The organism is Gloeocapsopsis sp. IPPAS B-1203, assembly GCF_002749975.1.
Lineage (GTDB): Bacteria > Cyanobacteriota > Cyanobacteriia > Cyanobacteriales > Chroococcidiopsidaceae > Gloeocapsopsis.
Map to the genome: position 1 here is coordinate 1 of NZ_PEIG01000017.1, position 57,671 is coordinate 57,671.

Sequence of the window (57,671 nt, forward strand, 5' to 3'; positions counted from 1 at the left end):
CCCTCACCCCTAGTTACTATTACCGTTACCCATAAATCCTAGTGTGAGACTGTCATGAGCTAGGAAGTGAGCTAAGTGATATGCTCTTTCTTCCGTCTCTAGGAGAATTTTTTCGTAAAGGTAACGCGTAGCGCGATCGCCTAGACTTTCAGCTTGGGCTGCTTGGCGGCGAATTAAACCGATAAGCGCCTGTTCTGCAGCTAAGTCATGTTCTACCATTTGACGACAGGAAAACACGCCATCGGGTTCTTGTTCAAAGCAGCATAGTTCAGCCAACTTACTAAATGTTGCAGCGGGGACACCGCCAATTCCATCAAGACGTTCGCCGACATCATGGACGTGTTCTTGGACTTCGTCGTAGCTTTCGTTGAAGAATTGATGCAGTTGATAAAACTCTGCGCCTTCGACGACAAAGTGATGCTTTTGATATTGGATATACAAAGCCTGGAAGCTAGCTAAGGCAGCGTTTAAGCCCTCGCAAATTGGCTCTGTTACTGAGCGATCTAGCAGGACGGGGTTGTCGTAAACCTGCCCAAAATTACGTAATACGGTTTGAGCTTCAGCCATAGTTCTCCTCTCTTTTTGAGCATTGTATTGCAAGAATCAGTCTGCTCAACGTAGCGTCCAGTACCATTCTAGTTCGCTATAACGGCTGCGATCATTGCGATCGCTTTACTTTAGCGTTTACAAAGGCTTCATATACCACCTGATTTGCTTTTTTTTTGCAAAAGTTTTGAGAATTATTCGCAGTTAATGTATTCTAGATTTAAAGTTAAATTTTCCTGCGTTTTAAACATCAGGAAATTTGCTGCAATCGGGTGGGTTCACTTAACGGAGCTTTATGGAGGAAGTCGTCTTGGGGTCGGGGACTAGTCTGAATGTTGGCGAGATAGTGGAGGTGCACTGTACATATAAATGGCAAATTTACCAACGACTACAAGAGCTGGCAATTCCTTGTTGGTGTGCCACTAATCAGCCATTACGAGTTCATATTGTTGATGTCAACAGTGCCATTCAACTTTGGAGTGTATCAAGACAATTCAAAATGTCTCGTCATGATTTAATTTGCTGGCTAGAGTACTGCTGGGAACAAAACTTTTAAGACAAATTAAATACAAGGTACATAGATATGGGCAAGTCTAAAAGTAAAAGAGTATCAGAATTTACCTTAGAAGGAAGATTTTTGAATTTTGTTTTAGAGGATGGCTACAAGCTTAAATATTTGCGTGTAGCGAGTGCCGAAGGTGAATACTGGATTAAACCCTGCAAAGAACTACGTCAGCAAGAGTTGCAATTAATACCAGGTGATTGGGTACAAGTGCTAGGTGAGCGCAAGCTTGACTTGAAGACTGGAAAACTAAAACTCAAAGCTGAACAAGTGACGCGCACAACGCCTCAAGCGCCAGAAAACGCAGTTTCTCCAAAAGTTGCACCAAGTAAAAAGAAAACAAGTATTCTGGTTTGTCAAAAGTCTAGCTGTATGAAACGGGGCGGTACAGCGGTTTGTCAAGCATTGCAGGCGACATTGAGCGATCGCGGTTTAGAAGATGAAGTCGCCATCAAAGGTACAGGTTGCCTGAAACAGTGTAAAGCTGGTCCCAACATTGTGATGCCTGATAAGACTCGTTATAGCCGTATTCAAGCAGCAGAAATTCCCGAGGTCATAGATCGCCACTTTACAACTTCCTGTGAAAATGCCTCAAAAGCAGAACTAGCACCAGTTTCACTAAATTCGACAGAGCAACTAGTATCTACTAATTGAGAAAATATGACAAGTAGTTGAGAACAGTCTAATTCACATTAATTTTCAAGTTTAATTTCAAAATTTGAGAGCGCAAAAACGCTTTTGACTTTGTGTAGGTGACGCGATCGCTCGTCATCTGTGATATTGTAGTGCGCTATATCAGGCTTATTGCTCGATTGGCATATTAGGAAGACGGCTCCATTCGTTCCACGAACCATCATAATTTCGGACGTGAGGATAGCCGAGTAAGTATTTCAGAACAAACCAGGTATACGCAGAGCGTCCACCAATAGCACAATAAGGAAACACTTCTTTGTCAGGGGTAATACCGTGACTAGTGTAAAGTGCGCGTAACTCTTGCGCTGATTTAAAAGTTCCATCTTCATTGAGAGTGAGGGTATGCTCAAGGTGTACAGCACCTGGAATATGACCGCCGCGTTCTGAACCTGCTGGCGGCTGCATCATAAAGATTTCACCACGGTATTCTTGAGAGGTACGGACATCGAGCAATACGCAATCTGTCCGGTTTAGCGCTGCTTGAACTTCTAGTTGTAAAACTCGCAAATTCTCATCAAGAGGTTTTACATAGTACTGAGTAGGCGCGACATTTAGTGAATCAGATGCCAATGGACACCCTTGCGCCACCCATTTTTGATAGCCACCATTAAGAACATATACGCGATCGTGTCCAAATAGTTTTAAAAGCCAAAAGATCCAAGCACCCGTGCCAGGATAACCACCATAGGCAATTACAGTTGTGTCATGAGAGATTCCTGATCGCCCGAGTAGTTTTTCCATAGCGGTTGGATCTAGATTTATGCGCAGGTTGGGTAGTAACAAATCTGTAAAAATATTCCAGAAAACTGCACCAGGAATGCGAGCATTTTTGTATGGTTCTGGACTCATATCAACTTCAACTACACGCACAGTCGGATCGTTGAGATGATTCATCAGCCACTGCGTATCAACTAACACTTCAGGGTGAGCGTATTGGAACATTGTTTTTCTCCTAGCGATCGCGCTTAGCTAAGATTAAAAGAGGTCAAGTAGCTTCGCCTAGTCCTCGATCGAGTACTCTTTTTGTTACTGCTAGCATGACAAGTTCCTTGCAGGCTCTATTTACAGCAATCCAGCAAGCCAAGGATGAACAAGATCTGCGATCGCAAGTCGTGCCAAAAATTGGTGAATATTTTGCAGCCAAGCGACGGGGAATCTTTTTTTTCGATCAACTTCCTTTAGCTGATCGCAATCTTCAGAAGACGTTACAAGTCGGACTATCGACCAAACATAATCCAGTTGTGCGTTATTTAGTCGAGCGCCATGCTCCTGTGCATGAAGCATTAGTCGTATCGCCTAAAGTTTGGACAATGATTTGTCCCCGCCTGGATCATTGGCACGTCATGGTAGGACCAATCGTAAGTGATGGTCAATTAATAGGTGTAGTAGGCTGCACTCGCGAACAGTCAATGTTTGCTTTTGATACACAAAATCTTGCTGATTTGAGTGCAATTTGTTTGCACTTGTCTGTTTGGGCGGCAACAGTGCGATTGCGAAGTGTTTCTGTAGAAGTACAACAGCATGACCAAAGCGATCGCTTAACGCCGCGTGAATGGCAAATTGCCGAATTGGTTGCTTTAGGGCGAACCAACGCAGAAATTGGAAAGGAGCTTTGGATTACTGAGAATTCGGTCAAGCAAGCGTTGAAGCGCATATTTCGTAAGCTTGAGGTTTCGTCGCGCGTGCAGATGGTTGCACTGCTTTTTGCCACAAAACCATGACGTGTTAGGGGTAGAACTACCTCAATACTTATCTAACAGTGAAACTTACTGGCAGTAGATAACACCAAACCAAAACCAAAGATTTTTGTCCATCTGTTGAATTGGGAAATCTTTTCTCGCTCAACTTTCTTTGGCTGATTGCAATCATCAAGAAATACTGCAAGTTCAGTCTATCTATTAGAGCAGAGACGCTACTTGAGACCTACGATTCAGGGTTAAAAGGTAATTAAAAGCGTGCGGAAGTTTCCGAGCCATGGCGATCGCACTTATTACAATAGTTTAAGAGTGTCCCCTAAAACAAAGTCATACCGACTATGATTAAACCTATAGCTATATAGTTTAAATCGTTTCTGCGGTAGCTCTAATTTGCAACCGTAGATGAGCGTTTTTCAATGACAGGAGACAATATGAGCAGCGAGAGCGGATGCCCATTTACGGGTGCAGGTCAGAAACGTACAGCTCGTCATAAGCCGTCGAACCAAGATTGGTGGCCGAACTATCTGAATCTGGGCATCCTCCACCAGCACTCACCCCAGTCCAATCCCATGGGTGAGGCGTTCAACTACGCTGAGGAGTTTAAGAGTCTCGACCTAGCTGCCGTGAGGGCAGATATCTTTGAGCTGATGACCACCTCGCAAGATTGGTGGCCAGCTGACTACGGGCACTATGGACCGCTCTTCATTCGCATGGCGTGGCACAGCGCAGGCACGTACCGCATCGGCGATGGTCGCGGCGGCGCAGGTTCGGGTAGCCAGCGGTTTGAGCCGCTCAACAGTTGGCCCGACAATGCCAACCTTGACAAGGCACGCATGTTGCTTTGGCCGATTAAGCGGAAATACGGCAACAAAATCTCGTGGGCTGACCTAATGATCTTTGCTGGCAACTGCGCCCTGGAGTCAATGGGCTTCAAGACGATCGGCTTTGCGGGTGGGCGAGAGGATATCTGGGAGCCAGAGCAAGACATTTACTGGGGATCTGAGAAAGCTTGGCTCGGCAGAGAGCGTTACGACGACGACCAGGTACTCCTCAATCCCCTCGCCGCTGTGCAGATGGGTCTAATCTACGTGAACCCAGAAGGTCCAAACGGTGAGCCTGATCCGGTCGGCGAAGGGCGCGACATTCGCGAAACCTTCGCTCGGATGGCGATGAATGATGAGGAAACGGTCGCGCTCACTGCGGGTGGGCATACTTTTGGCAAATGTCATGGTGCAGGCGAAGCGTCGCACGTCGGTGCTGACCCTGGGGGTGCCACCATTGTGGATCAGGGACTCGGCTGGAAGAATACCTTCAATACGGGGGTCGGCGTCGATGCAATTACCAGCGGCATCGAAGGTGCATGGACTCCCACGCCGACACAGTGGGACAACAGCTATCTCGAAACCTTATTCAAATATGACTGGGAGTTGACGAAGAGTCCGGCTGGCGCGTGGCAGTGGAAGCCCCAGGGCGATGCTGGCGCGGATACGGTGCCCGACGCACACGATCCGTCAAAACGGCACGCCCCGATGATGACCACGGCGGACATGGCGATGCGAATGGACTCCATCTACGAGCCAATCGCACGGCGTTACCGCGACAATCCAGATGAGTTCGCAGAGAAGTTCGCGAAGGCATGGTTCAAGCTGACCCACCGCGACATGGGACCGCGATCGCGCTATCTCGGTTCAGAAGTCCCAGCAGAAGAATTCTTGTGGCAAGACCCCATCCCTGAAGTTACCCATGAGTTGATCGATGAGCAGGACATCGCCGCGCTCAAAGAGAAGATTCTGGCTTCGGGACTATCGGTTTCCCAACTCGTTTCAACGGCTTGGGCGTCGGCATCGACGTTTCGGGGATCTGACAAGCGTGGTGGAGCCAATGGAGGACGGATTCGGCTTGCGCCTCAGAAAGATTGGGAAGTCAACCAGCCAACCCAACTGGCAACAGTGCTGCAAACCCTGGAGGGAATCCAACAGGAGTTCAACAACTCGCACTCTGGCGGCAAACAGGTTTCGATCGCTGACTTAATCGTACTGGGCGGCTGTGCAGGAGTCGAACAAGCGGCGAAGAATGCGGGGCATGAAGTTAAAGTTCCTTTCAAGCCAGGACGAGCGGATGCTTTGCAAGAGAAAACCGATGTCGAGTCCTTTGCCGTGCTTGAACCAACTGCGGACGGGTTCCGCAACTACTCCAGTGGCAAACACAGCGAGTCGCTGGAGGAACTGCTGGTCGATCGAGCACAATTGCTGACTCTATCTGCCCCTGAGATGACGGTACTTGTAGGCGGCTTGCGCGTCCTGGGTGCGAATGGCGGTTCTAAACACGGTGTTTTCACTGATCGCCCAGAAACACTGACAAATGATTTCTTCGTGAACCTGCTTGACCTGGGCACGACGTGGAAAGCGACTTCTGAGGATGAATACGAGTTCGAGGGGAGCAGTCGCAAAACCGGCGAACTCAAGTGGACAGCGACCCGTGTTGACCTCATCTTCGGCTCCAACTCGCAGCTCCGCGCCCTCGCGGAAGTTTACGGAACTGTGGACTCGCAGCAGAAGTTTATGCGTGACTTTGTGGCAGCGTGGGACAAGGTGATGAACCTCGATCGCTTCGATCTCGCCTAGTCTCAGCACAAAGGTCTTCAAGGGTTTCTCCGCGTAACTTCTACCGAGGCGACGCAAATAATCTGGCAAGATCCTGAACGCGGATAGAAGAAGCTAGACACACATGGGGCGGCGTTTCGACTTGTCTTGAAACGCCGCCTTAGCTTTAAACCTTTGCTTATCGACCAACAACAATTATCCAAATCATTGCGGTTAAGGCGATCGCTCCTAGATGTTGCGGTAAAAGTAGACGTAACGGTTGACGAGTAATTTTGTGTGTCAACACTATTGTTAGCAATACAGAAAAAACTAACGTGACTCCTTGTAAAAATGCAGTGACAGCAGGATGCGCGACGATAATTGGCATTCCTTGACCGCTATAGCCAAAAGTTGCTAATGTTACGGGAACAATCTTGCCAGCCTCTCCCAGGCCTAAACTTAGGTAGTGTGCCAGATTTCCACCTAACACAAGAGGTAAATAACCATAAGCTATCTCTATAAAAGGTTTGGGCTTAGGAACAAAATGAGATTTGCTTTGTTTAATAAACTTGCTGAACAAATACAATAGCTGCATCAAACCGTATACCAATAGTGCAGCGATCGCTGGAATCAATAGGGCGACCAACGATACTCCTAAATGTGGCAAGAACTGCGTTAAATCTAAATGCCATCCTAAAGTTGCTTGCAACTCTGGTAAGTGATGCAAAAATACTCCACCAAAAAGCAAAAACAACAACGCTACTTCATAAGAACGGGGTACATGTGTTGTCCATAATTCAATTCCAGGGGGACGCAAGTTAACTTCAACTGAACGGTGCGGACAAGCTTTCAAACACGTCATGCACAAAACACAATCGCGGTTATCTTCCAGTTGTGCGGGGTGCGAGTACAAAGGACACCCATTTGTTTCCATTCCTTCGCCTTTTTGCGGACCACCTTTGTAACACTGATAGGTGGTACATTCTGCCGAACAAGTTCCTTGTTGCGCCCGCAATTCGATCATTGATAATTTGGCAAATAACCCATTCATTCCCCCAATGGGACAAAGGTAACGACACCAAAATCGGCGCTCAAAAATTGCTGAGAAAATCATTGCCCCAGCAGTAATTAACAATAGCAAGCAACTAGAAAGATAAGCAGTATCTTCTAAATTCCAAAGTTCTTCCCACAAGAAAATTAGAGTAAATAGCCCAAATAAAAACCACCCACCCCATTTTTCGGCTTGATGACGCGGCCAAGGCTTTAATCGTCGTGGAAATAGCCAAAGAGAGAGCTTTTGCGTGACTTCCCCATATATCATGAAGGGACAAAAGGCACACCAAATTCGTCCGAGGAACGGAAAACCAAGTAATATTAAAGGCCACCACCATGCCCAAAACATATTTAAGGCAAAGTTCTCACTGCGATGTTGCGGACCAACGAAGAGGATAATGACAACGACAGCAAAAAACCATAAAGTAAAGCCATAATTGATCCGGTCTGGATACCAAGGACTGCGCAGAAAGCGCCGCAATCCAGAATACATATTTAGTAGATTGACACGGAATTGTTTTTTCTTCGTTTGGGCTGACCAGAAAATTTCTTCGGTAAGTTCCGATCCTCCTGCTGATTGAATAATTGCTCTTTCTACTAAGCTTTGCAGTTCTTGCAGATTACCAGGGAAATCATAAGATTGTAAGCGGCGTAGCGCTTCTGATGTAATTCTTGGTTTAGGGATGCCTTGACTGCGGCTGTAGAGACTAATGTAATACTCAGCTTGAGCTTTAATATCAGTTTTACGTACTCGTAGCGGGGGAACTTTGATAACTTGACCAGCGCAACGCTCGATTGCAGACTGAGTTTTTTCGGAAATCATCAAAATTCGAGCCTGAGAAATCCGAGATGCTGGAGTAGGTTCTCCAGAACGGCTGACTGGGGTATATGTACCTGTTTTAAGTAACTGTACTAACGAAGGAACTAACTCTGCTGGTAAATCTTGAATATTGTTCAGAACAAGCGTACCATCTCCTAACCATTCGAGTAATCCGACTTTACCGCTTGCACGACCAAATAAATCTGCACCACTCGATTGGAGAATACTACAGTTTAGTTTAATAATTGGTTGTTTGCGCTGTGGAGAACCAAAGTGAATCAAAGCCGCAATATTGTCTTTCTCCAATCCTGGTTCGCCAAAGATTAACACTGAGTTGCGCTCCATGCTAGCTTCGCGAATTGCCGCACGCAAACGCACTGCATAACGACTTGTTCCGACAATCCCGCGTTGAGCTTTAGTCACTAAATAGGGACGTAGGGCTTGAGAACGTTCTTGTTCGTAAGAGAGTGCTGAGGTGAGTTGTGCAACTTCTTGGACAAGTTGACGCGAGAATACCTGGGTAACTTCTGGATGTTGCGCCACAATTTGTTTAAACTGCGCCGCTGGAATAACCCAAAAGTGACTTTCGGTTATTGTTTTGATTGTACGTTGTGCAGGTTGATCTAATAAGAGTTCCTGGAGGTGAACGACAGTTCCAGGCAGAAAGCTACATGCTGCTGCTAAACTACTTTGATTGGTGCGATAGCCTTCTAGCTTGCCTTGTTTAAGAATATAAAGTGCTTCTGGAGGCGTGTCTTCTGTGACGAGAGGATGGTTTTCTGGTAGAGTTGCTTCTTCAAGAACTTGCGCGATCGCTTCTAATACTTCAATAGAAAGAATTCCTAAAGCCGTTCGTTCTTGTAGCCATATCACGGTGTCTGGAGATGTCATTGGCGATTCTCCGATAATGCGGCTGATTCATGTATTATGAACTAAACACGAGCGATCGCACTGTCAAACATTGCATTATATAAATACAACAACCTCAAATTGTTCCTAAAAACTCCTCCCTATCTCTTTTCTTTGCGTTCTCTGTGACTACCCTGCGGGAAGGCTACGCCAATGGGGTTCGTTTAAAAAAGCTGACAACTCAAACTAGAATCGTTACATCCATGACCACAACAGATCTACCAAATCTTTGGGTTCCTTTAGCACTCCTAAGTTTAATCATCGGTGCTGCGATCTTCTTTAGCCGAGTTAAGTAAAATACAGAACCACCACAGCCATAGCCTCAAGATAGCTGTGGTAGTCAAAAATTACGATCGCACCTTAGCTGCAACCTCAGCCACGCGACGACCCAATACTTTTGAGATTTCCAAGTCTTCTGATTTAGGTTGCAACTCACCCTTTCCACCTGCTATTGTTGTAGCCCCGTAAGGAGTACCACCACGCGCTTCTGTGTGAATCATACCTGGTGTAGAGTAAGGCACACCTACAATCAACATACCTAAGTGTAACAGTGGAACCATCATTGTTAGTAGCGTTGTTTCTTGTCCGCCGTGAGTCGAAGCCGTGGAAGTAAAAACGCCTGCTGGTTTACCTTCCATTTCACCATTGAGCCACAGCTGTGTAGTTGAATCTATCAACTGCTTCATCTGCGCACACATATTACCGTAACGCGTTGGAGAACCGAAAATTACAGCGTCAGCCTCGCGCAAATCATCAACTGTGCAAACGGGTATATTTTTTTGCTGTTCGCGGACTTGGCTAGCAAACTCATTTTGATCGATAATTTTGTCAACTTCTGGAAACTCTTGCACGCGCCGTAACATGACTTCGGCTTGCGAAATTGTAGCACCTTCTGCTACAGCTTTTGCCATTTGTAAGGTGTGACCGTACATTGAGTAATAAACAACTAAAATTTTCATTTTTACCTCTTAAATTCTGCGAACGCCTGGTGACTAAAGTCACGGCTTTACAAACCAAGTCCACCTTCGTGGACTAACGTAACAACAAGGGTGATAAAACCTATGAAGATAGCTTTTGTTTGTGTAGCTGCGGTTTCTACCGAATCAGCTGATGCAGGATTCTTGATTAGGCTAAATCAAATAGCAAAATTTCTGCACCGCTGTCTGTGCTGATTTTGAGTAACTCAGCTTCATTGACAGCAACACCATCACCTGCTTGCAAGGCGTGACCATTAAGATTAACTGCACCTCTTGCTACTTGTAACCAACCGTAACGATTGGGTTGCAACTGATAAGACAAGCGATCGCCTGCTTTTAATACTGAACTATACAAATCGACGTCTTGGTGAATCTTGACTGCACCATCACGCCCATCACTCGATGCAATTAGTCGCAGTTGCGATTGTCTTTCGGCTAGAGGAAACATCCGCTGTTCGTAACTCGGTTCTAATCCTTGCTGATTCGGTAAGATCCATATTTGCAGCAGATGAACTGAATCAGTTTCTGAAGGGTTAAATTCACTATGAACAATCCCCGTCCCTGCACTCATCCGCTGAACTTCGCCTGGTGTAATGATTGCACCGTTTCCTAAGCTATCTTTGTGTTCAAGTGCGCCTTCGAGGACATAGGTGATAATTTCCATATCACGATGACCGTGTGCGCCAAAACCTCTCCCTGGATGAACCCGGTCTTCATTAATGACACGCAAAGCCCGAAACCCCATATGTTCTGGATCGTAGTAATTCGCAAAGGAAAATGTGTGATAGCTATCTAGCCAACCATGATTTGCATGACCGCGATCGCTTCCTGGACGTAGGGTAATCATCACTTCCTCCTTAGTTTTAAATTGAATAGTTTAACGTTGAACTAATTGGATAAAAAATAGTGCCAATATTTATTCTTTTTTACCTAATCGCCGACACAAGCGACCAAGTTCTTCCTGTTCAGGCATACTTAATGTTGCCATTTCAGCAACTACCGCTGCTACATGAGTAGGAAAGATGCGGCTAATTAACTGTTTTCCAGCTTCTGTTAAGTTGACTCTAATACAACGGCGATCGTCCGGTTCTCGTTCACGTTTAACTAGCGATCGCTTCTCCAAATTATCAATGACCAAAGTGATATTACCACCACTTTTGAGGAGTTTTGCGGCTAGGTCGCGTTGATACATCGAACCTAGGTGATACAGTGCCTCAAGTACACCAAATTGTGTAATTGTCAAGTTAGTTTCATCTAAATGGCGATGAATACGCGATGACACTGAGTCTGCTGCACGTATTAACTTAATATACGCGTCTAATGCTCTTACTTCTTCTTTTGTACCATGATATCGCGTTCCCATTTATTGTTTGATGTTTATTTATTTAATATTAAAATATCATATTTGCTCTTTGGTTGTCAAGCTTGGCGAATGAATTCGCTACTACACAAACTAAGTCCACCTTCGTGGACTCTACTGCTAAAAGACTACTAGCTTGGCGAATGAATTCGCTGCTACACAAACTAAGCACCTGCGTGGACTCATTGCTAAAGGCTAATTGTCTTGACTACTAGCACGTTGTAGAAGTTCTTCTGCACTTTTTTGCCACTGTAAATTACCTTGAGATGCATACAAGGTTTTAGCAGATTCCAACACTGTTTGTGCGCTTTGATATTGCCCTAGATGCATATAGACTAGCCCAGCAGCGTAGTAGGCATTAGCATAGTTTCTATTTGCTAAGGCAGATTGGCGGAAAGCTTCTAGCGCGGATTGTAAAATGCCTTGCCTAAATAGAATCGCACCTAGATTGTAATAAGCTTCAGCGTAGTTTGGTTTAGTTTTGATTGCTTCACGAAAAGCTGTGGCTGCTTGTTCAACTTGATTTTGTTGAAGATAAACAACACCTAAGTGATAAGTAATTTCTGGTAGATTTGGGCTGTATTTTAGTGCTGTATTATATGCGGCGATCGCTCCTTCCCAATCTTGCATTTGCTCTTTGACTAAGCCAAGATTGTAGTGCGCTAGTCCTAAATTTGGTTCAAGTTCTATTGCGTTTTGTAAAAAGTCTTGTGCTTGTTGGGGGTTATTTCCTTCTAGTAGGACTGCTCCCAAGTTAGCATAAGCTAAAGCAAACTTTGGATCGGCTTGAATTGCACGATAGAATGCTTCTGCAGCAGGTTGGAGTTGTTCAGTTTCCCGCAAAGCAAGTCCTAGGTTGTAGTGCGCTGGTGCTAATTTAGGGTCGAGTTTAGCTGCTGTTTCAAACGCAGCGATCGCATCTTTAAGTTGATTTTTTTGTACTAATTGTAGCCCTTGATTAACCCAATCAGCAGCCGTTTGAGGCTTTGTCTGTGCTAGGTAAGGTAGAGTTAAACCCGCTTGAGTACCAGAAGTTATTGTTAGTACGGGTATTAAGAATACGACTAAATATTTTAAAAGTAGTTCGCTCAATCTTAATTCTGACATTCCTTTATAAAAGTTTAAGGTCTTGCATAAAAATTTGTTTTGCTTAATTAATATTCAACTAAATCTTACAAGAGACTACGATTTTTGTTGCTCTGATTAAAGATAGGTAATAGTGAGATTAAATAACAGATAATTTCCTACAGCATCATTATCGCTTCTCAAATTAAAAAGATGCAGCGCTTTCATGAGCAAAGTAGCTCAGGAGGATTTTATGAACGAAAAAGGAAACATGGGCTTGCACAATGTCGCCATTGTCGGCCCATATTTAAGTGGCAAAACAACGTTACTAGAAAGTTTACTTTTCGTCACTGGAGCAATTTCTCGTAAAGGTAGTACTCGCGACGGCAATACGGTAGGAGATAGTTCAACTGAAGCTCGCGATCGCCACATGAGTGTAGAAGTGAATGCTGCCAGTACAGAGTATAACGGAGTACGCTTTAATTTTATTGACTGTCCTGGCTCAATAGAATTTGCTCAAGAAACTTACAATGCTCTGATGGGTGTCGATGCGGCGATTGTTGTTTGCGAACCAACGAATGATAATTCAAACGAATCAAAGCAACGCCTCCTTACACTCGCACCAATATTTAAATTTTTAGACGACTGGGAAATTCCTCACCTAGTCTTCGTCAATAAAATGGACAAAGGCAACAGCAACTTTATGGAAATGTTGCACGCCTTAAAATCAATTTCTAGCCGACCGATTGTTCCACACCAATGTCCAATTACGCAAGGCGAACAAGTTACAGGATTTATTGACTTAGTGAGCGAGCAAGCTTACCAATATCACTCAGGAGCAGCTTGCGATCCAATTCCGTTTCCTGAAGCATTTAAAGAACAGGAACAAGCAGCACGTGCCCAAATGTTGGAAGAACTCGCCAACTTTGACGATCACTTGTTAGAAGAACTGCTAGAAGAGATTAACCCGCCGCAAGAAGAAATAGTGCAAGATATGCGGCTTGAACTAGGAGCAGATTTAGTTGTTCCGGTATTTTTTGGTGTTGCTGAACAAGATTCTGGCGTGCGATCGCTCCTCAAAGCACTTCTACGAGAAGCACCAACACCAGAGACAACCGCAGAACATCGCGGCGTTGTTTTACACAGCGAAGCACCACTAGCACAGGTTCTTAAAACTTACTACACTCCTCAAGGTGGCAAACTTTCTTTAGTCAGAGTTTGGCAAGGCAAGTTAACCGACGGTATCGTCCTCAATGGAGTGCGTGCTGGTGGTATTTATCGCTTGATGGGACAACAAACGACCTCACTCACCGAAGCGCAAGCTGGCGATATTGTGGCACTCTCGCGCCTAGAAGGAATTAGTACAGGAGATACGCTGTCATCAAATAGCGAACTAGCATCAGAATTGCCTAAAGCTGAACATTTAGATCCAGTATATGCTTTAGCAATTACTCCTGAAAAACGCAATGACGAGGTAAAACTAAGTGGAGCACTCAGTAAACTTTTAGAAGAAGATCCTGCACTTTATTGGGAACAGCACGGTGACACGCACGAAGTGATTTTATGGGGTCAAGGGGAAATTCACTTGCAAGTTGCGTTAGATCGCTTGCGGCGCAAATACAATTTGCCCATGACAACGCATTTGCCACAAGTACCTTATAAAGAAACTATTCGTAAACCAATTTCTTCGGTACATGGGCGTTATAAACATCAAAGTGGCGGTCACGGACAGTTTGGTGATGTGTATTTAGAAATTAAACCATTACCACGGGGTGAAGGCTTTGATTTCAAGGAAACTATTGTTGGTGGAGTCGTACCAAAGCAGTATATTCCAGGTGTGGAAACAGGGGTGCGCGAGTATCTTGCGCATGGACCTTTAGGCTTTCCGATTGTGGATGTTGCTGTTACACTCACAAATGGTTCTTACCATAGTGTAGATAGTTCCGAACAAGCATTTAAGCAAGCTGCACGGATTGCCATGCAAACAGGAATACCGCAAGGCGAACCTACGCTACTCGAACCAATTGTCTCTATTGAAGTGACGACGCCAAATGAATTTACCTCTAAGGTGCTACAACTTCTCAGCGGACGTCGAGGACAGATTTTAGGTTACGAAGGTAGAAGCGATTGGCAAGGCTGGGACAACGTAACTGCTTACTTACCACAAGCTGAGATGCACAGCTTTATCATCGAGTTGCGATCGCTTACTTTAGGTGTTGGTTCGTTCCATTGGCAATATCACCATCTTCAGGAAGTTCCCGAAAAGCTAGCTGAAAGAGTTTGTTCGACGACTAACGGTAACGGCAATAATCATCGTTGAAGAAGAGTTCAGAGGTCAGGGATCGGAGGTCAGGGTTTTTTAAATGAAAGATTTCTAAGCTTGGAACCTCTTTCCAAGCTTTCTATAACCCTTAGTTTTATCTTTTCGTTATGGCAATGGTTAATATAATTAAGGCACTCAAGATGCTCAGAACCATTGCCCTAACAAACTTTTAACCCTAACCTCTGTCTGACCTCCGACCTCCAATCCCTAATCCCCATCCTAAGTATGAGTAACCATCCACAAGCTTGGTATATTATTAAACGTCCGACAGGTCACTGCGAAGTTGTACCAAGCGATCGCACTGATGACAAACTACATGTATCAGCTAAAGACCGTTGGGGACCTTTTTCTTCTCAAGAGGAAGCTTTCGCACGACGGATAGGTTTAATTCGTGCGGGTAAGTGCCAACCTATGTAAACAAAATAGATTGTTAAGCCTACTGCGGCGTAACGACTGCTCGATTACCGCGTTGTGCAGCAATTTCTTTTTGTAACACGTTTAAAGCTGTAGAGAATTGAGGATCGGCGGACGTGCCAATTTTCTCTCGATCTTGAACTAGCGATTCTTTTTGTTGGTCGGTGAGTTCGACTACCACATCAGGATTAATACCCGCTTTATTGATATCGCGACCGTTAGGGGTAAAGTACTTAGCAATTGTCACTGCTAAACCCGATCCATCTCCTAATCCCCGTACCGATTGCACTAAGCCTTTACCAAATGTTCTTGTCCCTACTACCACAGCACGGTTATTGTCCTGCAAAGCACCAGCTAGTATTTCGCTTGCACTTGCTGAACCACCATCAACTAGAACTACAACAGGTTTATCAGTCAGGGCGCGGTGGCTAGATTTTTCAATGTCTCTTTTTCCTTGGCGATCAACTGTAGAGACAATCGTGCCATCTTGTAACCACATTTGGGCAATTTCTACACTGGAAAACAGTAAACCACCAGGATTAGAACGTAAATCCAGAATATATCCTTGAACTTGCTGTTTCTCTAAATCTCTAATGGCATCACGCATTTCTGTTGCAGCATTAGCGCTGAACTGAGTCAAACGAATATAACCCAAGTTTCCTGTGGGAGATGTTTGCTGACTATAGCGAACAGGGTGTAACTCGATTCGCGCCCGTGTAATTTGAAATTCTCTTTGCTGATTTTCTCGCTGAATTGTCAAGCGGACTTGAGTACCTGGTTTTCCTTTAATCATAGATACCGCTTGATTAATATCCATGCCTTCAGTACTTTGACCGTCAATCTGAAGAATGATATCTTTTGCTATAATCCCTGCTCTTGCAGCTGGAGTGTCCTCTATGGGCGAAATTACAGTCAATTTATTTGTTTTTTCGTCCTGGGCAATTTGAATACCAATTCCGGTCAGTTCCCCAGAAGTCTCAACTTGCATGTTCTTAAATTCATCTGGATCCATAAACCGAGTATATGGGTCATCTAGTCTTTTGAGCATTTCTCGGATGGCTTTATAAGCATCCTCTTTGCTGTTGTAAGACTTGTTAAGGTACTCTCGGCGTACAGCCTGCCAATTAGCTTGATTAAATGTACCGTCTACATATTGACGGTCAATAATCTGCCAGACTTCATCTACTAATTCTTTAGGACTTTCTTGAAAGAAAGCCTGACCCCGCGAGTGAATTCCCGCGCCGGCAACTGCAACCGTTGTCAGCATTGCTGCTGTAGCACCCAGAACAAGTCCACGTTTTGAAATGACCATAATGACTGCAAAAGTCGTAGGGAAAATGCAATTCAAGTATGCTCAATGTAACACAGGATCTCAGTGAATAGGGTTCGGATACTAGGGGTCGGGGGGCTAAAATTCAAAAATTTACGAAGGATCAATATTCTTCAATATTCCTTCATTATTCTTAATTTACTTTACTGTTTTTCTCGCTGCTACGCAAAACTATGAATTAAGAATTTTGAGTTATGAATTGAAGAAGTTTTACTCATTTTCAAAACTCAAAACTCCTAATTTTTATGGTTCGACCCAGCGTCCGTCTGATTTGATGAGATTGATTAACTCTTCAACACCTTGAGCTTCAGGAACGCGCTTGATTTCGTCTCTACCACGATACAAAGAAATGTAACCAGGTTGCTTACCAACGTAGCCGTAATCTGCATCTGCCATTTCTCCTGGTCCGTTCACAATACAGCCCATTACTGCAATATCTAAACCAGTAAGATGTTTCGTTGCTTCGCGGACTTTGTGTAACACCTCTTCTAAATTGAACAAAGTACGACCGCAAGAGGGACAAGCGACGTACTCCACCATTGTTTTGCGTAAACCAAGTGCTTGTAGGATGCTATAGCAGACTGGAATTTCCTTCTCAGGTGCTTCAGTAAGCGATACGCGGATAGTATCGCCAATACCCTCTGCTAAGAGAGTACCAATTCCTGCAGTGGACTTGATGCGACCATACTCACCATCACCCGCTTCAGTTACTCCTAAATGCAAGGGGTAATCCATTCCTAATGCGTCCATTTTTTGAGCCATTAGACGGTAAGCAGCTAGCATCACAGGAACACGCGATGCTTTGAGCGAGATGACCAAATTCTGAAAATCTAATGACTCACAAATCCGAATGAACTCTAAAGCAGATTCCACCATTCCTTCAGGTGTATCTCCATATGTAAATAGCATTCTTTCGGCAAGTGAACCATGATTGACTCCAATACGCATTGCTTTGCCTTGGTCGCGTAGGGAAATGACTAAAGGTTCTAATGTTTCCCGAATTTTGTTACCTATTTCGTCAAACTCGGCTTGTGAGTATTCTGTACGATCTGTTTTTGGTTTTTCAAACACATATAACCCTGGATTGATGCGCACTTTATCTACGTGCTTAGCAACTTCCAAGGCAATTTTCATGCCATTGTGATGGACATCCGCAACGAGTGGTACAAATTTGTAAGTTTGATGGAGTTTTTGCTTGATTTCTGCTAAAGCTTTAGCATGAGCCATGCTTGGTACAGTAACTCGGACAATCTCGCAGCCAATTTCGTGCAAGCGCCGAATGGCAGCAACAGAGCCATCTACATCAAGTGTGTCTTCATTAATCATTGATTGCACTACCACAGGATAGCCACCACCAATAGTGACATTGCCGACTTTAACTGGACGGGTTTTGCGGCGATGGATCGTGGTATCAGTTAATGACCCAGAGATAGGGTTAATAGTAGTTGATGGAGTAGGCAAGGTTTGCATAACGCTGTTCGCTGGTTACTTGCGAAAAATTTAGATATTCCTCTCTGTTCTTCAGAGTGCCATACTTATGACAAATTTGGTGAAAACAGCGCTAGTTTAAACTATAAAAATGCATGATTTACCATAGGTAAGAAAGATAAAGTCAACAGATAGTTATTTGTTGGCAACTTTAGTTAAATTCTCCAATAAAAATAACCGACTTGTTATGGTATCTTGTCTGTGTTCCATAACTTGCCGGAGCAGCTTTGCTTTTTCAAAGTCTAGTTAAGTGTTAGCAGATGTAGCTTTTACTCACTAGCGGTAACAAGGGTGACTAGTACTCGTTTCTCCTCATACCAGTTCCATTGCGTCGATTATTTTCTTCACGCGGTTTTGCTTTGTTGACTCTCAGTTGACGTCCCATCCACTCAGCACCGTCCAATTCCGTAATTGCGGCATCTTCTTGAGCATCTTCTGTCATATCCACAAAGGCAAAGCCGCGCATCCTACCAGTTTCTCGGTCTGTTGGCAAGACAATTCTTTTGACTGTACCATACTCTGCAAATACTGCTCTCAAGTCGTCTTCTGTAGCGCGGTAGGAGAGGTTTCCAACGTAAATAGTCATATCGATCACGTAAGTCTGAACAGAAGCTGAAGTTCAGTTAAGTTAAGACAACTTCCAACTTTGTCAAGGAGGCTTGCCAAAAGTACAGTACGTCTTATTTACCAGTGATGAATTTCAAAACTAGCAACTGAGTTGGCAGTGTCTAAAACTCAACCAATGATAGGACTGAACTTACGCATACGGTTTTATCATATCCTATCCACTCAGTTGTCAAAGGTTACTTGCATTACAAAGATTGTATGTTTTGTATTTAGTTTAAATTCTCTAACGATGTCTAAATCCAAATATTTGAGTAGCAAGTCTTTCTACCGTTACTCTAAAAATATAATTTATAAGAAAAAATTATATTTGTGTATAGATTGAACTAAAGCCATATTAATAGCAAAGTAGGTGCGATCGCACCTACTTATTACTCAATTGATATTGACTGGGGACCACTTTTACCATTTTGTGCTTGACTCGTTGGCGATGCGTAGGTGGTGTAACCTAGCTGTTGATCGAGCCAACTTTTGACTGGATCTTCTCCAAGATTTAGCCGCAACAAGCCAGAAACGAAACCACCTAAAAAAGAGCCTGGGTGTTGAGTCAACTGCTGGAAAATTGGTTTTAGTTCGTCTCCAAACATATATTTTTCCTATGTTCTCGATTGCTTTGTATTCTAGCGCGTGGCTGCTCAATTAGGTTTTTGGTCTGAGAACAGACATTTGTCAGAGTCACAACCTGCAGGTCCTACCTCTGATAAGTCTTTGGCGTCGTATTGAATTAACGCTGACTGAAAAACGTTGGTGCGACGTTGTGTTTTGACTTGTTGCATTAGTTGCTCATATTGTTGTTTAGATATTGGTTCAAAGGGTAGGCGAGGGAAAGTTTGATGATCGTCGAATCGTGCTAGTAGCGCAGCTGAGATATAGCCTTCATTATTTTGAATTGTCTCGTAAATGTGAGTACCCAAAGCTTCAACTTCGTTTTCCCGTAGTTCGATGGTGGCGGAAGTGTTGTGCGAGACATAATACTTTTGGACTTGCATATAGAAATCCATTTGAGCGATCGCACTAAATTGACTGATATCAATTTCATCTGCACCTGGTAAATCTGCCCAAGGTACAGCTACAGGAATTTCGACTAACCACTCAGTACAACGCGGATCGAACGGATCGTTAAGTAGATTGCCGTTTTCATCTTTATCCGATTGCGATGGTATAATGTTGTAACCATAGTCAATACAAGCCAACGCCACAGGATCGTGACTGCGGAATGTGATGCGGCGAATAAAGCGTTGCGCTTTGGGAGGATGCCAACCAGGAGAAGCACCTGTCAGTAAAGATTTTGTTCCTGAAGGTTGTACAGTAGTACAGCGGTTCGGGCGTTTAATGTTGTGGCGATCGCAGTATTCCCAAATCACTTGATGAACAATTTCTTTCCACTTACTAAGATATTCTTGCTCTTTTTGTTTATACTCTAAGCCTTGTGGTGTTTCTGGTCTTCCTGCTGTCCACCAATGTAGCCAATCAACACCGAAAGCACGAACAAAAAAGTCAAATAATCCTGTAAAAGATACACCAACAATTGGGTCTAACTCGCGCGATTTTTGATAGCGTGGTTCAATAAATTTGTGATTTAATAATGCCGCAACCGATAGTGCACCTGCGGTAAATGCTTCTCTTTGTTCTTGCTGATTATTCGGGTCAATTTGATTGAGATGGATCTCAGACAAATTGCAATTTCCAGTTAAAGTATTGCCAAAAACTCCCTTATGGAATTCTGGTTCATTGAAGCAATAAGTATTGTGATCGCCTGGTAACTCTTCCACGCTTTTGATGACTTGCCATTTTCCTTTTGCTGTAGGCTTACATCCTTTACTTGTATCCAATCTCTGGCAAGGAATTTGATTGCAATCAGTAATCTGCAAATAATATAGATCTTGCGATCTTTTACCTAAGTTTGTTGCAGATGCCTTACGAGCCATCATATTTACCGATGACTGAAGTCCGCATTTGGTTAAAAGTAGCTGTAATCGATGCGCTCTTTCGTAGTCAGCAATATAAATTCTAATGCCATTTCCTTGAGTATTAGAACCATCGGTATCAGCTAGCCCAGCTATAAAAGCAAGAATTGCTTGCTTGTTCCATGAACCAATTATATTTAACGCATCAGCTTGTGTTTTCAAGCGATATAAGAGTTCTCCTGAAAACCCTAAGTCAGTAATGTCTACAAAAGAAGGCAAGTAATCATAGTTTCTTAAAGGCGATTTTTTTCCAGAAACTAAAAGTTCAGCTTTCTTGGTGTATAGTCTGATCTTTGCGTTGCCATTCCGATCTAAAGTTCCGTCACCTACAGCTACTCCTAATGTATAAGCATACGCAGGATCAATAGCTTCTCCATCTTGATATTCAATTACAAACGGTTCTGTATGAATTGAGTATTTGCTATGCGATAATAAATCTTTTGTCTGGACTTCTTCATAGCTTTTACCAAATCTATCTTTAACAAAGAATCGATGGTATTCTGTGACATCTAAATAAGAGCCATCACCAAATCTAACTCTATATAATTTCTGCCCAGTATTAGTTTGAAATGGAACAACTTTACTCCAGCGTTTACCATTCCAAATTTCAACTTCTTCGCCAACAATATCTTTAATTTTATGAATACCTTGGCGGGTAATTAACAAAGTTTCTCCTGAGACACAATGGAAATTTGCGCCAACGATTTCTCCGCAAGGATTTAGGGCATATCTTGACAGTCGATGTGCGATTTCTTCAGGTGGAAATTCATTAAAGCGATCGCGCAACCATGCTCTTGCTTGTTCTTTACCTTGGGAATAAGCTTGGATAAATCCGGTTTTGAGTTCGGGAGTTGTTAAGATATCTGCGTTAGCACGGGCGATCGCTTCTGGCGCATATTGAATTGCCCCTTCGCCGGAATAATATTGATTGCGTACGGCATCAACACATTCATCTAAAGTTGGTTGACGATGAAAAACGCGCGTATGATTTGCCATTCGTAGCGCATCGCGTTCAGGATCAATTCGCCAGTTACCATTCTCATCTTGTTGCCACAAATTACCTTTGGCATTGGCAAATAATTCATCGTTACTGTCACCTTGGCGCATTCCAGCTGATCTTCGGACATTGCCAGCCACTACCACTACAGCAGCTTCATCGATTAATAAACAGCATTCTACAGAGTTGAGTTGGCGTCCTACAGCTTTATTGAGAATCGCGGCACAGCGTTGATATAGTTCTGGTAGCTTGATCGGGTTAGCAACGCCACCAAAGCCTTTGAGAAGTTCACCCGCTGGGCGGACATTCTGAAGATCAATGCGGACATTGACTTCCCCTGCAAATTGTGCATCGCTGGATAGTTCGAGAAGTGTTTGATACGATTTAACCCAACCTTGACGACTATCACCGACATAAATTGTAATATCGTTACCAGAAATCTGAATTTCGGTGTTTTCTTTGCGTTCGAGTGCTGGTGTTATCCCAATTTCTCCAGTAATTGTCACGTTTAAGCGATTGCAAATTGGTGGGAGCTGATTGATGTATTGCGGTTCGAGAACAGCACCAGTGCCACAACCCATCATTGCGAGATCCATCATCAAACCAAACGCCCGCCAGTCAGTAACGTTGGTACTCGTGCAGTTATAGGCTCCAGAAAAATTTTCTTGCTTTTCGATCCATTCTGTACCACCAACCCATAACCAACGTCCACTAGGAAGCGCTTTCATCTGGTGCTGCATTTTAGTGAGGATAGCAACTTCAGTATCAGTGAGTTTGCCCAACTTAACTAAACCCTTGAGCGTGCGATCGCATACTTCTTCCCAGCTTTCGCGTCTACCATTCAGCTGGCGACGGCTATACGTTCTGAAAAATACAGGATTAGCAGCAGGGGCAGTTTCAGGGAACTGGCTAGTTTGATTAGTGCGCTCAAGCTCTCGAACCATAGAAAAGTGGTGTTGGTTTGGGACAGATTAAGACTATACGCGATATTCACGAAGTGGTTCAAGAGTTTGGGTATTTAATCTTTAAATCACACAGTTGTTCATATATAGTGTTTAAGAGGTTGCATTTTCCCATTGATTACGCTATTTGTAGCGGTTTACGAAGTCCGGTGTATCAACATAATTGCGTAGTGCTCTGAATTGCTCATCAAGCTAAGATCTTAAACATTGAGTTGCACTTAATGCTCGTGTAGAGGCGGTTATGGTACAGTACGACCCACGGCAATTGCCCACATCTGCTGAACTGCCTGATTCTGATGACACGCCGGTGGACAATGAACTACAAAATCTGATTCCCAATCTTTTAGCAGCTATCTTAGCGTTCGTGTGGGCAAATCGCAGCGATTGGTTCTTTGGTGTTGATATGGGAATTTACGACGCCCCAGGAGAATTAGCAATTGTTCCTAATGGTTTTTTAAGTTTGGGTGTCGATCGCTTTGTGGGTGAAGAAGGGCGTTTAAGTTATTTTTGTGGGAAGAAGATAATAAACTTCCGCTACTAGCGTTAGAAGTTGTTTCTAAAACGTATAGCGGTGAGTACGAACGCAAAAAGATTGATTATGCTCGCTTGGGAATTTTGTACTACGTTATTTATGCTCCTGGACGTGGAAAGCGCCGCAAAAAGCCACCGCTAGAAATTTATCGCCTCGTTGACGGGCAATACGTACTACAAACTGATGAACCGTATTGTATGCCAGAAATTGGCTTGGGGATCGGGCAAGATCAAGGAACACATCAAGGATGGACACGTGAATGGCTTTATTGGTACGACGCCGCTGGAAATCGCCTACTGACTCCTGAAGAACTAGCAATGCAAGCAAGCGAACGAGCAACTTTAGCTGAACAACGTGCGCAGCGACTCGCAGCACGTTTACTAGAGAGGGGAATTGATCCTGATAGTCTTTGAATACATCATTTCTTGTTTGTTAAGGCATGATGGCATTAGGTAAACGTATTTGGAAAAACTTGTGACTCCTTGGCGATCGCCGCTTGCGAGTGCTTTGCATAAAAATCGGCAACCATCTCGCTACTTACAACTTGCAACAGTACGTTTGGATAATCGCCCTGCAAATCGTACTGTTGTGTTTCGCGGTTTTCTTAAAGATACCGATCAATTAAAATTCATTGTTGATGCACGTACGCAAAAACCCGAACAAATTGCCTATCAACCTTGGGCAGAAGCGTGTTGGTATTTTATTGATACCCGCGAACAGTTTCGCATCGGTGGTTACTTGAATTTAATTGACGAGGATTGCTCGGATACAACTCTACAGCAAGCACGTCAAGATACCTGGCGTGAAATTAGCGATGCAGCGCGGTTACTTTTTGCGTTTCCTCACCCAGGAAAACCAAGAGCAAATACAGGATTTGATGTTCCTCCACCAGATACAACGCAACCTCTACCGCATTTTTGCCTGCTGCTACTCGAACCTATCGAGGTAGATCACTTAAAACTACGTGGTGAACCTCAGAATAGATATCTTTATACTCGCAGTAGCAATTGCACTTGGTCTACTCAAGAAATCAATCCTTAAAGTGTTTAAATTCCAGCACCGTCTAAAAACTCTTGAATTGCTTTGTTTTTTAGTTGACAAGCTGCGCCTTGAGTTGTTGGTATCTTGTCATGTTCGTTTTCGGCTGCGTCACTGATATCTTCCGCAGCGATCGAGATATGATACACAGGTGCAGGAGCTTGCTTGTGCTGTAATTTCTCTACTTGTTGCTCTAAAGATTCTATCCGATCAACCAAAGCACGAATGACTTCTGCTTCTGAATCTGGTAAACTACCATGTTCTAGAGGATCGACACGGACTCCAGAGCGATAAATGACACGTCCTGGCACACCCACAACTGTGCAATTAGAAGGGACATTACGCAGGACTACTGAACCTGCACCAATCCGTACATTATTACCAATTTCAATATTGCCCAGGACTTTAGCACCAGCACCAACTACAACATTATCGCCTAAGGTTGGGTGTCTCTTGCCACTTTCTTTACCTGTACCACCGAGTGTTACTCCTTGGTAAAGGAGAACATCATTGCCAATAATTGCAGTTTCTCCGATCACAACTCCCATGCCATGATCGATAAAAAATCCTTGTCCAATGACTGCACCTGGGTGAATCTCAATTCCTGTGATGAATCGTGCTATAAAAGAAATCAAACGAGGAATAAACGGAATACCTGTTTTGTAAAGCTTGTGTGCTATCCGGTGCAATAAGATTGCTTGTAAGCCAGGATAGAAAAATAACACCTCCAGCCAGTTACGTGCTGCTGGATCGCGCTCGAAAATAATTTGAAAGTCAGCAAGCAGGGTAGAGAACACCTTAAAATACCCATCGTAGGCAAAACATTTCACAATTTATCTTAGCGTTTTCTGTCGCTTGGGAATTAAAAATTTAAAATGAGAAGTGCAACAATAGCCCTGTCTGAGTTGTGGAAATTATTGTTTAACGTAGGTAGGCTACTACGAAGATACAGAGCAAAGAGATAAGGAGAGGTCTTCGCAAATAATTTAGGATGACAACTGAGTGCGATGGCGAAACGCCCCTACCTTCGGCAGATCGCTGCTGTAGAAAGATGTTGATTGCCAAAATATATAACTTTTATGCCACCATTTTTACTAATCCTGTTTTTGCTTCTTACTTCTAGTTGGATAACTGAAATCTTTGTTTTAACTCCGCTAACTTTTATTAGAGAGTTGCATTTACCTAATATGCTGATTTGGGGTACGGTAGCACTGGTGTTGTTTTGGTGCTTTGGAGAGTGAACAGAGAGCTTGGATGCCAGTTACTAGATATGAAGCTTTGATCTATAAAAAATGCTATTATTTTCAATTCGGAAATAAGGAAGTTGCATATGGCGCGTTTGGCACTGCTGAGTGTATCTAATAAAACTGGGGTGGTTGATTTTGCGCGGAGTTTAGTTGCAGAATTTGGCTTTGACCTGATCAGCAGTGGTGGTACAGCCCAAGCATTGAAAGATGCAGGATTACCAGTAACAAAAGTTGCCGAATACACTGGTTCACCTGAAATTTTGGGTGGAAGAGTCAAAACGTTACATCCACGAATTCATGGTGGTATTTTGGCGCGTCGTGATGTTCCACAAGATCTAACAGATTTAGAAAATCATCAGATTCGCCCGATCAATTTAGTTGTTGTCAACTTGTACCCTTTTGAACAGACGATCGCTAAACCTGATGTCACCTTAGCAGATGCCGTTGAACAAATTGATATCGGCGGTCCTGCTATGCTTAGAGCAGCAGCAAAGAATTATGCTTACCTCACAGTATTGTGTGACCCCGCAAGCTACGATGCTTATTTACAAGAATTACATCAACACAATGGCGAAGCGTCTCTAGAATTTCGCCAAGAATGTGCAATTAAGGCATTTTCTCATACGTCGGGGTATGATCAGGCGATCGCATCTTATTTAGTAGGAGCGAGGGGCGAGGGGCGAGGGGCGAGGGAAGAATTTACATTAATAGGGGCACAGTTGCAAGTTTTGCGTTATGGGGAGAATCCACATCAGGAAGCAGCTTGGTATCAAAGTGGTACTAATGCAACTGGTTGGGCTAGTGCTACAAAGCTTCAGGGAAAAGAACTTAGTTACAATAACCTGGTAGATTTAGAAGCAGCGCGGCGAATTATTACTGAATTTACAGATACACCAGCAGCAACAATTATCAAACACACAAATCCTTGTGGTGTTGCTTTGGGAGATTCTCTTGTAGAAGCTTATACTAAAGCTTTTAATGCTGATTCAGTTTCGGCTTTCGGGGGAATTGTTGCTCTAAATCATTCAATTGATGCGGCGACTGCAACTGAGTTAACGAAGACGTTTTTGGAATGTGTGGTTGCACCTGGGTGCGACGCAGAAGCCCAGGAAATATTAGCGGCTAAATCTAAAGTGCGCGTTCTAATTCTACCAGAGTTAAATGTAGGCGCAAAGGAAACTGTAAAAGTGATTGCGGGTGGATTTCTGGTACAAGCGGCGGATGACGTTGTTGCTGATCCTAATCAATGGCAAGTTGTAACACAAGAGCAACCGACGCCAGAACAATTAGCAGAATTGTTGTTTGCCTGGAAAGTTTGCAAGCACGTCAAGTCAAATGCAATTGTGGTGACGCGCGATCGCACGACTGCGGGTGTCGGTGCAGGGCAAATGAATCGTGTTGGTTCAGTACAAATTGCTTTAGATCAAGCCGGAGAAAAAGCTAGTGGTGGATTCTTAGCAAGTGATGGTTTCTTTCCGTTTGATGACTCGGTAAAAAATGCTGCTACTGCAGGAATTTCTGCGATCGTGCAACCTGGTGGTAGTATGCGCGATCAAGATTCGATTAATGCAGCGAATGAGTTAGGTTTAGTCATGGTATTTACAGGAATACGCCACTTTTTGCATTAAAACTGCGTACACATTGCCGGAATTCATAATAATACTGTGTAGTATATGTAGTATATGTGGAATACTACTAAAGGAATTGTCGGCTAAACCATGAATCAACACTACTTTCAACAGTCTTTTTCTAGCGATCCCACTTTATACAAACGATTGTTTACATTGCTAGAAACCGTATTTTCTAGTTTTGGTTTTGACATTAGCAACTTAGTTGAATCTGCAAGAAAACTGGGCGCACCTTGGGAGACTACTTCTACTCCGTTTATACGGTTTCACGATGACATTGCGGTTTCACACGTCGGCGTTTTAGAAATTCCACTCAACATTATGGGCGAAAGTGTCACAGCAGGAGGAATTCACGCTGTGGCAACGCATCCTGAATATCGTCGTCGCGGGTACTATCGGGAGATTATGACGGAAGTGCTGGATTATTGCGATCGCCGTTATGAAATATTAGTACTGACAACAACGCAACCTGAATTATATGCACCTTTTGGCTTTCGTGTTGTGGAAGAACACAAGTTTGTGACGCAGTGTGATGCAAAAGCAAGTAGCGATCGCTTGCGATTATTAGATTTTTCCAACTCTAATGATGTTAAACTACTGCATCGACTTTTAGAAACTCGTACACCCGTCTCGAATATTGTCGGAGTTTTGCCGCAGCAGGAGAAAGCTTTATTTTGCGTTAATGAAGCAACTCGCCCTCTATACTATGCAGAAGATTTAGATGTGATGATTTGTATGGAAATTGAAGATACTCAACTCAAGCTTTTTGATTTGGTAGGAACGAACATCCCTACATTAGATGCAATTTTGGCAAGGATTTTCCAGCATATTAAAGAGATTATAGTATACTTTAGTCCCGATCGCCTAAATGCAAACTTTCAAGCTGTTCCTCATGTCCTAGACGAAGCATTCTTGATGGTGCGTGGCAAGTTTGCAGCAGAAGGTAAGGAATTTATGTTACCGCGTTCTGCGCGTTGTTGAAGTGCATTTTTTATACAATGACCTATTTACTATTACCAATTACCATTTTCTTTAAGAATGTTTTCAAATTCTCTTAAGGCAACACTAGAACCTGCATTCCAACTACGTTCTACATATACGGGAATCAGTTCTTTGACAGGAATCGTTGGAAATAGTGAAGTTTGCAAACTTTCTTGATACTGCTGCCCATCAAAAAGATAAATGTGAAGTGTTTGATTGCGGTAGATCCAAAGTTCCGGAACACCAATAGCTGTGTAATCTTCAGGTTTGGTAAATGATGTCAAATCTATCTCTAGCGCTAAATCAGGAGGTGGATCTTTTTCTAAATCAATTCTTTCTTTTCCCAAAATAGCAGCACGATTTTCAATATAAAAGCAAGCATCTGGTTCTAACCCCTTTTGCTCAAACCGTTTTAGTGTAATTGAATCAAAGCTTACCCAGTCTTGCTTGAGGTGTCGCAAAAGACTTTTGACTAAATCAGAAAGCGTATCAGATTTATTACCGTGTTCGGGCAAAGGTGCCATAATGCGAATCTCGTGCGTTGTTGCGTCAAAATAGATTTTAATTGCTGCTTTATCTTGACGACTTGCTAATAACGCTTGATAATCTAACCAAGTTTGATGACGTAAGACCACTTCTGCACCTGATGGCAAGTCAATGCTGTTTTTGGTAATAGTTAGATGCATTGATCAACTCAGAGTAACCTATGTTTTAGTATAAGCATTAAGAATCAGCAGAGCAATCCTTAACTAAATATAGAACTCTAACCCCTCCCAAGGTTTTTCCTTGGATGTCTTAATTCTTGTTGCTAAATCTGATGCATGAATTTCTAGCTTATGATTGTTTGGATCTGTAAAGTAGAGAGAAGCACCTTCACTAGTGTTTTCCTGCCAGATTATTGCTTGAGAATGTTTTATACGGTTACTCATCGCTTCAAAATTTTGTTCAGAAACTGTAAAAGCAATGTGTGTATAATCAAGTTGGAATGTTGAAATGTTTTGATCTTGAATAATACAAAACCACAAATCTCCAGCAAGGAAATAAGCTCCTTTTTTCCATTTAGCTATAGGTTTAAAACCTAAAATATCTTGATAAAACCTGAAGGATTCTTCTAAGTTTTTAACAGCTAAAGTAATGTGATTAATACCAGTAATCATTTCACTGTTTGCCTCGTACCATACTTTTTTTGGAGTTGTATTACTTAATCTTCCTAAAATCAATCATTGTTTGGAGATAAGCATCGGGCATTCCTGTATCAAAACAACGTCCCTCAACAACGTAGCCTATCATTTCTTCGGCTGCTCGTAGTTGATCGAGGGCAGATGTTAGTTGAAATTCACCGCGATCGCGGCTATCGTTCTTAATATTTTCTTCTAAAAAATCAAACAACTTTGGTGATAATGCGTATAAACCAAAGATACACAAGAATTTGTCTTCAGGTATTCCCTGAACACGTAAGTGCTGACGCGCATATTCAATTGAAGGTTTTTCATAAACTTGCGTAACACTAAGAATCGAATCTTGTTGCCAAGTACCTGCAATACAACCAGCTTTATGAATAGTTTCTGCTGGCATTGTTGTTAAGCCGATTGTATTTTGATTGACTTTGTTGTAAATATCTAAAACTTGTGCAGTACAAGATTTATTAGTATCAGAAGCGTAGATATGGTCGCCTAGCATTAATAGAAAAGGTTGATTATTTACCCATTCTTTAGCACAAAATACTGCATGACCGTAACCTTCTTGTATATCTTGCGTCAAGATTGTTATTTTACTACCTAGAATTTGGAGATATTGACTGTATTTTTGGTTCTGTGGGGATAGTTTGGGAAAAAGTTCTGGTTTAGGTGGGGATTTAAAGAAATCTTCAAAAAGAGAGCGATCGCTTGTTTGGACAATTATTGCAACTTCTTCAATTCCGGCATTAACGGCTTCTTCTACAATAATTTGAATAACAGGCTTTGCTCTTCCATCTTTATCAATAATCGGGAAGAGTTCTTTTTTAATAGCTTTGGTTGCAGGATATAAACGAGTGCCAAAACCTGCTGCGGGAATTACCGCTTTGCGAATTTTTCTTGTGTGATTTGTCTGCATATTTTCAACGTTCTATTAACGCATACTAGTAGGGAAGACAGCTAAGCTAAGGAATTCTTTTCTAACACATTAAATTCTCCTGGCTCCTGCCCTCTGCCTTTCTTCGGTGAAATAGTAGTAGAATTATTAAGAAAGATTTGCATTTAAATTTCCTACCAAGTTCAGCTTTACCATGACGCTCATCCTTAATAAATTTGACTGGGATGAATTACTTTGGCAGACTCTCACTACCCATTCTGACAATTTAGTGCTTGATGAGTTTGAGGAGCTTGTAGAAGTACCAAAGCAGATAGGGCAAGGATATTGTCGCATGCTGGAGTTGCTGCCTGGGATGTGGCTGGATTTGTGGGAGCGCGAATTTAATCAAGATTTGATTGTAAAAACGCCTGTCCACGAGCATTTGATTCAAATTTCAATTCTTTTATCTGGATTTGTTTATTGTGATGGAGTTCACCCCGACTTAGGCGGAATGCGTAGCTATTTCTCTGGTAGCGGTATCTCGCCTGCTTATACTGAAAGATGTCGAGGACAAGAGCGATCGCTCATTATAAATGTGGAGGTTGAACCGGAACTGCTGAATTCGTTTTTTTGCAACAACAAACAACAGTCCTGCGACTCTTGGAAACAGTTGTTTAGAGGTGATGATTGGAAAGTTGCGTTCTATCCAACCGTGACTCCTGCGATGCGAGCGATCGCTCAACAGTTATGGAACTCCCCCTATCGAGGCGAAGCGAGACGCTTGTATCTTCACTCTAAAGTGTTGGAACTGTTAGCAATGCATCTCAATTTGATTGGGGAGGATCAGCATCACCTGACAGATTGGCAGTTGAAACCATCGACGATCGACTGTATTTATTATGCTAGAGATATTTTGTTGACAAACCTGGAGCATCCACCTTCAGTTATAGAATTAGCTCAACAGGTAGGAGTAAGCGATCGCACCCTGCAACGCGGATTTCGAGAACTGTTTGGCAAAACGGTATTTGGCTACCTCACCGACCAGCGCATGGCGTTGGCTGAACAGTGGTTACGACATGGCAATATCACCATTACTGAAGTTGCTATGATAACGGGTTATTCCAATCCTGGGCATTTTACGGCAGCGTTTAAGCGTAAGTTTGGCATTACTCCCCGTGAGTGTATATTGGGCAAAAAGTCTGTTTTGCGATCATCCAAGTCCGTTTTGGAGTAGACACCATCCTCAGCGCTTCTCTAAACTAAGTTTCATCTTATTAAGAAGTCTTCGCAAAAAGTGGAGTTGGTCGATGGCGTGTGAGGAGTCAGTGTGAGCAATCAACGTTTGGCGTTGCCTTCGTGGAAATTATTGTTTCAGGTTCATTTTTGGTTATTGGCAAGTTTAGCGAGTTGTATTGCAAACGGTTGGGGAATGTCGCCGGTTTTGGCACAGGAGGAACAGTTAGCAAATCGCTCCCATCAATTAGGCAACAAGCAGCCAGCAACAACAGTTGAAGAGTGGCTCGCACAGATTGAAGCGTCGATTGTGCAAATTACCAACGTGTGCGTAGAAGCAACCGAGGAAGGCTTGCAGGTAATTTTAGAAACGGCAGAAGGTGAACTGTCTGTTCCAGAAACTCGAACTGTCGGCAATGCACTGACTCTAGAAATTCCCAACGCCAGAATTGCCCAAGAATACTTTCAGGAAAACGCGATCGCAGGGATTGCATCAGTAAATGTGACCCAGTTGCCAGGCGATCAAGTGCGGGTGGCGATTACAGGAACCGATGCGCCGCCAGTGGCTGAGGTAACAGCAGAAGCACGGGGATTAGTGCTAGCGGTAACGCTGGGGGAAGTTGGAGAAGTTACAGAGGAAGACACGATTGAGATTGTGGTAACGGGTGAGCAGGATGAAGGATATAATCCATCGAATGCGACAACTGCAACACGAACCGATACACCACTGCGAGATATTCCTCAATCAATTCAAGTTGTGCCAAGACAAGTGCTAGAGGATCGTAATGTAACAGATCTAGTTCAAGCAGTAGAAACAGTCAGTGGCATTGTAGATGGCGGCAGATACAACCTTATCCCAGCAGGGGGATATACCATCAGAGGATTTACACAAAGCGGAAATTTTCGCAATGGCTTCCGAGATACGGATTTTTACAGCTTGACAGGACTCAGTACTATCGAACAAGTAGAAATTCTTAGAGGACCTGCCTCAGTTTTGTATGGAGCCGTAGAACCTGGAGGTATCATCAATGTAATTACTCGGCAACCACTCAGTGAACCTTACTACAATCTTTCCTTTGAGGCAAGAAGCTATAACTTTTATCAACCCAGCATTGATTTATCGGGTCCTGTGGATGAAGAGGAAACGGTACTCTATCGCTTTATTGCCAGCTATCAAAATGCAGGCAGTTATCAAGATTTTGTCAACACAAGTTTTATTGAAATTGCACCCTCAATCACATTTAGATTAAGCGATCAGACTGATCTGAATTTTTACTATGAGTACATGAGGTTTAGTGCAGATCCGCCTCTAGCATTCAGTTCGCCATCCGGTCGTTGGGCTTTCAGCAACGGTAGTCTTGTCACTCGAACTTTCTTTCCATCCTATCCTGACATACACTATAGCGCCCAGACAGTCCACCGATTAGGCTATACATTCAGTCATGAGTTTAGCGATAACTGGCAAATTCGTAACAATCTTGCTGTGTTGTTTAATAGAACAGAAGAAAATACAAATATTCCAACAGCGCTAGTGGATGATCGTTTCTTCGAGATAATTGGTGAAGATCGTGAATTTACGATAGACAACTACTTTGGACAAGTTGATTTGCTTGGAAAGTTTGATACGGGAACGATATCGCATCAATTATTACTAGGTTTCGATTTTAATCGCTATGTCAATTATTTTCGAGTCAATTCATTCAACCTTCCCAATCTCGATATTAATAACCCAAATTACGTCATTCCAATACCAGAATATGACATAACCCCCCTCAGATTTAGTTTTGGTCAATCTTATGGTGTCTATCTTCAGGATCAGATCAGCCTTCTAGATAACCTGAAGTTATTAATTGGTGGACGCTTCGATTGGGCTTCAAGTGGGGGAGAAGAATCTGATACTTTGAATAATGATGCCTTCAGTCCCCGCGTCGGTTTGGTGTATCAACCCAGCGATACGGTGTCTCTCTACGCTAGTTACAGCCGATCTTTTGTTCCTTCATTCAGTCGTAACCCTGATGACGAGTTGTTCGTACCGACCCGAGGAACTCAATATGAAGTGGGTGTCAAAGCAGACTTTTTAGAGCGCAGACTTTCAACTATATTGTCAGCTTATGAAATTACTAAGACGAATGTGATTACAGCAGATCCTGATCCTGTACGAGCGGTGCAGGGTTTTTCCGTTCAGGTGGGAGAGCAGCGCAGTCGAGGAGTTGAGTTCAATACTATAGGTGAAATTTTGCCTGGTTGGAATATAATTGTTTCTTACGCTTATACCGATGCAGCGGTTACTGAAGATAACTCTATTCTTGTGGGGGATCAACCAGCGGGTGTGCCGGAACACCAAGCCAGTCTCTGGACTACCTATAAGATTCAAGATGGCGCTCTAGAGGGATTAGGATTTGGTCTGGGGTTATTTTATGTGGGCGCTCGACCAGTAGATTTGCCAAATACTTTTGAAGCATCGAGTTACTTACGTACTGATGCAGCAATTTACTATCGTAGAGGTCGTTTTAATGGAGCGCTCAATATTCGTAATCTTTTCGACGCAGACTATAGCTATGGAACAGCCTATCTTTTTAGAAGTGATCCCCGTGCAATCACTGGTTCTATCAGTTGGGAGTTTTAACTTGCCCTCTTGTTAGTCACCAATAAAAAATCTGCCCAGACACAGCACGTTCATATTGTGGATGATGTGCAAGTATACGTTGGGGAAGTATTCTTCGTAATGGAAAAGAGATTTAGTCGTGCAATTCAGTTATTCCTGTTTGATGTCAAAGCTGTTTTACTTCCTGCTTCAGCTAAGTTTGCTTGGGTCGCCCATTTTGTTCTTTCAAGGTTGCAGGTACTATGGCAACCTCGAAAGATTTTGAACAAAGGCAAGTTTTTACCCATCTTTCTGACAACTGTTACAGTTATAGCGATCGCAGCCTGCGCTGATACATTGCAGCTAGAGCAAAGGCAGTCAAATTCAACTACTATAGACATCGCCGACTGCCGTACTATTAAACACGCAATAGGATATACCTGTGTTCCCAATAATCCCCAACGTGTTGTCACCTTGTCCCCATTGGCTTTAGGTAACGCCCTTGTCCTTGGCATTAAACCCATTGGTAGTAATAATCTTGTCTATTGGGGGGAGAGGCTCCCTACCTATTTAGGGAATAAAACTGAAGGGATAGAAACACTAGGAACTGAGGAGCAGTCAAATTTAGAAAAGATATTATCCCTAAAGCCTGATCTAATTGTAGGTAATAATCTTTATCATGAAGCAATTTATCCCCTGCTTTCAAACATTGCTCCTACTGCACTACATCATTTTCAAGGTAATATAATTTGGCGAGATGTTTTTAATTTCATGGCTGAAGTACTAGGGAAGCAAGACATTGCTCAGCGAACATGGAATCGCTACTATCAACGAATTGAAGAATTAAAACTCGCTTTAGGCGATCGCTATCAAGACAAGACGATTTCCGTCAGTTGGTTCTACTTTGGTCGGATAGGGAGCAATGTAAAAAACTCATTTGATGGCTCCATTCTCAATGATGTTGGATTAAAGCGTCCTGCCTCACAAGATGTGACAACGGACTATGGTTATATTGATTTTTCTGAAGAAGAATTGGAGAAATCTGATGGCGATGTTATGTTCGTAATGTCTTTTACAGACAATGATGAGCAGGCTCTCAAACAGCTACAACAAAGACCACTTTGGAATCAACTGAAAGCCGTTCAACAAAATCAAGTGTATTTTGTGGATCAATTAACCTGGACAGGAGGAAATTTGTTGGCTGCTGATGCTGTGATTGATGACCTTTACAAATACCTCGTCAATACACCTTAAACTGATATCCAACCATATCCGCTTCGTCTGCAAACCCTGTTATCATTCCTCCAAAGCAAGACCCAAACATCAACCTGCTGACGGCACTAATTTACTTGACAAACTCAGCACGTTATACAGTTACTATTACATTTTAATGAGTCTGAAATTCAGCCTGTAGATATACGATAAACTTTGCGCGATCGCCTTCTCCACCTGTATAATTTGGTACACTCAAATTCACTAAATCTGCGGCAATGTCATGTTCCGGTGAGTTGTATAAAATCCAAATTTCCTCATTCTAATATGCTAATTTCCTCAATTCCTGCGTTGATTTCTTCTTCAGCAATAATTTAAATAATATGTTTTGCTCTTCCCTTATCAATAATTGGTAAGAGTTCTTTTTTAATGGCTTTGCTAGCTGGAAATAAAAGAGTACCGAAACCTATGGCAAAAATTACCGCTTTGCAATTTTTTGTATGATTTATGTGCATATTTTTAAGTATCTACTAACGCTTACTAGCGTGTAAGATAGTTAATCCAATAATTTCGTCATGTTTGTTATAGCGAATAATAACATCATCATGTGTGAGTTCACTGTCATCAGCAGATGCCGCAGGATTTTGAAAATTAATATACACAACATCTGCTTTTGCATCGTAAGATAAATAAAAATCTTGGGAAGGAAGATGTTTAATATTAGTCACTAATTGCGTATAGAGACTGAGATCAATCTTAGCTAAGGTCATATTTGTTTCCTGCGAGTTAAGTATTAACGGCGGGTTAGAAAGGCTGTAATAATGAATCCATCATTAATGAGTTCGCGATAAGCAACTATAAGCTACTTTCCTGATTAAATTTCTTGCATAGCTAGCAGTTCGCTTTCTCTACCTTCTAGAATACATTCGGGCTGAGCGATCGCGTCAAGTATTTGTGTTTTACTGTCAACAAGTTCGGGATGTTCTTCAAGAATGTGTTGCCAGCGTTTGTCTGGTAGTCGAATTGGGATATTATTTTTGGAAAGTGCGATCGCAGTCATTAACAGCACAAGCAGATTTACTAGATGTTGGAGTTTACTGTTGGCTATCTACAAGAAGCAGGTTTAAATATGTTTGATTGAAGATTGAGAATTCATAAATTATGGTTGAAGGCGTATGCTCCCCTTTCTTTTTTGTGCGGTAAAATTGATTTTATCGGTAAAAGCTAAGGCTTTAGCTCTAACAATGGCATCAAATGAATAAACAAGCTGTAGTCCGAACGGAGCGGGGATTAACAATTGCAGGAACCCGCATCACCCTGTACGATGTGATGGACTATGTGATAGCTCAATATCCACCCAGGTTTATTCAAGGATTGTTTGAGCTAACAGAGGAACAAATTAATGTTGCACTAGCTTATATTGAAGCCAATCGTGCTGAGGTAGAAGCTGAGTATCAGCAAGTTCTTAAAGAGGCTGAGGATCTGCGGCAGTACTACGAAGCACAAAACCGTGAGCGAGTTGACCAAATCCTAAGACAACCTCCTAAACCAGGCACCGAAGCCGCTTGGGAAAAACTCCGAGCCGTGAAAGCAAAGCGCGAATCTGCGGCATGATTTTTCTGATCGATCACAATCTCAGAGGTCATGCCTTAGTTTTCTTTGTGCCATTGCCCGTCAAGGCTGGCTAGATATTATTCCAATCCAGTTTGTTACTTTCGCAGAGTTGGAACTACCTACTGATAGTGATGACAGGGTTGTATGGCGATTAGCACAGACAAACCAAATGATTCTGCTCACAGCTAATCGCAGTATGAAAGGGAAAGATTCGCTGGAGCAAGTGATGCGTGAGGAAAGCACATCCGCCTCCTTACCTGTAGTCACAATTAGCAATGCTGACCGGCTACTCAATGAACCCGAATATCGAAGTCGGTGCGTCGAAAGCTTAATTGAAATTGTACTTAGTATCGATAGCTACCGAGGCGCACGACGGATCTTTATCCCATAAAGACGAGCGTAGTATTTGACAAGAAACGCAGCATAACAAACTCAATGCACCCAACCACCGAAAGTCAAACCCTAAGTAGGTTGGGGTGGTTTACGGCGGGTGATTGAAAACGATCGCTCTACGCTGAAAATATCTTATCCAACGACGAAGTTGACAAGTTTTCCAGGTACAACAATGACCTTTTTTACGTCTTTACCTTCGATGTAACGCTGCGCAGCTTCAGATTCGCGGGCAAACTTTTCAAGTTCAGCTTTGTCAGCTTGCGCGGGTACTTGTAAGTCACCGCGTTTTTTACCGTTGATTTGAACTACTAACGTGATTTCGTCAGCGACTAAGGCTGATTCATCGTATTTCAACCAAGGTTGAATGTGAATTGATTCGGTGTTACCCAAACTGTGCCACAATTCCTCAGCAATATGAGGTGCAAAAGGTGCTAGCAATATTAGTAAAGTTTGAATACCTTCAGTGTAAATTGCCGAGTCTTTGCACGGTGCATCAGCAAGTGCGTTACTTAATTTCATTAACTCAGAAACGGCGGTATTAAATTGATATTCGCCTTCTAAGTCTTCACTCACAGCTTTAATTGCAGTATGAATCGCCCGTCGCAGTTCTTTTTCTGGTTTGGTTGATGCTGGTTGCTGACTAACGACTGCTGGCTGATTGCTGTAATCGGTGACTAAACGCCAAACACGATTTAAAAAGCGAAATTGTCCTTCAACATCGGCGTCTTCCCACTCTAAGTCTTTTTCTGGAGGTGCTTTGAATAAGATAAACATCCGTGCAGTATCCACACCATATTTGGCTAAGACTTCTTCAGGATCAATACCGTTGTATTTAGATTTAGACATCTTCTCATAGAAGACTTGCAACGGTTCGCCAGTTTCGGGATCTTTAGGATCGTTAGGATCGACTTGTGCGGGTGAAATGTACTTACCTGTAACAGGATTTTTGTAGGTTGTTCCTTGTACCATCCCTTGCGTTAACAGGCGTTGGAAAGGTTCGTCAAAGTTTAATAAGCCTCTATCGCGCAATACTTTAGTAAAGAATCGCGAGTACAACAAGTGCAAAATCGCGTGTTCGATACCGCCAACATATTGATCGACTGGCATCCAATCATTCGTTTTTGCTGGATCAAACGCCTGTTGATCGTTTCTCGCATCAGGATAACGCAAATAATACCACGACGAATCAATAAATGTATCCATCGTATCAGTCTCCCGTTTAGCGGGCGTTCCACAAGTTGGACAAGGTACATTTACCCAGTCTAATTGCGTTAAAGGCGAACCACCACGACCTGTAAATTCAACTTCTTCTGGCAATTCTACAGGTAAATCCTCATCGGGAACTGGGACTATGCCACAGTTAGGACAATGAATCACAGGGATCGGTGCGCCCCAATATCGCTGTCGAGAAATTAACCAATCGCGCAGGCGATACTGAATTCGTGCATTACCAAAACCATGTTTCTCGGCGTGTTTGACAATCGCTTCTTTCGCATCTGTAGAAGCCATCCCATCAAATTCACCCGAATTTACCACAATTCCTGGTTCAACGTATGCTGCTGTTAGTGTTGATGCGTCACTGTTTTCAGGAATAATCACAACTTTGATTGGTAAATTCTTCTCTTGGGCAAATTTGAAATCACGCACATCGTGGGCGGGAACTCCCATGACTGCACCAGTACCGTATTCGTACAAGACATAATCTGCGATCCAAATTGGAATTTCTTCGCCAGTAAAGGGATGAATTGCTTTACCACCTGTCGGAATTCCCCGCTTCGGTTTATCTTCAGCGGTGCGTTCTAATTCACTTTGGTTTGCAACTTCTTGCACGAATGCTTCTACTGCGGCTTGCTGTTCGGGCGTGGTGACGCGCTTTGTTAAAGGATGTTCGGGTGCTAAGACAACATACGTTACGCCATAAACAGTGTCAGGGCGTGTTGTGTAAACGCCGATTTTTTCATCCGAATCGACAATGGGAAATTCCAAGTACGCACCGATTGACTTACCAATCCAGTTTGCTTGCATTAACTTGACGCGCTCAGGCCATCCTGGTAGTTTGTCAAGATCATTTAACAATTCTTCAGCGTAATCGGTGATTTTCAAGAACCACTGACGTAACAATTTGCGTTCTACTTTCGCACCACTGCGCCACGATCGCCCTTCACTATCTACTTGTTCGTTAGCGAGGACAGTTTGATCGATCGGGTCCCAATTGACTGCGGCTTCTTTTTGATATGCAAGTCCTGCTTGAAGAAATTGCAAGAAAATCCACTGCGTCCACTTGTAATAATCAGGCGAACACGTAGCGACTTCGCGATCCCAGTCAATTGATAAGCCTAAGCGTTGAAGTTGCGATCGCATCTGGCCAATATTTTGATACGTCCACTTTGCTGGTGGTATTCCGCGATCAATTGCTGCATTTTCTGCAGGTAAACCAAAAGCGTCCCAACCCATAGGGTGTAACACCCGATATCCTTGCATTCGCTTTTGTCGGGCGATAACATCCGTAATAACATAGTTACGAACATGACCCATGTGCAGACTACCCGATGGATAGGGAAACATTGATAGCGCATAAAATTTTTGCTTAGCACTATCTGTCTGAGTTTTGTCTAAACCAAGATCAGCCCAAGTTTGTTGCCACTTTTCCTCGATTGCTGCGGGGTTGTAACGCGACTCCACGAAAGTCACTCCTGTTATTGTCTCTGTCCCCATATTTTAGATGGTTCTCGGTGCAAATAAAGGTCTTTACCAAAATCAAAAGTTACTTAGTTACTATATATGTATAGATATATACGATACGATACTAAGTATTTATGCAATTTCGTCTTGTGTCACTAACGCTTTACTGACTTTATTTCTGACCTTTTCTCACTTTTTCTCACTCCCTATTTTCCTTAATTTTTTTTAAAATCTTAAATGGTTGATATAACAAGCATAAAGATTTGACAAAAGTATAGTCTTTTGAGTGATACTATTTTTTCATGAGTGATAATACGTAGGTAATATAATTAAATTTATTACTTATTGTTCAGGAGCGATCGACTAGTTTAATGATTAATAAATATGGATGAAGAGACTATTTTTCTACAAACAATGAGACGAAATAATAGGTAAAATCACAAGCAATTATGAAGAACTAAGAATGCCACACGATATGAAATATACGCAAGCAATTTCAAATTAAATTATAAACAACAGTAAAAATAGTGACTTTAAAATTAAAGCTAGGGTAAATGCAAATACATTTTATGAGTACTAAAGGCTACATATTTGAGATTGAGCACATAGCGTTACCATGCACTCTTCAATTTTGACTGTTGGCGGACAAGATTTTTTTGACAAGCTGCCATACCAGATTCGGCATGGAACAGACTTTACTGTAGAATTTGCTATTAATGTCAACGAAGCACAAAATTGGATCGAGGTTAGACCACCAGATATTCTTCTGGTACAAGCTGGCTTAGAGCAAAGTTTAGATCTTTGCCAGTGGCTGAAACAGCAAGCACCCTTATCGTGGATATATTGCATTCTCGTCGAGGATCGCGTACAACTTATCGAAGAAAGAAAGCGTGCAAATTGGGATTGGGAATTTGATGCAACTGCTACAGCATTAGAAGAAGCTGCTGATGCTTATATATGGCTACCAGATGATTTGAATTTAGATAAATTGCAACCAATTACACGTTTGTTACTTGCCCATATTCAAGTTGGTTTACGTAAGGTAAAAAAATACCGCGACCTGATTCAAAAAAATGATGTTCTATCAACGATCGCATATATAGATGCCTTGACAGAACTCAATAATAGACGCGCTTTAGAAAGTAATTTACTTCGCCAAATTAGAACTAGCCGAAACTACAAAATTCCTTTAAGTATTTTGATGCTAGATGTCGATTATTTTAAAGTTGTCAATGATACATACGGACATTTAATTGGCGATCGCATTCTCAAATTACTGAGTTCGCGCTTGCGCTATAACTTGCGATCAAACGACATTCCCTTTCGCTACGGTGGTGAGGAATTTGTGATTTTGCTGCATAACACTAACTGTCAAGACGCATCAGTCGTTGCTCGTCGATTGCAACGCATTGTGAGTGAGCAACCATTTGTCATTAATAATTATTTGGCAATTCCCGTTACAATCAGTATCGGGACAAGTTGTCTTAGAGCCTCTGACGATCCTGAAGGCGTACAGATCTTAGCCCGCGCTGACGAATATTTGTTGCAAGCTAAAGCTGCTGGCAGAAACTGTATTGTCAATTGCACAGACTAACTACACTGTTAATGGCTAGAATGCTGGGCGAATGGATTCGTACACTATAAACAAAGTCCACCAATTTAGAGTCGTGAAGTGTTGAGTGTTAAATTATGAGTTATGAAAATTCTTTTAATTCAAAACTCAAAACTATGTTTGAACTGACTACTTAAATAATTATTTAACCAACTAGATTTGATTTTAGTGTTAATGAATCAATTAAATCACTACAACTAGCAACATCAGTGCGTTCTTGCATTGCAGTAACTAAAGCTTCATACGTTGCCCAATTTTGTTTTAGTAAGGTACACGCTTGTAAGCTACAAAATCGCTGCTTCAGTTCTACACTTGCAGCAGAAAATCCCAACGATGAAAGCACGGTCTGAAGATGTTGACGGTCATCAGCACCACCTTCGGCGCGATCGTATACTAAGGTTTCTGCAGCGATTCCTGCCATCCAGATTGTACAGTAACGATCTAACAATTGAGCTGAGATTGTTCCCTGGGCGAGTTGAGATGCAACTTCGGTATCATCAAAGCTTACCCCACCTTGTCCTGGATGTTTTTGTTGTAAAGCTTCCCAAGCACTTAAAGCATAGCCTGTAACCGGAATGCCTAAAAGATGCGCGACAAGAAAGTGTCCAGCTTCATGGCGAATAATGCGATCGCGGTGTTGAGGAGAAAAACTTGCTAACCAGTCTAGTATTAGTGTACCGCCCTTACCCTGTAAGCCGAAACTATCTAACGTAGCAAGCCCTAGAAGGCTAAAAGTCGCGATCGCGGGAAGTGTAGGGGACAGATTAAACATTGGTCCTAGCAAAGCTGTCATTGTCGTTAGAAATATGGCGATCGCCGTTAAATTAAGCGCAGTTTGACTCATAGTGTAATTTTATTTCTAATTGTAACGATTCTTAAGTATTAGATTATCGTGCAGAGGTTTGGCGTTCAAGAACACAGCGATAGAGAAAAGCTCTGTTGAAGTAACATATTTAATATCGGACAATACTAGAAGCTTGCGGCGATGGTTAATCCACCTCCAGTCTTAAACACCGTTCCTACTGACACCTGGGTAGCAGCAGCTTGGGAAGATTTTCTGACGTTTGCGGACGATCCGACTTTAGTAAGTGGAAGGTTTTACTACGATGAAGGCTGCATGAGGATTGAGATGTCGCCATTAGGTTCTGCGCACGGTCAAGATAATTCCGTTGTTTCTACCGTTATTGTTTTATATGCAGCAATGAAGAACATTGCAATTAAAGAATTGACAAACACCAGTTTTAGAAAAGCTCGATTGCAAGAAGCACAACCTGATATTGCATACTATGTCGGCAAAAACTTGAGATTTCCGCCGCGTAATAATGCACCTGTAAACTTAAATGAACTCGATCCACCAACACTTGTAGTTGAAGTTGCGGCTTCTTCCCTAGAAGACGATAGCAATCGCAAACAAAAGCTTTATCAACGCATGGGCGTACAAGAATACTGGGTTGTTGATGTTAATGCAGGTAAAGTGATTGTAAGTTGTTTAACACCAACACAGAGTCATTTCATTCGTGAATCACAAGTGTTACCAGGACTAGATATTAACTTAGTAGAAGAAGCCTTGAAACGTTCTCAAACTGAAGATGACGGGGCAATTAGTCGGTGGTTAATTGCTACACTAAATCAACAATAAGGTCAACGCAACCTCACAATTTCCTCAAGTTGTTTTCCTATAACTAAAGATGTAAAAATGAGAAGTAAATCGCGAGTTCTCCACAAAAGCTTCTCACGAAAACTAACTAATGCTAAGAGGAAGTTGATTGATGTTGCAAACTACGGTTGCTCAAACTGCTGGTAAGCAAGCTTTCGTGTTGGAACTAGATACAGTTAGCTTAGCTGATCTCGCCTTGGTGGGTGGTAAAAATGCTTCTCTAGGAGAAATGATCCAGCAACTATCCAACCAAGGAATCAACGTTCCCAGTGGTTTTGCTACCACCGCAACGGCTTATCGCTACTTTATGCAGTCGGCTGGATTGGAAGCAGAATTAGGTAAATTGTTTGCAGATTTAGATATTGAAGATGTCAACCAACTACGACAAAAAGGTAGACAAGCACGTTCCTTAATTTTGCAAACCTCATTTCCCACAGAACTAGAAGAAGCGATCGCCACTGCTTACAATCATTTGTGTCAGCGTTACGGTTTTGATACCGATGTTGCGGTGCGTTCTAGTGCTACTGCTGAAGATTTACCCGATGCAAGTTTTGCCGGACAACAGGAAACTTATCTCAATGTCCACGGATTAGCCGCAGTTCTCGACGCTTGTCATCGATGCTTTGCTTCCTTGTTTACAGATCGGGCAATTTCCTATCGCCAAATCAAAGGATTTGATCACTTAGATGTTGCACTTTCTGTCGGCGTGCAAAAGATGGTGCGATCGGATATGGCTGCTTCAGGAGTTATGTTTTCGATTGATACCGAATCTGGTTTTAAAGACGCAGTGTTGATTACTGCTGCTTACGGGTTAGGGGAAAATGTCGTCCAAGGAATGGTTAACCCTGATGAATACTTGGTGTTTAAACCAACCTTAAAAGCTGGCTTCCGCCCGATTTTAGAAAAGCGCATTGGGACAAAAGAACTGAAACTTGTTTACGATGTTGGTGGTTCTAAACAAACAAAAAACATCCCTGTACCCCTTGACGATCGCACACAGTTCACCCTTAACGACGAGGAAGTTTTGCAACTAGCGCGGTGGGCTTGCTTGATTGAAGATCACTATTCCCAAGTGCGAGGAACTTTCACCCCGATGGACATTGAATGGGCGAAAGACGGGATTACAGGAGAAATGTTTATTGTCCAAGCGCGTCCTGAAACGGTGCAATCGCAAAAACATCAGAATGTATTGCGAAGTTACTCGCTGCAAGAACGTAGTCGAGTCCTCGTGACAGGACGCAGTATTGGCGAAGCAATCGGTCAAGGAAAAGTCCGCGTGATTCTAGACGTTCACAAACTCGATCAGTTTAAAGCGGGAGAAGTTTTGGTGACTTATAAAACCGATCCTGACTGGGAACCGATCATGAAAAAAGCGAGTGCGATTGTCACCAACCAAGGCGGACGGACGTGTCATGCTGCAATCATTGCCCGCGAGTTAGGAATTCCGGCGATCGTTGGTAGTGGTAATGCAATTAGTTTGTTGAAAACTGGTCAAGAAGTCACAGTTTCTTGTGCTGAAGGTGAAGAAGGTAAAGTTTATCAAGGCATATTACCTTATGAAGTTCAAGAAGTAACGCTGGAAAATTTACCGCGCACCCGCACGCAAATCATGATTAACTTGGGTAATCCTGCAGAAGCGTTTGGTGTGGCTGCAATTCCTAATGATGGTGTCGGATTAGCACGGTTGGAGTTTATTATCGCTAACCATATTAAGGTGCATCCGTTGGCGTTGATTCACTTTAATGAACTTCCAGAAGATGCAATCAAAGATCAAATTGCCACATTAACTTCGCAATATGAACATAAACCGCAATACTTTGTGAATAAGTTAGCGCAAGGTGTAGCAACAATTGCGGCAGCTTTTTACCCAAAACCTGTAGTCGTCAGGCTATCAGATTTTAAGAGCAATGAATATGCCAATCTCTTAGGTGGACGCGATTTTGAACCACAAGAAGAAAACCCTATGATTGGCTGGCGCGGCGCATCTCGGTATTATAGCGATCGCTACCATGAAGGCTTTGCTTTGGAGTGTCAAGCTATCAAGAAAGTCCGCGAAGAAATGGGCTTGACAAATGTCATCTTAATGGTTCCGTTTTGTCGCACTCCTGATGAAGGACGTCAAGTTTTAGCAGAGATGGCAAAACATGGCTTGGTACAAGGTGAAAACGGGTTACAAGTTTATGTCATGTGTGAATTGCCTAGCAATGTACTGTTAGCTGAGGAATTCAGCCAAGTTTTTGATGGCTTTTCGATTGGTTCTAATGATTTGACCCAACTTGCATTAGGTTTAGACCGCGATTCAGCAATGGTTGCAGACTTATTTGATGAACGCAATGATGCTGTGAAAAAATTAGTTCAAATGGCGATCGCAACTGCGAAACAATACAATCGCAAAATTGGTATTTGCGGTCAAGCACCCAGCGATTATCCCGAATTTGCCCGTTTCTTAGTTGAGCAAGGAATTGATTCAATTAGCCTCAACCCCGATTCTGTACTTAAAACTCTACTACAAATCGCCGCAGTAGAAGGAATAGAAGTCAAATCATAAAATTCCAATAATTACCTATTACTAACTTTCATTGAGGAGCGTTTTTATGTACACCAGAATTCTCGTTGCACTCGATCGTTCTCCTATGGGCGAACAAGTTTTTCAACAAGCAATTGATGTGGCTAAAGCAACGAATGCTAATGTCATGTTGTTGCACGTTCTTTCTCCAGAGGAACAAGGAAGTCCAGATACTTCTTTGATGAGAGAAGAATACTATCCTGGTTTAAGCAGTGAAATTGCCGAGTTGCATCGTCAGCAATGGCGGGAGTTTGAACAACAAGGAATTGAGATGCTACGCGATCGCAGCGAACAAGCCTCTCGTATGGGTGTTAAAGCTGCTTTTGAGCAGGTTTTTGGTACTCCTAGTCGTGCGATTTGTGACTATGCACGTCAATGGAATGCTGATTTAATTATCTTAGGAAGGCGCGGTCATTCTAGTCTAAAAGAGTTGTTTCTTGGTAGTGTGAGTAATTATGTTCTTCATCACGCTCCTGCTTCAGTTTTGACGATTCAATCTGTTAGTAAAGAAAGTCCTCAAGACAGTCAAAAACAACAAGTAGAAGCATTATCTTAGTTCTCAATTTCAAAACTGCTGCTAGTTTCCGACTAGCGCAGTTACTTATGTCTGAACTACAGAGGCACAGAGTAAAGAATAACTATTTCCTTATCGGATACAAATGTGAGGCAAAATCTGCAAACTATATTAATAGTATTGGAGAAAAACAATGGTGCGTTTGAGAAGAAAACGAAGGTCATTGTACCAAAATCTTTTGCAAACTGTGCTTTGGCTGTTACTACTAGGAATATGGACAATAATTATATTCTTAGGTATTGGAACTTTCATCTCACAGCCAGTACTTGCAGCGGTTAGTCAAATTGAAGCACCAGGAGAAATACTGTATCGTTCTCAGCAGAGATTAACAGATTCTTCCGGAAATTCCTGGCAAGTCATTTTGTTTAAACAAGCGAAACCTGGACAATCAGCTTTAATTAATTTAAGACTCGTAGGATTTCCAACAGTTGCAGAGTTAGTTCATCCACAACCACTCCGAATTACAACGCCTACAGGCGACACTTTGACAGCAAATGATGTGTTTTTAGATGAAGCACCTGCACCAACAATTGCTCAATATGACTTCAAAGATGTTTTACCAAATTTACCTACAGAATCATTAAAACTGAGTTTACCTTTAGTTGGCGATCGCTTCATTCATATTACTGTTCCACGCTTTGTTGTACAGGAATGGCAAGAAGTTGCAGCTACATAGGTGCATTAGTAAAAACACTGGAGAAATTGATTATGAGGCGTAAATGGCGTACTGCTAGCACAGGATTTCTCTGCACTTTACTACTTCTTCTTGTTACCTCAGTTTGGTCGTTAGCAAGTTGCAGTGGAGATCAAGTGATTATTGGTGCAAATAATCATCTTTCTTGACTTAGGTGCGTTATGGATGTGGATACGCAACAAACACGATTGCACGCCAAAAGAAGATCAATTAATAGCAGTATAAATTACAACCTCGTCTGAATCTGATGCAAAATGCTTTTATCTTTGATTTTGTCATCATTTGCCAGTAATAAAATCTTACTGATAACCTCGCTGATCTTTGAATCGCCACCATCGCTAAAAGGCAAAAAAAGTTTCTGTCGTTTTCCCCAGCGATCCGGAACAATACAAAGATGATGACCTGGTTCAATGTGAATTGCTGCACTAGCAAGATGTACTTGATAGCAAGCTAATTTTCCTTGTACTTGCGCAAAATGTCCTGCGACAGTCACATTTGCTAAACCCAAATCAGCGACTAGCGTTCTGATTAAGTCCCCACGTTGTTGATAAGTCTCTTGTGATAAACGTGTGTCTCCCTCGCGTTGTGCTACCGAAACGACTAAATCAGCATCACGCATCACTTCAGAGAAAATGACTGGCGGGATATCAACTAAAGGTAACGCTGTTCCATCAATAAATTGATCGGCTTGAAAATAAATGCGATCGCTTGTAATCTCCTCTGATGCAGATAAATAGTAACTCGCATCTTGAAACTCAAAATAGGCAACTAAATCTAATTCAGGAAAGACTTTAAACGGTATCGGATATTCACCATAACCAAGCTGCCAACCCCGCGATTGTAATAGCCTAGCAACGACCCGTGATTCTAGTTTATGTCCTGCAAAGCGATACGAATAATTGTAAGTTTCTTGTTCCGCAGGTGTCACCAAATAAAGTTTGCGAAATACTTGTTTAAAAGGCTGTACAAGGCGTTGACGCACAATTTCTTGTTGCCATGCTGCTAATTCACCTTTGTGAAAAAGATGATCTGGATGAGCGATATAAGTTTGATTCTGTAATGGTATCAATTTGCCATCCAAGTTTTGTACTGCTAAGGTATCAGCCACAAACAAACCACAGCTTTGTTCCGTCAATAAAACAAGTTGATTCAACATATCCCGTGCGATCGGGATTTGACTAAAGATACTCAGTTCCTCATAGCTTAGCTTCTGCCCTGTTGCCATTATTTCCTCAAAATGACAGCGAAAGCGAGTTATCTGATTGCGCAGTTGCTGTATTGTCGCTTTAATTTCGGTATAGATTTGATTTTGGCGAACAACTGTAGGCACAGACTTAAGCAAGCGATCGCCTCGGTATACTCTAAGTTGAACATCAGCTTGGCTCAAAGCAAGGGTTAGTTGATATTCACCAATTGACCAATGACACGTTTCTGGTGCTATCTTTTGGTTAAAACGCGCCTCCATCATCAACTCTAAGCTTTGCGCGTTGGGATAACCTGCGACTTGTGCTAAATACGCTAAAGCTTGTTGCACTGCTGTTTGTTCGTTTGCCTGTTTTTCTGCACCAAATTTTTTGCTTTCTTTGAGAAACTGCTGTAGAAATAAATAACGTTCTAGAACTTCTTCTTGTCCCTGTTCGAGGGGTAACAAACCATAAGCTTTGGCAGCAAACTGCTTGCGTTTAGGTAGTGACTGTTCAATTTCTGTACGATTCCAACCCGCGATCGCCTCAATCAAAAATACAGTATTCTTATCAAAAACTTTAGCCTCACGCCATAGCGTCCAAATTTCGCGTCCTAAATCCCCAGCTTTTACAAAAGCACTTCTCAGCGCAGCAACTGTTTTTAAATCAAGTTCTACTTCAAATGTATCGGCAGTGTTTTGTTTAATAATTTTCAGTATATTTGTTAAGGGTAATGCCTCATCCCAACCCAAAGCTACACACAATACATTCTGGCTATTTTGAGCAATCGGTAGTAAATATTTTAATGAAGTAAAAGGTAATCTTTGCAACTGAGCAACAAGTGTTTTACGATCTGTGGGTGATTCTGGTTCAGTATCAGTTGCTTGTGCCAAGTTAAGCACAGCCCTCGTAATTCCATCTTGCCACTTAATTTTGTTCGGATTTTGCCTGTAATACTTGTTGGCGTGAGGATACACCAGCTTACCAAGTTGAAATATGCTATGTTGCCTAACAGATTCTAATAAATAATGACTGCCTTGAATCTTAATTCGTGTCAGGATGTAGTAGTTTTCTTTTGAAAGGTTTTGGGCTGTTTCCCGTACTAATTTGTCACAGTATTCTACAATTACTCGGCTAAATTCATCGCTAACTTGCGCGTGAAAAGTAGTGATAACTCCATCAGCAGTCAATTCACAAGCATCATTAAGAATGTGTGGTAAATGTTGTACAGCTTGACAAAATTCTGTATAGCCGAAACGTCCATATTCATGCAAACGATTCATCAAGCGTGGAAAGTAATAGCAAAGTCCTTTGTCTGATTGTGAGTAGAAACCACGTCCGTAAATTTGATATGCCCGAATTGATTTACAACTGTCAAAATCATATGGGTACGCATATGCATCAAAGTTGAATTGCCATTGCTGCTGTTGAGACTTGGCATCATCGTTGTAACAAGGAAACCCTTGAGGAGTGTAGTACATTTTCCCAAAGTAATTAGCAGGATCGAAAGGTCCAAAATCCCATTTTCCAAGCACAAGTTGTTCAACTAGATGTATGTTTTGCGAAGATGGTGGTAGCTCTAGCACTAACGCTAAGCAATCTTGTAAAGTTGGTGTTAAATACAATTCAGGAACACAGCAAATCCTCTGACGCTGTTTGATTTCGACTTCGTTGGTATAAAAGGGATTTGCCAGAATTTGTATCAATCTTGTTGCTAGGCGATCGCAGATGTCAGGTGGAGTAAATTCAATCAAGCAGGCAGTTAAGATTTCTACAACAGCTTGATATGCTGGTGCATTGAGTATGTAAGAATGCCACAGTATCGGATTGAAATACATATCAGCCGCCAAGCTACCTACTTCAGTTATTGGCAAGCGTGTTATTAATTGCTCTAAACTTCTTTTGACTAATGATGGCGATCGCCCAAAATCGTGAGGCACACTCCAACCAAAAACTATATGCCCACTAGGAGTATTGAGCATTGCCTCATTGCTCAAGGTTGCCATTTCACCCCTAAGTAGCAACTGGTAAATTCCTTGTTGGGTATGGAAATGCTGGTAAGTCTTAATCTGATCTATCTGCCATACATCTACAAGTAAAGAGGAAATCTCTCGTTCAAATAAAGTAACTCTTTCTTGCAGCGAGGTTGGTATTTCCATGATTTATACCGTTAGCTAAATGCCATGAACTATAAGCACCTTGACTGAAGTCGAGGCTACTTAAGCAAAGTGTGCATTCGCACACTAAATATGAGAGTTTGATCGCTAAGTCTACGGAGGTAGACTTTGCTTGTTTAGCTGCGAATAAATTCGCTAAGCGTTCATGTTAACCACCTACCAATGGCATTAACCGCAAGAATACAACTTTTGTTTCTCGACTCAGCGTTATTTCTGCTTCTAAGTTTTCTACTTGCTGACCGTTGACTAAAATAATGTATGCCCCATCAGTAAACGCTTGCAGTGCCTTTTTCACCTCTATTTTGGTATCAATTTGAAGTGTATTATGTGGCTTTGAAGGAAAGCGTACAGCTCCTTGTTGCGCTTGCTCGGCAATTTCTGATGTGGTTAAATACTGACGTTCTAAAGCACGACGCACTTGCTGTGCATCCATTTGATGTTGTATCTGTAACTCGCGAACCTGGGCTTCTACGCTGCGTTGAATCAGTTCAGCGACTCTAAGATGTTGGGAGTGCAATAAGACTTCTGGTAGTTGTGGTGCTTCTGGAAGCCCACCAAAAACTTGAGTACGAACTGCGATCGCTGGCATAGTACACTTGCTTTTTGCTAAGACTAGAACAAGTGTACTACTAATTAACAGGGCGATCGCACAACTTCAAGATATCTTTAAGGGAACCTAGTAATTTAATCTATTTGCTCTAAAGCCGTTTTAGCTTCCTGCGCTACAGCTTCTACTTCGTCGTTTGCCATTTCTGCTAATATTGACCGTGCTTGCGTTCCACCCAATTTTCCTAAAGATTGAGCAGTACGATAGCGTACTTGCCAATCTGCATTAGAGACGTGAGGGGCTAGAAGTTCTACGGCGCGTGCGTCTTTTAAGTCTCCCAACGAACTAATTGCTGCAGTTTTTACTAAGTCAATATCTGAATTTAGTGCTTCTTTAAGCAAGTCAAAGGAACGCGGATCGCCGAGTTCACCTAACGTAGCGACAATACTAAACTTGATCAGCCACTCACTTGTACTGTGATAGAGTTGCTCTAAATCAGTATATGCCTCAGTTAACTTCAAAGCACCAATACAGTCGGCAGCAGCAGCTTGAACATCAGGTTCAGGGTCGTTTTTGAGGCGATCGCGCAATAAATCGAGAGACACTTGCAAATTCTGTCCGCCTAATGTATCCATTTGACTAACTGCCGAGTAGCGAACACGAGCATTAGTATCTTGAACAGCACTTTGAGCTAATTCAAAAGCAACCGCTGTATCTTCTAGTTCCCGAATTTGATTTACCGCCCGCAGGCGTTCTCCCAAATCCTCAGAACTAAGCATTTGTTTAACAGTTTCAGGTGTCACAGTCATTTAATTATTCCAGTTTTAAATTAAATCAATCTACAAATTTCAAGCAACGAGTAGAATACACGTAAACTATACTAATCCCTCACTGCTCGCCCCTCGCCCCTAATCTTCCGCTGCCATTGCCCGTACTACATCTCCACGGGTGAGAATGCCAATAATCTTTCCTTCTGAGTCGATAACAGGTAGGCGGCGCACTTCGCGATCGTGCATTAACTTAGCAGCCTCTCTCAAAGTTTTATCAGGGGAAACAGTAACCGGATCGCTACTCATTACTTCCCCGACAGTTTGCCCTAGGGCTTTATGTAAGTCGCGCTCGTATTTGGCAGGATTTTGTAAATAAATCACACTATCGAGAATCATAATGTATGCAGGAGGGGTCACACCTGTTTCCTGCCACATCAAGTCGCTTTCAGAGATAATGCCGACTAATTTGCCAGTATCATTAACAACAGGCAAACCACTGATACGTTTCTCTGCCAGAATTTGAATAGCTTCGTTCAAAGGTGTTTCTGAGCGTACGACAATTGGATCGCGGCTCATCACCTCAGCAACAGTCTTAGGCATTTAATTAAAGATATCTACAATTTAAGTCCTCTGCGATCATTGTATAAAATTCAGACAACTAACCCGCATAGGTTTATGGTTTGTAACTAGAGAGTGAGTGGTGAGTGACTAGTGGCTAGTAGTTAGTGATTAGTTTTGAGTTTTGAATTGAAAGAATTGAAAGAATTTTAAACTTTGGGTTTTCTTAACTCATAACTCTCCAGACTTACTTAGCTCCTCCCGATCTAAATTTCTCTAGTTCGGTATGTTCTAAATCGCTCAATTAAAGGGAGTTTCGCAGAAGGCTTGGAGTAATTTAATGCAGTTAGCGATCGCACCCAAGTGAGCAATTTCATAACCGTGGGTATTTTGTGTCGGAAATGCTAAACACGCCGCACGGGGAACATGACCAAATTTCATGGCGATCGAAGCATCGCTACCAAAACCACTCAAGGTTGCGAGTTGTACTGGCATATCTAGCTTTTGTGCTACTTGTCTTAGTTGTCCGTTAAGCGTTTCATCGTAAATTCCGTATCCATCTTGCGAGAGAATTACGGGTGCTTCTCCAGATTTAATTGGGTATTCTGGCGCTAAAGGACAAATTTCTAATGCAATTAAAGCATCCAAATGCTGCTTTTGACTAAAATACAGCGCTCCCACTGCACCCACTTCTTCTTTTGCTGAAGCCACAAGATAAGTATCAACAACTGGCTGTTTGATTTGTTCTGCTAATGCCAGCAAAATTGCCACAGAAGCTTTATTATCCAGCGTGTAACTTGCAATATAATCTTTCAATCGCGCTGGATGTTTGCGATGTTTCCCGATGACTACCCGCGTTCCTGGGCGAATTCCTGCATCGTCGAGTTCTTCTGGCGTACACTTCGTCTCAATCCATGCATTTTCCCACTTTACAGGAGTATCTTCTTGCAACTCTTTTTGCGGCGATTCGTGCGATACATGGCGCGAACCAAAGCTGAGAATACCGCTAATCGTTTCATTGTCACCAAGTAAATCGACAACGCCTTCACCATAAATCCAAGGATAAGAACCTCCTAGCCTGCGAACTTCGACTTGCCCTTCATCACCAACTGTTTTGACAATTGCACCAATTTCGTCTTTGTGTGCGGTAATTGCAATAGATCGACTCGCGTCACGCCCTGGAATTTTGGCAATAATGTTATCGGCGCGATCGCACCAGACTTCTACTGAAAGTGCCGCAAATTGTTGCAGTAATAATTGATTAATCTCTCCTTCTGCACCACTCGGCGAATGATGCATCACTAATTCTTGAATAAGTTCAAATATTTCGTCGTACATGAGCTAGGAAATGAGGACCAACACAATTCACAAAAGCGGAGGAAGACAATTCATCTACCAACAACTAGTCACGAGTGACTTACTACATCATTACCCAAATTACTGATTGCGCTTCTGCACTAATAAATACATAAAATAAGGAGCACCAATAACCGCAGTCACGATACCACAAGGAATTTCAATCGGAGCAAATAGGGTACGTCCTAATAAATCAGCAACAACAACAAGCATCGCACCCATCATCCCTGCAACTGGAACGAGCGAACCATGTGTAGAACCTACGAATTGACGTGCCATATGAGGAGCCATTAAACCGACAAAACCAATTGCACCAGCCGTTGCTACCGCAGATCCAGCAAGCGCTGTACTAATCAGTAACAACCAGCCGCGCTGCCACTCTACATGACAACCTAATCCAGTAGCAAGATCGTCACCTAAAGCTAAGGCATTGAGTTGTCGAGTCTTAACTAAAGCCAATGGCACAAATACAGCAAGCCAAGGTAAAAAGGCAAAAACCTGCTCCCAACTACGTCCGTAAACACTTCCTGCTAACCAGACTAAAGCTTGGCTAACGCTGTTAATCTCACCGAATGTCACAATTACACTCGTGCAAGCACCAATCACAGTAGCAATCCCAACTCCAATTAAAATCAACCGCAACGGAGAACTGCCCCCCTCCCATGCTAAAAAATAAATCAGCAATGAAACTACTAGCGCCCCAGCAAAGGCAGATAAGGGTAAAAACCCTACAGGAACATTAGGAAACAAGACAATCAAGCTCACAGCGGCTAAACTTGCACCAGCATTAACACCAATAATGCCAGGATCTGCAAGTGGGTTACGGGTAATTCCTTGCATGATTGCGCCAGAGATCGCGAGTGCTAGCCCTACTAGACTTGCTACTAAAGTTCTCGGTAGTCGCAGTGTATTAATCACAAATGCGTAGTCAGAATTTCCTTCTAACCCCAATACCGTTTGAATAACAGCAAGTGGTGGTATGGGATATTCTCCATACCCAATGCTAGCAATCATTGCTACCAAAGTTACAAGTAACAACAATAGCAACACAGTTAGAACACGCTGCTTGATGCGGAGTGATAGCGGTAGCGATCGCGAACGAAATTGAAAGGTATTTTGCTTCATTTACTAACTTTCATCCGAGCAAGATAAACAAAGAAGGGCGCACCAACTAAGGCTGTTACGATGCCTACGGGCAATTCTTGTGGTCGAATAATCAGTCGCGCAACAACATCGGAAGCTAGCAATAATATCGCACCGAATATTGCACTATATGGTAGAAGCCAGCGATAATCTATCCCAATCAGTAAGCGGACAATGTGAGGAACGACTAAACCAATGAAACCGATAGGTCCTGCTGCCGCAACAGCACTACCAGCTAATAACAATACAGCGACAGCAGCAGCAATTTTCACCCAGGCAGTTTTTTGTCCTAAGCCTTTGGCAACATCTTCACCAAGATTGAGAATGTTAATTTGTCTTGCTAAAGCAAGTGCGAGTACAATGCCAATAATAATGTATGGCAACACTTGTCCAATAATTGCATAATCGCGACCAGCAACACTTCCTGCTAACCAAAAGCGAATTTCATCAAGAGTGCGTTGACTCACAATCAAAATGCCTGTTGTGATTGCTGAAAGTAATGCTGCGATCGCCGCACCTGCAATTGTCAGATTGAGCGGAGTAATACCACCACGCCCTAAAGAACCCAGAAGGTAAACACTCACAGCACTTGCACCAGCACCGAAAAACGCACACCAAACATAAAAAATGGGTTCAGAAGTCCCAAAAAGAAAGATAGCAATAACAACAGCAAACGCTGCACCTGCATTGATTCCCAAAATTTCGGGATCTGCTAAGGGATTACGGCTAATACCTTGCATAATTGCTCCAGCAATAGCGGTTGCTGCACCAACAAGAATTGCTAGCAGCGATCGCGGTACGCGCACTGTACGAATGATCAGATGTTCCGTTGAACCATCAAAAACAGCGATCGCCTCATAAATTGTTTTCAATGAAATGTCCGCTGCACCTAAGGCAATGCTGACAAATAGACAGATCATCAATAACACTAAGCTGATAATTAAGCCTATCAGTGGCGATTTACTCGTTTGTTCTCTGTTTGCTAATTCTGCCATACCTTAGTTTTCATACCTTATTGTTGCTTAGATACTGCGATCGCATACGTTCATTTTTTGGCAGTTGTGGACAATCAACATCAAAAATTACTCTCAACTATTGGCAAATTCTATCAATAATTTTGTGAAATTTATCATTCTATTCTTCTTGACTGAGTAAAATCAATTTTATTTTAGAAGAGCAAAGAGCAAGTATTTAGTACAAATGCACTAAAAGTAACAATACCTTTTTTTAGCGATCTTAGTTCTAAACGGTTGATGTAGTTCAATCTTAAATTAAAAAAGCTCTCTTAAACTTCGCGTCTTAGAAGTTTAAAAAGAGCAAAAATAAGTATATTAATCAAATTAAAGATTAAGTATGAGATATAGCATTTCTAAATGATTCACGAACTTACCAACTTGTTAGCTAATAGCTAAGAACAATAAATAAGTCTTTTCTTAGCAATCAACCATTATTAATTTCAAGAAAATATTCATAACTCAGATAGAAATGCCATATGTATCTTACTTACTGATATTCAACAAACATACTGTATTTAATCAATTTAATTCATTCGATTGTTTTTTAGTTATTTGTAGAGTTATTAAATTAGCCAAAACCCCTTTTTTTGCCAATATTGTTTCTCCAAAAAATCATTTAAGCATTGTCAAGAAATTATGCATTTTTCAACCAGTAACTGCCCCAACTGTTTATTTGAGTGGCGTTGTTCAAGTAAAACTTGTTTGAGTTCGTCTAAAGAAATAACTTGCTCTTGAAGAAGTAACTGACCAAGCTTAATATTTTGTTCACCTAAAACTCTATCGAGAGTTTCTTGAGGAATTATGTTTGTTTCTACTAAAATTTGTCCTATTTGTTTTCGTTTTTGGCTTTGTTCAACTAGAACTTTTTCTATTTTTTCTTGAGAAACTAAGCCTTTTCGTACTAGCATTTTGCCTAGTGCTACTTTTTCTACTTTTCTCTCAAAAGTATTAGTAAACATTACTAAACCTTGAATAAATTATGTTTATCTCATTATAGTGGTAACAAATCAATGATTACCTAAAAAAACAGAGTAACATTGACTCATTTTTTATAAACTTTATCAGTTCAAATTAGGCATTTATACAAAAAACCTTTCTAAAAAGGTCTGTATTTATATTATTCCCTTCTTTAAGAATTCTGGGTATAGAAACTGTAAAGACATCAAGAATCTTTAATGTTTAGCTGAAAATTAATGACTAATGATTCAAGTGGCTTACGAGACAAGATACAAGCGATCGCGCTTTCAATAGTAACTAGCTACTCAATATCCATGTTGCCAATTACAAAATTATTTTGAAATGCGATCGCGCCTTCAACTTCAGGTCATCTACTTCTTCGGAGCCTGCGGACGATAATTACCGCTAGTAGATACTTGTCTTGCTGGCTTTTTAGCACTTTGCTGCTGATAAAAATCGAGTACCGTTTGCACATAAGTAGCTGTAGAACTACTACTACAACCGCTTGTGCTTCCTGTCATCCACCAACAGGCAGTACGACGTATTGCTGTTATTTCGTTGTTGCTACTCGCTGCGTACTGCTTTTGTAACTCTCGGCGTGTAATACAAGAAACGATTTCTCTTGCTTTAGCGGGGCTAGCTTCAAGTTCTTGCGGTGTGAGTTCTCTGCCGATACATTGTTTAGACCAACTTGGTATAATTCCTGGCGTAATTTGCCATGCACTATAAAGCCCATCATTTGTCTTACCAGTTTTAGGCGCAGCTAGCCGTAATGCTTCCACCATGGCTTCAACTTGTGTATTAGTCACTTGTTGTGCTTGAACTGGTAGTGTCCACAGTCCTAAACTCACAATTATTCCACCAAGCAGTACACGCATGATTCTCCTCTGGCACTCTGAAATTAAAAAGCAATCAGGTAGGTAATTCTAGCATTGTCTAGAGTCAACTTAGCCACTTGGTATTACCCAAAAGGAGCGAGGAGCGATTTCTTTGCAGCGGGACGAAGTCCGGAGCGAGAGAAAAAGCTTCAGTTGGAGATCAAAAGCCCCCTCTCTTGAAAACTCCCGCATCGTGACGGGAACCGCCCGCCGCAGGATGCCCAAAGGGCTGTAGACACGGGGTTTTCGCTAAATTTAATTAAATTATGTTGAGGACGTTGTGACTCCCCCGCCTCCGCACCTTGTCGTCCGTGGGATTGCTGGCAACAAGACATAATCAGTCAATATTTCAATCTTCTGCTTTTAAGTAATCGAGATTTAATCAACTTTCCCAGCGTATCCAGCATACAGCCTTGT

At 42.2% G+C, this 57,671-nt stretch carries 49 protein-coding genes and 3 pseudogenes; 22 read left to right on the top strand and 30 right to left on the bottom strand.

Annotation, left to right across the window (positions count from 1 at the left end; genetic code table 11):
- Positions 1 to 9: 9 nt before the first annotated feature.
- A complete protein-coding gene (gene dpsA, locus CSQ79_RS22880; protein WP_099703433.1) occupies positions 10 to 567 on the bottom strand; it encodes a DNA starvation/stress protection protein DpsA in 558 nt (185 codons plus the stop codon).
- 274 nt (positions 568 to 841) lie between these two features.
- On the opposite strand from dpsA, the gene CSQ79_RS22885 reads away from it, so the two are divergent.
- Together CSQ79_RS22885 and CSQ79_RS22890 are read left to right on the top strand one after the other, a co-directional pair.
- On the top strand, positions 842 to 1,102 hold the full coding sequence (locus CSQ79_RS22885; RefSeq protein WP_099703434.1) for an Asr1405/Asl0597 family protein: 261 nt from the start codon (positions 842 to 844) through the stop codon (positions 1,100 to 1,102).
- Between the two features lie 27 nt (positions 1,103 to 1,129).
- Positions 1,130 to 1,762 (top strand): (2Fe-2S) ferredoxin domain-containing protein, encoded by a 633-nt coding sequence (locus tag CSQ79_RS22890; RefSeq protein WP_099703435.1) that lies wholly within the window; start codon positions 1,130 to 1,132, stop codon positions 1,760 to 1,762.
- 147 nt (positions 1,763 to 1,909) lie between these two features.
- Here CSQ79_RS22890 and CSQ79_RS22895 read toward each other — a convergent pair whose 3' ends face one another.
- Positions 1,910 to 2,743: a sulfurtransferase gene (locus CSQ79_RS22895; protein WP_099703436.1), complete on the bottom strand. Its 834-nt coding sequence runs from the start codon at positions 2,741 to 2,743 to the stop codon at positions 1,910 to 1,912.
- Between the two features lie 95 nt (positions 2,744 to 2,838).
- Between CSQ79_RS22895 and CSQ79_RS22900 the strand changes: the two genes are divergently transcribed.
- Together CSQ79_RS22900 and katG are read left to right on the top strand one after the other, a co-directional pair.
- Positions 2,839 to 3,522, top strand: a complete 684-nt coding sequence (locus CSQ79_RS22900) for a LuxR C-terminal-related transcriptional regulator (protein WP_099703437.1) — start codon at positions 2,839 to 2,841, stop codon at positions 3,520 to 3,522.
- 407 nt (positions 3,523 to 3,929) lie between these two features.
- Positions 3,930 to 6,122, top strand: coding sequence for a catalase/peroxidase HPI (gene katG, locus CSQ79_RS22905; protein WP_099703515.1), 2,193 nt, complete (start codon positions 3,930 to 3,932; stop codon positions 6,120 to 6,122).
- Between the two features lie 157 nt (positions 6,123 to 6,279).
- On the opposite strand, the gene CSQ79_RS22910 is transcribed toward katG, so the two are convergent.
- The gene (locus tag CSQ79_RS22910; protein ID WP_099703438.1) at positions 6,280 to 8,844 is read right to left on the bottom strand and encodes a sigma 54-interacting transcriptional regulator; all 2,565 of its coding nucleotides are present in this window, start codon (positions 8,842 to 8,844) and stop codon (positions 6,280 to 6,282) included.
- Positions 8,845 to 8,987: 143 nt separating this feature from the next.
- On the opposite strand from CSQ79_RS22910, the gene CSQ79_RS28405 reads away from it, so the two are divergent.
- Positions 8,988 to 9,158, top strand: a complete 171-nt coding sequence (locus tag CSQ79_RS28405; protein ID WP_289501460.1) for a hypothetical protein — start codon at positions 8,988 to 8,990, stop codon at positions 9,156 to 9,158.
- A 51-nt stretch (positions 9,159 to 9,209) separates the two neighbouring features.
- On the opposite strand, the gene wrbA is transcribed toward CSQ79_RS28405, so the two are convergent.
- The 4 genes from wrbA to CSQ79_RS22930 form a co-directional block, all read right to left on the bottom strand.
- On the bottom strand, positions 9,210 to 9,821 hold the full coding sequence (gene wrbA / locus CSQ79_RS22915) for an NAD(P)H:quinone oxidoreductase (RefSeq protein WP_099703439.1): 612 nt from the start codon (positions 9,819 to 9,821) through the stop codon (positions 9,210 to 9,212).
- Positions 9,822 to 9,987: 166 nt separating this feature from the next.
- Positions 9,988 to 10,686 carry a pirin family protein gene (locus CSQ79_RS22920; RefSeq protein WP_099703440.1) on the bottom strand — a complete coding sequence of 233 codons (699 nt, stop codon included), beginning with the start codon at positions 10,684 to 10,686 and terminating at the stop codon, positions 9,988 to 9,990.
- A 69-nt stretch (positions 10,687 to 10,755) separates the two neighbouring features.
- The gene (locus CSQ79_RS22925; protein ID WP_099703441.1) at positions 10,756 to 11,202 is read right to left on the bottom strand and encodes a MarR family winged helix-turn-helix transcriptional regulator; all 447 of its coding nucleotides are present in this window, start codon (positions 11,200 to 11,202) and stop codon (positions 10,756 to 10,758) included.
- Positions 11,203 to 11,394: 192 nt separating this feature from the next.
- Positions 11,395 to 12,306 carry a tetratricopeptide repeat protein gene (locus CSQ79_RS22930; protein ID WP_099703442.1) on the bottom strand — a complete coding sequence of 304 codons (912 nt, stop codon included), beginning with the start codon at positions 12,304 to 12,306 and terminating at the stop codon, positions 11,395 to 11,397.
- A 211-nt stretch (positions 12,307 to 12,517) separates the two neighbouring features.
- Here CSQ79_RS22930 and CSQ79_RS22935 point away from each other — a divergent pair, with 211 nt between their 5' ends.
- Positions 12,518 to 14,584, top strand: coding sequence for an elongation factor G (locus tag CSQ79_RS22935; protein ID WP_099703516.1), 2,067 nt, complete (start codon positions 12,518 to 12,520; stop codon positions 14,582 to 14,584).
- Positions 14,585 to 14,812: 228 nt separating this feature from the next.
- Entirely contained in the window at positions 14,813 to 15,004 is a 192-nt protein-coding gene (locus CSQ79_RS22940) for a hypothetical protein (protein WP_015190965.1), read from the top strand.
- 19 nt (positions 15,005 to 15,023) lie between these two features.
- On the opposite strand, the gene ctpC is transcribed toward CSQ79_RS22940, so the two are convergent.
- The 5 genes from ctpC to nrdJ all read right to left on the bottom strand — a co-directional run bounded on the left by ctpC (position 15,024) and on the right by nrdJ (position 22,351).
- Positions 15,024 to 16,313: a carboxyl-terminal processing protease CtpC gene (gene ctpC / locus CSQ79_RS22945; protein ID WP_099703443.1), complete on the bottom strand. Its 1,290-nt coding sequence runs from the start codon at positions 16,311 to 16,313 to the stop codon at positions 15,024 to 15,026.
- A gap of 261 nt (positions 16,314 to 16,574) precedes the next feature.
- A complete protein-coding gene (ispG, locus tag CSQ79_RS22950; RefSeq protein ID WP_099703444.1) occupies positions 16,575 to 17,801 on the bottom strand; it encodes a (E)-4-hydroxy-3-methylbut-2-enyl-diphosphate synthase in 1,227 nt (408 codons plus the stop codon).
- 313 nt (positions 17,802 to 18,114) lie between these two features.
- Positions 18,115 to 18,405, bottom strand: a complete 291-nt coding sequence (gene rbp, locus CSQ79_RS22955) for an RNA-binding regulator (protein ID WP_015190968.1) — start codon at positions 18,403 to 18,405, stop codon at positions 18,115 to 18,117.
- A 409-nt stretch (positions 18,406 to 18,814) separates the two neighbouring features.
- On the bottom strand, positions 18,815 to 19,030 hold the full coding sequence (locus tag CSQ79_RS22960; RefSeq protein ID WP_099703445.1) for a ssl0294 family protein: 216 nt from the start codon (positions 19,028 to 19,030) through the stop codon (positions 18,815 to 18,817).
- 48 nt (positions 19,031 to 19,078) lie between these two features.
- Positions 19,079 to 22,351 (bottom strand): ribonucleoside-triphosphate reductase, adenosylcobalamin-dependent, encoded by a 3,273-nt coding sequence (gene nrdJ / locus CSQ79_RS22965; protein ID WP_099703446.1) that lies wholly within the window; start codon positions 22,349 to 22,351, stop codon positions 19,079 to 19,081.
- Between the two features lie 259 nt (positions 22,352 to 22,610).
- Here nrdJ and CSQ79_RS22970 point away from each other — a divergent pair.
- Both CSQ79_RS22970 and CSQ79_RS22975 read left to right on the top strand, forming a co-directional pair.
- Positions 22,611 to 23,314, top strand: a pseudogene (locus CSQ79_RS22970) (Uma2 family endonuclease).
- A gap of 49 nt (positions 23,315 to 23,363) precedes the next feature.
- Positions 23,364 to 23,942 carry an Npun_F5749 family FMN-dependent PPOX-type flavoprotein gene (locus CSQ79_RS22975; RefSeq protein ID WP_289501462.1) on the top strand — a complete coding sequence of 193 codons (579 nt, stop codon included), beginning with the start codon at positions 23,364 to 23,366 and terminating at the stop codon, positions 23,940 to 23,942.
- Between the two features lie 5 nt (positions 23,943 to 23,947).
- Here the strand turns inward: CSQ79_RS22975 and cysE are convergent, their stop codons facing one another.
- Positions 23,948 to 24,736 carry a serine O-acetyltransferase gene (gene cysE / locus CSQ79_RS22980; protein WP_099703448.1) on the bottom strand — a complete coding sequence of 263 codons (789 nt, stop codon included), beginning with the start codon at positions 24,734 to 24,736 and terminating at the stop codon, positions 23,948 to 23,950.
- Between the two features lie 533 nt (positions 24,737 to 25,269).
- On the opposite strand from cysE, the gene purH reads away from it, so the two are divergent.
- Both purH and CSQ79_RS22990 read left to right on the top strand, forming a co-directional pair.
- On the top strand, positions 25,270 to 26,814 hold the full coding sequence (gene purH / locus CSQ79_RS22985; RefSeq protein ID WP_099703449.1) for a bifunctional phosphoribosylaminoimidazolecarboxamide formyltransferase/IMP cyclohydrolase: 1,545 nt from the start codon (positions 25,270 to 25,272) through the stop codon (positions 26,812 to 26,814).
- 90 nt (positions 26,815 to 26,904) lie between these two features.
- The gene (locus CSQ79_RS22990) at positions 26,905 to 27,795 is read left to right on the top strand and encodes a GNAT family N-acetyltransferase (RefSeq protein WP_099703450.1); all 891 of its coding nucleotides are present in this window, start codon (positions 26,905 to 26,907) and stop codon (positions 27,793 to 27,795) included.
- A gap of 32 nt (positions 27,796 to 27,827) precedes the next feature.
- Here CSQ79_RS22990 and CSQ79_RS22995 read toward each other — a convergent pair whose 3' ends face one another.
- The 3 genes from CSQ79_RS22995 to CSQ79_RS23005 form a co-directional block, all read right to left on the bottom strand.
- Entirely contained in the window at positions 27,828 to 28,481 is a 654-nt protein-coding gene (locus CSQ79_RS22995; RefSeq protein WP_099703451.1) for a Uma2 family endonuclease, read from the bottom strand.
- Between the two features lie 63 nt (positions 28,482 to 28,544).
- Entirely contained in the window at positions 28,545 to 28,952 is a 408-nt protein-coding gene (locus CSQ79_RS23000) for a fosfomycin resistance glutathione transferase (protein ID WP_099703517.1), read from the bottom strand.
- 40 nt (positions 28,953 to 28,992) lie between these two features.
- Positions 28,993 to 29,889, bottom strand: a complete 897-nt coding sequence (locus tag CSQ79_RS23005) for a UTP--glucose-1-phosphate uridylyltransferase (protein ID WP_099703452.1) — start codon at positions 29,887 to 29,889, stop codon at positions 28,993 to 28,995.
- 172 nt (positions 29,890 to 30,061) lie between these two features.
- Here CSQ79_RS23005 and CSQ79_RS23010 point away from each other — a divergent pair, with 172 nt between their 5' ends.
- The 3 genes from CSQ79_RS23010 (at position 30,062) to CSQ79_RS23020 (ending at position 34,918) form a co-directional block, all read left to right on the top strand.
- Positions 30,062 to 31,081: an AraC family transcriptional regulator gene (locus CSQ79_RS23010; protein WP_099703453.1), complete on the top strand. Its 1,020-nt coding sequence runs from the start codon at positions 30,062 to 30,064 to the stop codon at positions 31,079 to 31,081.
- A 93-nt stretch (positions 31,082 to 31,174) separates the two neighbouring features.
- Positions 31,175 to 33,706: a TonB-dependent siderophore receptor gene (locus CSQ79_RS23015; RefSeq protein WP_289501464.1), complete on the top strand. Its 2,532-nt coding sequence runs from the start codon at positions 31,175 to 31,177 to the stop codon at positions 33,704 to 33,706.
- A 9-nt stretch (positions 33,707 to 33,715) separates the two neighbouring features.
- A complete protein-coding gene (locus tag CSQ79_RS23020; RefSeq protein WP_289501465.1) occupies positions 33,716 to 34,918 on the top strand; it encodes an ABC transporter substrate-binding protein in 1,203 nt (400 codons plus the stop codon).
- A gap of 335 nt (positions 34,919 to 35,253) precedes the next feature.
- Here the strand turns inward: CSQ79_RS23020 and CSQ79_RS29050 are convergent.
- The 3 genes and pseudogenes from CSQ79_RS29050 to CSQ79_RS23040 form a co-directional block, all read right to left on the bottom strand.
- Positions 35,254 to 35,391 (bottom strand): annotated as a pseudogene (locus tag CSQ79_RS29050) (UTP--glucose-1-phosphate uridylyltransferase); the annotation flags it as partial.
- A gap of 15 nt (positions 35,392 to 35,406) precedes the next feature.
- Positions 35,407 to 35,646 (bottom strand): DUF2283 domain-containing protein, encoded by a 240-nt coding sequence (locus CSQ79_RS23035; RefSeq protein ID WP_099703454.1) that lies wholly within the window; start codon positions 35,644 to 35,646, stop codon positions 35,407 to 35,409.
- A gap of 104 nt (positions 35,647 to 35,750) precedes the next feature.
- Positions 35,751 to 35,945, bottom strand: coding sequence for a hypothetical protein (locus tag CSQ79_RS23040; protein WP_289501466.1), 195 nt, complete (start codon positions 35,943 to 35,945; stop codon positions 35,751 to 35,753).
- A gap of 185 nt (positions 35,946 to 36,130) precedes the next feature.
- Here CSQ79_RS23040 and CSQ79_RS23045 point away from each other — a divergent pair, with 185 nt between their 5' ends.
- Together CSQ79_RS23045 and CSQ79_RS23050 are read left to right on the top strand one after the other, a co-directional pair.
- Positions 36,131 to 36,490, top strand: coding sequence for a DUF433 domain-containing protein (locus CSQ79_RS23045; protein WP_099703455.1), 360 nt, complete (start codon positions 36,131 to 36,133; stop codon positions 36,488 to 36,490).
- Positions 36,487 to 36,881: pseudogene (locus CSQ79_RS23050) on the top strand (ACP S-malonyltransferase). Before CSQ79_RS23045 ends, CSQ79_RS23050 begins: the two are co-directional and overlap by 4 nt.
- 134 nt (positions 36,882 to 37,015) lie before the next feature.
- Here CSQ79_RS23050 and leuS read toward each other — a convergent pair.
- Positions 37,016 to 39,565, bottom strand: coding sequence for a leucine--tRNA ligase (gene leuS / locus CSQ79_RS23055; RefSeq protein WP_099703520.1), 2,550 nt, complete (start codon positions 39,563 to 39,565; stop codon positions 37,016 to 37,018).
- 616 nt (positions 39,566 to 40,181) lie between these two features.
- Between leuS and CSQ79_RS23060 the strand changes: the two genes are divergently transcribed.
- On the top strand, positions 40,182 to 41,159 hold the full coding sequence (locus CSQ79_RS23060; RefSeq protein WP_099703456.1) for a GGDEF domain-containing protein: 978 nt from the start codon (positions 40,182 to 40,184) through the stop codon (positions 41,157 to 41,159).
- A 163-nt stretch (positions 41,160 to 41,322) separates the two neighbouring features.
- On the opposite strand, the gene CSQ79_RS23065 is transcribed toward CSQ79_RS23060, so the two are convergent.
- Complete coding sequence (locus CSQ79_RS23065) at positions 41,323 to 42,021, bottom strand: ATP-dependent Zn protease (RefSeq protein ID WP_099703457.1); 699 nt, start codon at positions 42,019 to 42,021, stop codon at positions 41,323 to 41,325.
- A 141-nt stretch (positions 42,022 to 42,162) separates the two neighbouring features.
- Here CSQ79_RS23065 and CSQ79_RS23070 point away from each other — a divergent pair, with 141 nt between their 5' ends.
- The 5 genes from CSQ79_RS23070 to CSQ79_RS28410 all read left to right on the top strand — a co-directional run bounded on the left by CSQ79_RS23070 (position 42,163) and on the right by CSQ79_RS28410 (position 46,817).
- Positions 42,163 to 42,816 carry a Uma2 family endonuclease gene (locus CSQ79_RS23070; RefSeq protein ID WP_099703458.1) on the top strand — a complete coding sequence of 218 codons (654 nt, stop codon included), beginning with the start codon at positions 42,163 to 42,165 and terminating at the stop codon, positions 42,814 to 42,816.
- Positions 42,817 to 42,946: 130 nt separating this feature from the next.
- Complete coding sequence (gene ppsA / locus CSQ79_RS23075; protein ID WP_099703459.1) at positions 42,947 to 45,382, top strand: phosphoenolpyruvate synthase; 2,436 nt, start codon at positions 42,947 to 42,949, stop codon at positions 45,380 to 45,382.
- Positions 45,383 to 45,428: 46 nt separating this feature from the next.
- Entirely contained in the window at positions 45,429 to 45,956 is a 528-nt protein-coding gene (locus tag CSQ79_RS23080; RefSeq protein ID WP_099703460.1) for a universal stress protein, read from the top strand.
- 151 nt (positions 45,957 to 46,107) lie between these two features.
- Positions 46,108 to 46,650: a DUF3122 domain-containing protein gene (locus tag CSQ79_RS23085; RefSeq protein ID WP_289501470.1), complete on the top strand. Its 543-nt coding sequence runs from the start codon at positions 46,108 to 46,110 to the stop codon at positions 46,648 to 46,650.
- Positions 46,651 to 46,682: 32 nt separating this feature from the next.
- Complete coding sequence (locus CSQ79_RS28410) at positions 46,683 to 46,817, top strand: hypothetical protein (RefSeq protein WP_289501471.1); 135 nt, start codon at positions 46,683 to 46,685, stop codon at positions 46,815 to 46,817.
- Positions 46,818 to 46,894: 77 nt separating this feature from the next.
- On the opposite strand, the gene CSQ79_RS23095 is transcribed toward CSQ79_RS28410, so the two are convergent.
- The 9 genes from CSQ79_RS23095 to CSQ79_RS23135 form a co-directional block, all read right to left on the bottom strand.
- The gene (locus CSQ79_RS23095; protein WP_099703462.1) at positions 46,895 to 50,011 is read right to left on the bottom strand and encodes a DUF4132 domain-containing protein; all 3,117 of its coding nucleotides are present in this window, start codon (positions 50,009 to 50,011) and stop codon (positions 46,895 to 46,897) included.
- Positions 50,012 to 50,177: 166 nt separating this feature from the next.
- Positions 50,178 to 50,618, bottom strand: coding sequence for a hypothetical protein (locus CSQ79_RS23100; RefSeq protein WP_099703463.1), 441 nt, complete (start codon positions 50,616 to 50,618; stop codon positions 50,178 to 50,180).
- Between the two features lie 95 nt (positions 50,619 to 50,713).
- A complete protein-coding gene (nblB, locus tag CSQ79_RS23105) occupies positions 50,714 to 51,385 on the bottom strand; it encodes a phycobilisome degradation protein NblB (RefSeq protein ID WP_099703464.1) in 672 nt (223 codons plus the stop codon).
- A gap of 99 nt (positions 51,386 to 51,484) precedes the next feature.
- Positions 51,485 to 51,946: a CBS domain-containing protein gene (locus tag CSQ79_RS23110; RefSeq protein WP_289501472.1), complete on the bottom strand. Its 462-nt coding sequence runs from the start codon at positions 51,944 to 51,946 to the stop codon at positions 51,485 to 51,487.
- A gap of 258 nt (positions 51,947 to 52,204) precedes the next feature.
- Positions 52,205 to 53,242 (bottom strand): M42 family metallopeptidase, encoded by a 1,038-nt coding sequence (locus CSQ79_RS23115; RefSeq protein WP_099703465.1) that lies wholly within the window; start codon positions 53,240 to 53,242, stop codon positions 52,205 to 52,207.
- Between the two features lie 99 nt (positions 53,243 to 53,341).
- Positions 53,342 to 54,385 (bottom strand): FecCD family ABC transporter permease, encoded by a 1,044-nt coding sequence (locus CSQ79_RS23120; protein ID WP_099703466.1) that lies wholly within the window; start codon positions 54,383 to 54,385, stop codon positions 53,342 to 53,344.
- Positions 54,382 to 55,398, bottom strand: coding sequence for a FecCD family ABC transporter permease (locus CSQ79_RS23125; protein WP_099703467.1), 1,017 nt, complete (start codon positions 55,396 to 55,398; stop codon positions 54,382 to 54,384). Before CSQ79_RS23125 ends, CSQ79_RS23120 begins: the two co-directional genes overlap by 4 nt.
- 647 nt (positions 55,399 to 56,045) lie before the next feature.
- Positions 56,046 to 56,378, bottom strand: coding sequence for a cyclic di-GMP-binding domain-containing protein, MshE-related (locus tag CSQ79_RS23130; RefSeq protein WP_289501473.1), 333 nt, complete (start codon positions 56,376 to 56,378; stop codon positions 56,046 to 56,048).
- A gap of 369 nt (positions 56,379 to 56,747) precedes the next feature.
- Positions 56,748 to 57,254, bottom strand: a complete 507-nt coding sequence (locus CSQ79_RS23135; RefSeq protein WP_099703468.1) for a hypothetical protein — start codon at positions 57,252 to 57,254, stop codon at positions 56,748 to 56,750.
- Between the last annotated feature and the right edge of the window lie 417 nt (positions 57,255 to 57,671).

What these genes read in the sequence shown, in the direction of transcription:
- CSQ79_RS22990 (WP_099703450.1), top strand. Translation starts at nt 26,905, where the DNA reads ATGAATCAACACTACTTTCAACAGTCTTTTTCTAGCGATCCCACTTTA.
- CSQ79_RS23080 (WP_099703460.1), top strand. Translation starts at nt 45,429, where the DNA reads ATGTACACCAGAATTCTCGTTGCACTCGATCGTTCTCCTATGGGCGAA.
- CSQ79_RS23100 (WP_099703463.1), bottom strand. Translation starts at nt 50,618, where the DNA reads ATGCCAGCGATCGCAGTTCGTACTCAAGTTTTTGGTGGGCTTCCAGAA.
- wrbA (WP_099703439.1), bottom strand. Translation starts at nt 9,821, where the DNA reads ATGAAAATTTTAGTTGTTTATTACTCAATGTACGGTCACACCTTACAA.
- CSQ79_RS23000 (WP_099703517.1), bottom strand. Translation starts at nt 28,952, where the DNA reads ATGATTACTGGTATTAATCACATTACTTTAGCTGTTAAAAACTTAGAA.
- CSQ79_RS23065 (WP_099703457.1), bottom strand. Translation starts at nt 42,021, where the DNA reads ATGAGTCAAACTGCGCTTAATTTAACGGCGATCGCCATATTTCTAACG.
- CSQ79_RS22885 (WP_099703434.1), top strand. Translation starts at nt 842, where the DNA reads ATGGAGGAAGTCGTCTTGGGGTCGGGGACTAGTCTGAATGTTGGCGAG.
- nblB (WP_099703464.1), bottom strand. Translation starts at nt 51,385, where the DNA reads ATGACTGTGACACCTGAAACTGTTAAACAAATGCTTAGTTCTGAGGAT.
- CSQ79_RS22940 (WP_015190965.1), top strand. Translation starts at nt 14,813, where the DNA reads ATGAGTAACCATCCACAAGCTTGGTATATTATTAAACGTCCGACAGGT.
- CSQ79_RS23035 (WP_099703454.1), bottom strand. Translation starts at nt 35,646, where the DNA reads ATGACCTTAGCTAAGATTGATCTCAGTCTCTATACGCAATTAGTGACT.
- CSQ79_RS23120 (WP_099703466.1), bottom strand. Translation starts at nt 54,385, where the DNA reads ATGAAGCAAAATACCTTTCAATTTCGTTCGCGATCGCTACCGCTATCA.
- ctpC (WP_099703443.1), bottom strand. Translation starts at nt 16,313, where the DNA reads ATGGTCATTTCAAAACGTGGACTTGTTCTGGGTGCTACAGCAGCAATG.
- CSQ79_RS23070 (WP_099703458.1), top strand. Translation starts at nt 42,163, where the DNA reads ATGGTTAATCCACCTCCAGTCTTAAACACCGTTCCTACTGACACCTGG.
- purH (WP_099703449.1), top strand. Translation starts at nt 25,270, where the DNA reads ATGGCGCGTTTGGCACTGCTGAGTGTATCTAATAAAACTGGGGTGGTT.
- CSQ79_RS22930 (WP_099703442.1), bottom strand. Translation starts at nt 12,306, where the DNA reads ATGTCAGAATTAAGATTGAGCGAACTACTTTTAAAATATTTAGTCGTA.
- dpsA (WP_099703433.1), bottom strand. Translation starts at nt 567, where the DNA reads ATGGCTGAAGCTCAAACCGTATTACGTAATTTTGGGCAGGTTTACGAC.
- CSQ79_RS22995 (WP_099703451.1), bottom strand. Translation starts at nt 28,481, where the DNA reads ATGCATCTAACTATTACCAAAAACAGCATTGACTTGCCATCAGGTGCA.
- nrdJ (WP_099703446.1), bottom strand. Translation starts at nt 22,351, where the DNA reads ATGGTTCGAGAGCTTGAGCGCACTAATCAAACTAGCCAGTTCCCTGAA.
- CSQ79_RS22920 (WP_099703440.1), bottom strand. Translation starts at nt 10,686, where the DNA reads ATGATTACCCTACGTCCAGGAAGCGATCGCGGTCATGCAAATCATGGT.
- CSQ79_RS23130 (WP_289501473.1), bottom strand. Translation starts at nt 56,378, where the DNA reads ATGTTTACTAATACTTTTGAGAGAAAAGTAGAAAAAGTAGCACTAGGC.
- CSQ79_RS23045 (WP_099703455.1), top strand. Translation starts at nt 36,131, where the DNA reads ATGAATAAACAAGCTGTAGTCCGAACGGAGCGGGGATTAACAATTGCA.
- CSQ79_RS23010 (WP_099703453.1), top strand. Translation starts at nt 30,062, where the DNA reads ATGACGCTCATCCTTAATAAATTTGACTGGGATGAATTACTTTGGCAG.
- ppsA (WP_099703459.1), top strand. Translation starts at nt 42,947, where the DNA reads ATGTTGCAAACTACGGTTGCTCAAACTGCTGGTAAGCAAGCTTTCGTG.
- katG (WP_099703515.1), top strand. Translation starts at nt 3,930, where the DNA reads ATGAGCAGCGAGAGCGGATGCCCATTTACGGGTGCAGGTCAGAAACGT.
- CSQ79_RS22960 (WP_099703445.1), bottom strand. Translation starts at nt 19,030, where the DNA reads ATGTTTGGAGACGAACTAAAACCAATTTTCCAGCAGTTGACTCAACAC.
- CSQ79_RS23110 (WP_289501472.1), bottom strand. Translation starts at nt 51,946, where the DNA reads ATGCCTAAGACTGTTGCTGAGGTGATGAGCCGCGATCCAATTGTCGTA.
- CSQ79_RS23135 (WP_099703468.1), bottom strand. Translation starts at nt 57,254, where the DNA reads ATGCGTGTACTGCTTGGTGGAATAATTGTGAGTTTAGGACTGTGGACA.
- CSQ79_RS22935 (WP_099703516.1), top strand. Translation starts at nt 12,518, where the DNA reads ATGAACGAAAAAGGAAACATGGGCTTGCACAATGTCGCCATTGTCGGC.
- rbp (WP_015190968.1), bottom strand. Translation starts at nt 18,405, where the DNA reads ATGACTATTTACGTTGGAAACCTCTCCTACCGCGCTACAGAAGACGAC.
- CSQ79_RS23095 (WP_099703462.1), bottom strand. Translation starts at nt 50,011, where the DNA reads ATGGAAATACCAACCTCGCTGCAAGAAAGAGTTACTTTATTTGAACGA.
- CSQ79_RS22910 (WP_099703438.1), bottom strand. Translation starts at nt 8,844, where the DNA reads ATGACATCTCCAGACACCGTGATATGGCTACAAGAACGAACGGCTTTA.
- CSQ79_RS23005 (WP_099703452.1), bottom strand. Translation starts at nt 29,889, where the DNA reads ATGCAGACAAATCACACAAGAAAAATTCGCAAAGCGGTAATTCCCGCA.
- CSQ79_RS22895 (WP_099703436.1), bottom strand. Translation starts at nt 2,743, where the DNA reads ATGTTCCAATACGCTCACCCTGAAGTGTTAGTTGATACGCAGTGGCTG.
- CSQ79_RS23085 (WP_289501470.1), top strand. Translation starts at nt 46,108, where the DNA reads ATGGTGCGTTTGAGAAGAAAACGAAGGTCATTGTACCAAAATCTTTTG.
- CSQ79_RS22925 (WP_099703441.1), bottom strand. Translation starts at nt 11,202, where the DNA reads ATGGGAACGCGATATCATGGTACAAAAGAAGAAGTAAGAGCATTAGAC.
- CSQ79_RS23060 (WP_099703456.1), top strand. Translation starts at nt 40,182, where the DNA reads ATGCACTCTTCAATTTTGACTGTTGGCGGACAAGATTTTTTTGACAAG.
- CSQ79_RS28410 (WP_289501471.1), top strand. Translation starts at nt 46,683, where the DNA reads ATGAGGCGTAAATGGCGTACTGCTAGCACAGGATTTCTCTGCACTTTA.
- CSQ79_RS22890 (WP_099703435.1), top strand. Translation starts at nt 1,130, where the DNA reads ATGGGCAAGTCTAAAAGTAAAAGAGTATCAGAATTTACCTTAGAAGGA.
- CSQ79_RS23115 (WP_099703465.1), bottom strand. Translation starts at nt 53,242, where the DNA reads ATGTACGACGAAATATTTGAACTTATTCAAGAATTAGTGATGCATCAT.
- ispG (WP_099703444.1), bottom strand. Translation starts at nt 17,801, where the DNA reads ATGCAAACCTTGCCTACTCCATCAACTACTATTAACCCTATCTCTGGG.
- CSQ79_RS22900 (WP_099703437.1), top strand. Translation starts at nt 2,839, where the DNA reads ATGACAAGTTCCTTGCAGGCTCTATTTACAGCAATCCAGCAAGCCAAG.
- CSQ79_RS23125 (WP_099703467.1), bottom strand. Translation starts at nt 55,398, where the DNA reads ATGGCAGAATTAGCAAACAGAGAACAAACGAGTAAATCGCCACTGATA.